A 57,671-nucleotide genomic window follows, 5' to 3' on the forward strand; every position below is an offset into this window, starting at 1 on the left:
AACGTGCTGCTCACGAGCGGGCTGTGCACGAGCGGGCTGCTCGTGAGCGTGCCGCGCACGAACGGGCTGCCCAGGACCGTGCGGCTCAGGAGCGTGCCGCCCAAGAGCGGGTGTCGCAGGAACGCGCTGCACAGGAACGTGCGGCCCAGGAACGTGCCGCGCAGGAGCGGTTGTCGCAGGAACGGTTGGCGCAGCAGGAGCAGAGTCCGTTCCGGACTCAGCCGCAGCAGAACCCGTTCGCTCCCGGTGCCGCCGGGGGCCAGCCGCAGAACCGTCCGGCTGCGCCAGGTCCTGGTGGCCCTGCGCCGGCTGGTGGCCCTGCGCAACCAGGCGGACCGGCACAGGCCGGTGCTCCCGGGCAGGGACCGCGTCCGGGTACGCCCGGTGCTTCCGGCAACGGTGTGACGCCGCACGGCTCGAGCAACGGCTGGAGCAACGCCACCCCGGGGTCGTCGCAGTCCAACGGACTCTCGACTCCCCCGCCACCGCCGGCCCAGCCCACCGCCAACCCATCGGCGAACGGACTCGGCTCGCACGGTCCCGGCTCCAACGGGCTCAGTTCGCATGGCGCCGGCTCCAACGGCCTGAGTTCGCACGGCCCGGGTTCGAACGGCCTCAGCAGCAGTCTGGGTTCCAACGGTCTGGGCTCCAGTGGTTCGAACGGCCTGCCCCTGGGCCCCGCGGCCGGTGGCCCTCAGCCGAAGGCCGCGAACGGCACCACGCCGCCCGCCGGCAACCCGGCACCCAACGGCCCGGCTGCGAGCCCGTCTCCTGCGAGCGCGGCTTCCAGCGAACCGCCCAACGGACCGACCGCAGGCGGCGGTGCTTCAAATGCCCCGGCCGACACGACGAACACCGCGGCGTCCAACGAACCCGCTGCGACCAGGACCGGACCGAGCCCTCAAGGTCCGACGGGCTGGACTGGTCCTGCGCCGACTCCCGGTTCGATCCCACCCAGTCCGGCGGCCAGCGCTGCCAACGGTTACCCGTCGGACCCGTCAGCGGAGTACGAAAGCAATGCACCTGTGAGCAACGCACCTGTGAGCAATGCACCTCCTTCGAGCGAGCAGCGACCCGCCAGGGCTCGCCGTCGTGCTGATGTGCAGCAGGACGCACCCAGCCTCGTCCGCCAGGACGCGGCAGGCTCGCACCGTGCCGGCCGTCGTGCCCAGCCGTCCGGCAGCACTCCCGGCACGGTCACCAACAGCACCGGTTCGACCGGCGCCTCGGCAACCACAGGCGCGTCCGGCGGTACTCCGACGGATCCGGGCAAGCGGCCGCGCAGGTACCGGATTCACCACCTGCGCGACATGAAGGGCCGCGGCGAGAAGTGGGCGATGCTCACGGCGTACGACCAGTACACCGCAGAGATCTTCGACCAGTCCGGCATCCCGGTGCTGCTGGTCGGCGACTCCGCCGCGAACAACGTCTTCGGCTACGAGTCGACCCTGCGGGTCACCGTCGACGAACTGATCCCGCTCGCGCGGGCGGTCGCCGGCGCGGTCGAGCACGCGCTGGTCGTCGCGGACCTGCCGTTCGGTTCGTACCAGGCGTCGCCCGAGCAGGCGTTCCACACGGCCGTCCGGTTCATGAAGGAGGCCGGTGTCCACGCGGTCAAGCTGGAAGGCGGAAGGACCGTCGTACCGGCGGTCGAGAAGCTGACCCAGGCCGGCATCCCGGTGATGGCCCACATTGGCTTCACCCCGCAGAGCGAGCACAGCATCGGCGGCTACCGCGTCCAGGGACGTGGTGACCAGGCGGCCGGGTTGATCGACGACGCGGTCGCGCTGGCCGAGGCGGGTGCGTTCTCGGTAGTGCTGGAGATGGTGCCGGGCGACGTCGCCGCGGAGATCACCAAGCGCATCCCGGTGCCGACGATCGGCATCGGCGCCGGCCGCGACACGGACGCCCAGGTGCTCGTGTGGCAGGACATGGCCGGGCTCCGCTCCGGCCCGATGCCCCGCTTCGTCAAGCAGTACGCCGACCTCCGGGGCATCCTCACCAGCGCAGCCACCACCTACGCCGCCGAAGTAGCCAACGGCACCTTCCCCACCGACGACCACACCTTCTGACTCACCGGCCTAGATCAGGGCCGGCCTAGATCCAAGGAAGGGCCGAGCGCTCGGACCAGTACTCGTAGGGCTCCTGGACGAACTCGGTGAGCGGGCCGCGGTCCACCGGTGCGAGGTTGGATTCCAGTTGCTCGGCGGTCGTTGCGCCGCTCAGTACTACGTCAGCCCACGGCTGGGCGGCGGCCGCACCGATGGCGAGGGAGTCCGGCGCGACGCCGTGTTGTACCGCGAACGCGTTGAACGGGGTCTCCCCCGCCTTCGAGGTCAGGCGTCCGTTGGCGACGGCTTCCTTGACGACCACGAACCAGCCGGCGTCATGGACCTCGGCCAGCGCTGGGCCGACTGACCTCTCCAGCACGTTCCACGTCGCTTGGACCGCACTGAACGGACCGCCGAGCTCCAGAGCCTTGCGCAGCGTCTCCGCCTGCCGCGGACCACTCGTCGACAACCCGACCCGTACTCCGCTGTCCGCCAACGCCGCGAGGCGGTCGAGCAGGTCCTTGTCACCAAGAGCCGGGCTGTCCGTCGTGAGGCTGTGCACGAGGTAAAAGTCAGGCGGACCACCCAGCGCCTGCAGGGTCTCGGGCCACTGTCGTTCGAAGGTCGCGAGCGAGTGGTCCTTCACCTCGTGGGTGTCCGCGTCATGCCGCCAGTCGGCGACGTACGTGTAGCCCCATTTCGAACCCACAGTCAGCTCGCGTCGCCGTTCGGGAGTCAGCCACTCCCCCAGGAACTGTTCCGCCAGACCGTAGGAGCGCGCGGCATCGAAGTACCGGACACCCGCCTTCCAGGCCTGGTCGAGCAGTTCGTGGGTCCGGCGGCGGAGGTCCTCGACCTCACGATCGGGCGGGAGGTCCTGGTCGTGCCCGAGGTTGATGTACCCCGGTCGTCCGAGTGCCGCCAGTCCCAGTCCGATCCGCGCAGTCATGCTGCGATCGTCTCACCGGCGGCCGGCGCGGCCACGCTCGCTCGATGTGAGACGCGCCGCACGGATACTCGAAGGTGGGGAGCGGTCGGTAGCGTTTCGAGGTGTGACTGATACCCGCCTGCCACCACCTGGCACCGTCGTCCGGCGCAAGACGGCCCGCGTCCTGCCTGTCCGCCCGGACGGCAAGGTGCTGCTGCTGCACGGATGGGACCCGCTGCGCCCGCAGACGCCGTACTGGTTCACCATCGGCGGCGGCGTCGAACCGGGTGAGACGGTGAAGCAGGCCGGGATCCGCGAACTGCGCGAGGAAGTCGGCATCCTGCTGCCCGCCGACCAGCTGGGCGAACCGGTGGCGACGAACGAGATCGAGTTCGAGTGGGGCGGCTGCCCGATCATCCAGCACCAGACGTTCTTCGCGGTCGGCGTCGACGCGGTCGAGGTGAGCTTCGCCAACCAGGAACAGCTCGAGCTGGAGACGATCAGCGATCACGGCTGGTGGCACCCGGACGAGCTGGAGGCGACCGGACAGGCCGCGCACATCACCATCCCGAACCTGTTGCGGCAGGCGGTCGAGGCGATCAGGTACCGCGAGGCCTCCTGATCAACGCTCGCGGGCCTTCTTCAGGACCTTCTTCTTGACCTTCTTGTCCACGATGTAGTGCCGCAGGTCGAGACGCTCGGCGCAGCCGGCATCACTGAGCCGCTTCAGGACGACCGGGCACTTCTTGCACCTGGGCTTGTCCTTGCAGCACTTCTTCTTCGCGGTCATGGACGGCACCCGGCAAGCGTAGGTGAGCCTGCCCTTATCTTCTAGCTGACGTCACAACGACTGTGTCGCACCTCACTGCAGCTGTTCGGTCAGCAATGACCGGGCCTCCACCAGTGACGGTCCGTACCAGGTCAGGTGCCGTCCGGATATACACCGGGACGGCCGCTCGAAGGCCTCCGGCCCATCCACGGGCGAGAACGCGTAAGGCTCGTCCGGCAACACCACCAAGTCGTACTCCGGTAAGGCGTCCAGGTCGACCTTCGGATAACGCTGCGGGGAATCCGCGAAGACATTGTCGACGCCGAGTCTTTGCAGCAGATCACCGGCGAAGGTGTCGCGTCCTAAAACCATCCACGGCCGCCGCCAGATCGGAATCACCGCCCGCCGGCGCGGTCCGCGGTACGGCGTCCGCCAAACCGCGCGGGCTTCGTCGAGCCAGTGCGGAACCTCGCCGGTGATTGCCGAGAGCATTCGCTCCAGTGAGTCGAGTGATTCACCGACGGTCGTCGGCGCGGTGACCCAGACCGCGATCCCGGCGGCGCGCAACGCGTCGAGATCGGCCTCGCGATTCTCTTCGGCGTTCGCGATCACGACATCCGGCGCGAGGTTGCGAATCAGTTCGACGTCCGGGTTCTTGGTGCCACGCACCCGCGTCACCTCGAGGTCCGCGGGATGCGTGCACCAGTCCGTCGCACCGACCAGCAAGTGCGCGTGCGTTGCCGCGACAGCCTCTGTCAGCGACGGCACGATGCTGACCACGCGCCGCACTCGCGACGGCAACGGGACAACCGTTTGCTGGTCGTCGTGCATGCGTTCAGCACCCCTCTTCGATCGCCTGCACAACAGCATCGCAGACCGTTCCAACGTCCGTCCGAGGTGCGTTCGACGCGCCTTCGACGTGCCTTCGAGGTGCGCTGTGAGGAGAGGTTGCCGATGACAACACTTCGTCCGCGACACCGCGAAACGGCTGTTCGGCACCGTTTTTCTGCGCGTGTCGCCAACAAATCTCACAGCCCATCGGGCAAGCTCGACGCGCACCGGAAACCCTTCTCTACAAGGATTTTCGGACTTTTCGCCCGGATTGGCCGCCGGGACGCCTTAACGTGCTGACGTTTCGGGTGCTTTACGTACGCACCAAGTGTTGTCATCATCATGACGACGAGGAATCCACCGTGGTTTTCCTCAGCCGCACCAAGGAGGCAGAGTGCCAGCCACAAAGGCAGCCGCAGGGAAGGCGACAGCCAAAAAGGCTTCTCCCGCCAAGAAGACTGTCGCCAAGACGACCAGCGCGGCGACCAGCCCGCGCAAGGTCACCGCAGCGAAGAAGACAGTGACGAAGAAGGTGAGTGCGGCGAAGAAGGCGGTCTCCAAGGCCCCCGCCAAGAAGACGGCCGCGAAGAAGACGACTGCGAAGAAGACCGCCGCGAAGAAGACGACGGCGAAGAAGGCCCCGGCCAGGAAGGTCGCCGCCAAGAAGGTCGTCGCGAAGAAGACGACGGCCAAGAAGGCCCCGGCGAAGAAGACCGTGGCCAAGAAGGCCCCCGCCAAGAGGGCGACGACGGCGAAGAAGACCGTCGCGAAGAAGGCGCCGGCCAAGAAGACGACCGCGAAGAAGACCGTGGCCAAGAAGGCTCCCGCCAAGAAGACGACGGCCAAGAAGACCGTCGCCAAGAAGGCACCGGTCAGGAAGGTCGCCGCCAAGAAGGCACCCGCGAAGGTCGCGGCCAAGAAGGCACCCGCCCGCAAGGTGGCTGCCAAGAAGGCCCCGGCCCGCAAGACCGTCGCCAAGCGGGCGACGACCGCGCGGAAGGCCCCGGCTCGCAAGGTCGCGGCGAAGAAGGCCTGATCGCGAGTTCGCACCACGACACTGAGGGGCACCACCGAATCCGGTGGTGCCCCTCAGCCGTGCTCAGGTGCTGGTCAGTCGTCGTTCCACTTCGGGTCGTTGTCCCAGGCCTCGTTGCGTTCCTGGACCTTCTCCAGCGCCCGGGCCGCTTCTTCCGGCGAACTGTAGGGACCTAGTCGCTCCGCGGCCCGGTCACCGTCGTAAGGCTCGACCTTGCCGGTTTTGACGTTGTAGTACCACTCGTTGCTGTGATCGTCGGTCATGACCGCTGACCACCTCCCGGGAGTCTTGTCGCAGCTAACTAGAATGATCTCACCATGTCGCTTCTCACTCCTGGCATCATCTCGCCTCGCCGTCCGGTACCCGCGTCCATTCCCCGGCCGGAGTACGTCGACAAGCCCGCGCCGACGCCGTACGACGGGTCCTACGTCACCGCGCCCGAACTGGTGAAGAAGATGCGCGTCGCGAGCAAGCTCGCCGCGCAGGCGCTCGAGGCTGTCGGTGCCGCCGCGAAGCCGGGTGTCACCACGGATGAGCTGGACGCGATCGGCCACGACTACCTGGTCGAGCGTGGTGCCTATCCCTCGACCCTCGGCTACCGCAACTACCCGAAGTCGCTGTGCACCTCGGTGAACGAGGTGATCTGTCACGGCATCCCCGACGACCGCCCGCTCGAGGACGGCGACATCGTCAACGTGGACATCACCGCGTTCCTCGACGGTGTGCACGGCGACACCAACGCGACCTTCCTGGTCGGCGACGTCGACGAGGAGAGCCGACTGCTGGTCGAGCGCACCCGCGAGGCGCTGAACCGCGGCATCAAGGCGGTGAAGCCCGGCCGTCAGGTCAGCATCATCGGCCGCGTGATCGAGTCGTATGCGAAGCGCTTCGGCTACGGCGTCGTCCGCGACTTCACCGGGCACGGCATCGCCACCGCGTTCCACTCCGGGCTGATCATCCCGCACTACGACGACGAGCGGTTCGACGACGTGATCGAGCCGGGCATGACGTTCACGATCGAGCCGATGCTCACCCTCGGGTCGTACGAGTACGACCTCTGGGACGACGGCTGGACCGCCACCACCAAGGACCACTCGCGCACGGCCCAGTTCGAGCACACCCTCCTCGTCACCGACACCGGCGCCGAGATCCTCACCCTCCCGTGAACCACCCGGCGACCGTACTGCGCTACGCCGCCGACCACCTCCCCGGAGTACTGGCCCTCTGCACCACCGAAGGCTGGACCAGCTACATCCTCTAGCCCTCCTGAGCTCTTAGAGCGCGAGGGCTGTGGTGACTACTTCGCGGCCGAAGGGGATTGAGGATTTGGCGTCGGCGGTGGTGAAGTGCTGGGGGTGGCCGGAGCGGTGGGTCAGGCAGCGGGTGATCAGGTCGGTCCAGGTGGGGAAGGCGGCCAGGGCGTGTTCGCCGGCGGCGGTCTTGGAGACTATGTTGCCGGTGGCCAGTAACGCGTGGAGGCGCGGGACGCCGAGGACCACCCACGGGAGGATCCAATCGGGGAGGACCTCGTCGTCGGGCTTGTCGGCGACGGCTGCCTCGAGCTGGTCGAAGTTCGGTGCCCAGTACGACGTGAGGTTGGCGCGGGTGAAGTCGACGAGAGCCTGGTGGTCGTCGTGCACGGTGAGGCCGGGGACGCTCCGCACCGCGAGGGACTGGCGCGCCATTTCCGACCACAAGACCGGGCTGACCGGGCCGCCGTACAGGGCTTCTTTGAAGACGCCGTCCAGGGTGAACACGACCGGCTTGCCGGGATCCGGCGCGACTGCCAGGTCCTCGGCGGTCAGGTAGGTCACGTCGAAGGCGGGCTTGGTCGGCAACTCCTCGTGCACTGACCGGACGGCGGAGGCATCCGTCAGCGGCTCGGCGACGACGACCACCCCGTCGATGTCGCTGGACGCCGGGTGGAAGTCGCCGAGCGGCACCGACCCCGTCAGGTAGAGACCGACCACCTGATCCGGCAGGACCTTGTCGATCAGTTCCAGATAACGCGTCGTGGTCTCGGCGACTTCCGGCGGAAGGGACGTCATCGGTTGGAGGCTCCCTGGATGAAAGCCGCGAGATCCTTGGACTGCTGCACCCGCGACGGCTCGTGGACGTACATCATGTGACCCGCCGGGTAGTAACGAAGTTCGATGTTGTCGCGCAGTTCGGCCGGGATCTGCAGCCGGGCGATCGTGTGCTCGGTGGCGAAGTACGGCGTCGCGCAGTCGTAGTGTCCCGACGCCACGTGCACCTTGAGGTGCGGGTTCGCCCGCATCGCCTCGGCCAGCTTGTCCGCGACGCTGACGTGGCTGTTCTCGAACTCCTTGAAGGACCAGTCCTTGGCCGCCTGGCTGCTGATGATCTCGTACGGCAAGTCGTTGAGGTACTCGAGCTCCGCGCGCAGGTAGTGGTTCACCGCCGCCGTGTACGGGCCGATGATCGCCCGGAACGACGGGTCGTCGGTCGACACCTCACCACCGGAGTCCGCGTCCCAGCCGGTGAAGCGCCCGTCCAGCCGGCCGGCCACCTGGCGGCGGGATCGCAGCAGTTCCGCGAAGAACCGGGTGTGCTCGATCCGCAGGTTCACCCGGTCGAGGTAGTCCTCCGACAATCCAGTCAGGCCCGCCAGCCGGGTCAGCACCTCGGCCCGGTAGTCCGCGGGCAACCGGTTGCCCTGGGCAAGGGCATTGGGGTACCGGCCGGCCGCGAAGCGCTCCGCATCGGCGAGCACCTCCGCCAGCTCCCGGTCCGGGATCAACCCGTGGTAGTGCGCGACCGCGGCGTACGACGGCAGGAACAGGGTGAACGGCAGGTCGTTGCCCGGGGTGAAGTCCAGCGTCCCGAACTCCAGTACCGCGGAGATCAGCATCACCCCGTTGAGGTACATCCCGTACCGGTCCTGCAGATGCGCGGCCAGCCCCGCGGCGCGCGTCGTACCGTAGGACTCGCCGGCCAGGAACTTCGGCGACATCCAGCGGCCGTTGCGCGAGGTCCACAGCCGGATCACCTCGCCGACGGACTCCAGGTCGCGGGTGAACCCGTGGTACTCCCCCGGCTTCTCCCCTTGAGCCGCCCGCGAGTAGCCCGTCGAGACCGGGTCGATGAACACCAGGTCGCTGTGCCGCAGCAACGTCTCCGCGTTGTCCACCAGCCCGTACGGCGGGGGCGCGAGCTCGCCGGCATCACCCGAGACGACGCGTCGCGGGCCGAGCAGTCCCATGTGCAGCCACAGACTCGACGACCCGGGTCCACCGTTGAACGCGAACGTCACCGGCCGGTCCGAGGCGTCTGCGTCGTCCAGGGTGTACGCGGTCAGGAACACCTCGGCCTTCGGCAGGTGCCCGTCGAACTTCCCCTCGGTCAGCACCTCCTGGCGCAGCACGATCCGCCCGGTGGTGGCCGTGTACTTCAGCTTCCGCCGCCCGATCGTCAGCACGTGCTGCGTCGTCTTCAGGTCGTCCACCGGGCCTTCCGCGACCGGCGCGGACGCGGTCACCGCCTCGTCCTCCGATGCCGCCTGCTTCTTCGGTGCCCGCTCAGCCGTCGCCATGGCCAGCACCCTAAGGGCTGGACAGTCCCGCGCGGCGTCGACCAGGCATCAGGTATGTTTGACACCACTGTCAAACATAGGAGCACCGATGACGTCGAGCGAACTCGTCAATGCGTTCTGGGAGCAGGTCTGGAACGCGCACGACCCCGAAGCGATCGACCGGTTCGTGGTCGAGGACTTCGTGATCACCAACGGCGGTCGCGACATCGTCGGTCGGGACGCCTTCAAGGCCTGGGTGGCCGCCTTCCTGGCCGAACTTCCCGACCTGCGCATCCACGTGGAGGAAACGTTCGAGAACGCCGACGGGAGCCGGGTCACCTCGCGCTGGCGGATCAGCGGCACGAACTACGGCTACCTGCACAGCGCGGCGATCGGAGAGCCGATCGGCTTCACCGGGACGGCCGTGTGGGAGGTCCGCGACGGCAGCCTCGTACGTAACTGGGTCGAGCGGTCGACGCCGGCGGTGCTGACGACCTGATGGCGGGAGTTCGGCAGTTCGACGAGCAGCAGGCGTACGCGGCGGCGCTCGACGTCTTCTGGACGAAAGGTTTCCGGGCCACGTCGATGCTCGACCTCGCCGCGGCGACCGGAGTACAGCGTGGCTCGCTGTACCACGCGTACGGCGGCAAGGAGCAACTCTTCCTCCGCCTCTTCGAGCAGTTCGCGAACGACTTCCTCGCCAAGGCCGATGAAGCTCTGACGCCGTCGGATCCCCGCGAGGCGTTGCTCGGGTTCTTCGACTGCTGCATCGCGTCGATCACCACCGGATCACCGTCACGCGGCTGCCTGTCCACCCGTACCGCGGTCGAGGCGGACCCGGGCGTGGTCGAGGACGCAGTACGCAAGCTGCTCGACGACCTGGAGGAGTTGGTGTTCGAGGCGTTGCCGGCGACCGGCGTGGCGGTGGAACGGCGCGAGGCGGCGCGGCTGGTCGTCGCGCACACCCGCGCCCTCGCCGTACTGGAGCGGGTGTACGGCGATCCCGGGCGGTTGCGGGAGACGGCGACGACGCTGGTGTCCGCGTTGGTTCGCTGATCCCGCTCGCGCGGCGATGGGAGCGGCAGTGCGTCAGATGCGGAAGAACAGGTTGAGATAGCGGTCGGCGACGGCCCGATCGCCGCGGATCGTCCCGGAGTTGCTCCGGCCGAAGGCGGTCAGCACGAAACTGCCGGGGTCGAACTCCAGGACCGTACTCAGGTCGTTCACGTCTCCGGACTCGTACGACATGCCCTCGGGCCCGACCAGGACCCGGGTGTCGCCGGCGTTCGGGCCGCTGGTGATCCGGATGCCCAGCTCACAGGGTTCGTTGACTCCGGTCGTGTACTGCCACAGGACGTACATGAACGGCACGAGCAGGTCGGCCGCCTCGCCGGTCAGGCCGTGCGCGCGGCCGGTGCCCTGCCGTACATCCCAGGAATGAACGCCGTAGTCCATCAACTGGAAGGCAGGGAAGAAGAACGAAGGCAACGGGCCCATGTAGAAGTGCGGCACGGTCAGCCCGCCCCAGTCCTCCGGTCCGAGGGCGTCGAAGGTCTGCATGATCTTGTCGAAGTCGCCGCGAAGCCGTTCGACCAGCTCGGTCCGCGGGACGTCGCGCAGCGCGAGGGCCTGCTGGTCGACCCGCTCTGCCATCCCCGGCAGACCATAGGCCGCCGGCACCTCGGTATGAGCCCTGGCCGCGTCGAACGCCACGAAGTACGCCTCGGTGGTGTCGGCGATGTGTGCCACGGTGTCGCGAACCTGCCAGTGGCCGGCACCTGTTGGCGCCTCCCAGGCGTCCTCGCGGTCGACCAGGTCGAAGAACTGTTCGGCCTCGTCCCGGACCACCCGGAGAATGGTTTCCTTGCCTTCGTACGACATGGGGTTCCAGCTGCTCATGTCCCTACCTCCGTTGCAGCCTGAGGGGCTGGAGGTGGTGTCCGTCGAGCCGGGCGCACCGCGCCCGGAACCGGGCAGGCATCACCTTGAAAGTTCAAACGTACTCCGGCCGGCCCGGGTAGAGCAGGGTCTGCGAACAAGCGCAGCCATTGCCGCGGGGAGATGCGAGGGGCACTATCTAGGTGTGATGTGAGTCACAAACACTCCAGCAGCCGAGGAGGTTGGTGATGACCGGGACCATTACCCACTTCACCGCTGAGCGAGCCCCGTGCGGACGGCTCGTGGACGGTGATCGCAGCATGGACGACGACCTCGAGGGTCTTCGCTTCGACGACATGACGTATGCGTGCGGCTGCCGTCGGGTCAAGCACGAGTTCCACGACGGCAGCATGCGGATCAGGACGATCCGCCATGACGGAAAGGTGCTGATGGACGAGCACAGCGGCGACCACGAAGCATGACCGGCCGCCCATGACCGCGTTTCATGACGTTTTAGTGATCGGGGGCGGCGGCGCCGGCCTCCGCGCGGCCATTGCAGTGGCCGAGACCAACCCGCGGCTGCGGGTGGCGATCGTGTCGAAGGTCTATCCGATGCGCAGCCACACGGTGTCCGCCGAGGGCGGAGCCGCGGGTGTCGCCGCCGACGACGACAGCCTCGACGAGCACGCCTACGACACGGTGTCGGGCAGCGACTGGTTGTGCGATCAGGATGCGGTCGAGGCCTTCGTCGCCGAGGCTCCACGGGAACTGCTCCGGCTGGAGCACTGGGGCTGTCCCTGGAGCCGACAGCCGGACGGGCACACCGCGGTACGGGCCTTCGGCGGGATGAAGAAGAAGCGCACCTGGTTCGCCGCCGACCGGACCGGCTTCCACATGCTGCACACGCTCTTCCAGACCGTGCTCTCCTTTCCCGACGTCGTCCGGTACGACGAGTGGTACGTCACGAAGATCCTGGTCGACAACGGGAGAACGTACGGCGTCGTCGCCATCGAACTCGCCACCGGGCGGACCGAGACGATCACCGCCAGCGCCGTGATCGTCTGCACCGGGGGGTGTGGCCGGGTCTACCCGTTCACCACGAACGCCAACATCAAGACCGGCGACGGCATGGCGCTGGCCTACCGGGCCGGCGCACCGCTCAAGGACATGGAGTTCGTCCAGTACCACCCGACCGGCCTGCCCTTCACCGGCATCCTGATCACCGAGGCCGCCCGGGCCGAGGGCGGCTGGCTGCTCAACAAGGACGGCTACCGCTATCTGCAGGACTACGACCTCGGCATCCCCGAGCCCACTCCGGTGATGCGCAGCATGGAGCTGGGACCACGCGACCGGTTGTCGCAGGCCTTCGTGCACGAGTTCGACAAGGGCCGGACCATCGATACGCCGTACGGGCCCATCGTGCATCTGGACCTTCGCCATCTGGGTGCCGAGCTCATCGACGCCAAGCTCCCCTTCGTGCGGGAGCTTTGCTCGCAGTACCAGAACATCGACCCGGTGACCGAGCTGGTCCCGGTACGCCCGGTGGTGCACTACATGATGGGCGGCATCCACACCGACATCCAGGGTGCGACACCGATCCAGGGTCTGTACGCCGCCGGGGAGGTCGCCTGCGTCAGCATCAACGGCGCCAACCGGCTGGGGTCGAACTCGCTGCCGGAGTGCCTGGTGTTCGGTACCCGCGCCGGCCGAGCCGCCGCCGTGTTCGCCGGCCAGTACGGCGGCGCCGTCCCGCCGTCGATTCTGGCGCAGGGCCGCGACGAGCAAGAGCGGCTCGAGCGGGAGCTCACGCGGCACGCGGAGGGGCGCGAGCGGATCGCGGACATCAGGACCGAGATGCAGACGGCAATGGAGAACGGCGCCGGGATCTACCGCGACGGCGACTCGCTGGCGAAGGCGGCCGACGAGCTGGAGGAGCTGCGACTGCGGTTCGCCGATGCGGCGATCGACGACCACAGCCGGACGTTCAACACCGAGCTGGTCGCCCTCCTCGAGCTGTCGTTCATGCTGGACGTTGCCGAGAGCATCATCACCTGCGCATTGCAGCGGGAGGAGTCGCGCGGGGCGCATCAACGCACCGACTTCCCGGCCCGTGACGACGAGCGCTTCCTCGCGCACTCGCTGGTCCACCGCGAACCCGACCGCCACGGCCGTCGGGTCCACTACCTCCCGGTGACCATCACCCGCTGGCCACCGGGCGAACGCGTCTACGGGAGATAGCATGGCCGACCAGATCACCCTCGAGGTCGCACGCTACCGGCCGGGGCAGGACACCGAACCGGTGATGCAGTCCTACCAGGTGCCACTGCGCGAGCACTGGGCCATCCTCGACGGTCTCACCTACATCAAGGACCACCTGGACGGCACGCTGTCCTTCCGGTGGTCGTGCCGGATGGGCATCTGCGGCAGTTGCGGCATGACTGTGAACGGCGACCCCCAGCTGACCTGCGCCACCTTCCTGACCGACTACGCGCCCGGTCCGGTACGGGTCGAGCCGTTGCGCAACTTCCCGGTGGTCCGCGACCTCGTCGTCGACATCGGTGACTTCATGGAGAAGTTGCCGACCGTCAAGCCGTGGGTGATCCGCGCCGTGGACAGTCCGGTCGAGGAAGGGGAGTACCTGCAGACGCCCGAGGAACTGGACGAGTACAAGCAGTTCAGCATGTGCATCAACTGCATGCTGTGCTACTCGGCCTGCCCGGTCTATGCCCTCGACCCCTCGTTCGTCGGCCCGGCGGCGATCGCGCTGGCCCAGCGGTACAACCTCGACTCCCGGGACGAGGGCGCCGCGGACCGTGACGACGTACTGACCTCTCCGTCGGGGATCTGGGCCTGCACCTTCGTCGGCGAGTGCAGCGCCGCCTGCCCCAAGGACGTCGACCCGGCCGCCGCGATCCAGCGCTACAAGCTCACCGCGGCCACCCAGGCGGTCAAGAACTTCCTCCTGCCCCGGGGCGCACGATGAGCGTGTACCACCGGCCGATCCCCATCTTCTGGTGGCTCGAACGTCGCTCCTACCTCGTCTTCGTACTCCGTGAGCTCAGCAGCGTGTTCATTGCCTGGTTCGTCGTGTACCTCCTGCTGCTGATCAACGCGGTCAGCGGCGGCAGCGCCGAGTACGAGCGCTTCCTCGACCGGAGTGGGCACTGGTGGGTAGTCGCCATCAACGTGATCGCGATGCTGTTCGTGCTGCTGCACTCGGTGACCTGGTTCGGCCTGGCGCCGAAAGCGATCGTGGTGCGCATGCGCGGGCGCCGCGTGCCACCTCGCCTGGTCGCGGTGGCGCATTACGCGGCCTGGCTGGTGCTGTCAGCTGTCGTCGCCTGGGTGATCCTCCGATGACGACCCGCCGACCGCTCGCACCCGAGCCGTTCCTCTGGATGCTGTTCAGCGCCGGCGGCATGATCGCCGCCCTGTTCGTCCCCGTGCTCCTGTTCCTGTTCGGCGTCGCGTTCCCGTTGGACTGGCTGACCGCGCCCGACCACGCGCACCTGCTCGCAGTACTGCGGAATCCCATCACCAGGTTGGTCCTGTTCGGACTGTGCGCCCTGTCGCTGTTCCACTGGGCGCATCGGTTCCGGTACACGCTGTACGACGGCCTGCAGCTCAAGAGGTTCAGCGTCCCGATCATCCTGTTCTGCTACGGCGGTGCGGTCGTCGGATCGATCATCTCCGCCGTCCTCCTGCTCCGCGTCTGACTGACCTCAGGTTGGCCGGTCTTCCGGCTGATCGTGGCCCGAACGATGAGCTGGAGGACCGGCGGCGTACCGAAGGACAGGAGGTACTCGCCGAGCGGCCCACCACCGGGCATTGCGCGCGCCTGAGACCTTGCCACTCACCCCAGCGACCTAGGCAATCAGCGTGGTACTTCCTGTCCTTCGGTACGCCCACCCAGAAACCGCTCTTGTTGAGCGGCGCTGCCGGGCGGCGACTGTCGCAGCGTTAGTGTCAGGGCATGGCGTTGATTTTGCATATTGCCTTTGTGGAGCAGTGGGAAGCGGCGCAGCGGGCGGGCAGCTACCGGATGTCCACGCGAGGGAAGAGCCTGGACAGCGGGGCCACGTTCATCCACGCGTCCAGGCCCGAACAGGTGAGCCTGGTGGCGAACTTCGTGTACGCCGATGTCACCGGGCCGCTGTGCCTGCTGGTGATCGACACGGAGCGGCTGGTCTCCGCGGTGTGCGACGAGGACCTGGACGGGATCGGGATCTCGTTCCCGCACATCTACGGCCCGCTCAACCTGGACGCGGTGGTCGACGTACGGCCGTACGAGCGGGGCGCGGACGGCCGATGGCCCGATGTCACCGCTCAGGCCCTATCCTGAAGCTGAACGGGCCGGTCGGGCGATCGCGTCGTTCACCGGAGACGGTGGGCGCCGAGGAAAGTCCGGACTCCACAGGGCAACGTGGTGGGTAACGCCCACCCGGGGTAACCCGCGGGACAGTGCCACAGAGAACAGACCGCCAGCGGCCTGGATGGACCCCGTGGTTCATCGAGGTGCGGGTGAGGGTGAAACGGTGGTGTAAGAGACCACCAGCTCCGCAGGTGACTGCGGAGGCTCGGTAAACCCCACGTGGAGCAAGGCCAAGAAGGACGGCGGGAGACCGCCGTCCGCGCGAGCGTTCGAGGGCTGCCCGCCCGAGCTCGCGGGTAGGCCGCTAGAGGTGTCCGGCAACGGGCACCGTAGATAGATGATCGCCACCGACAGAATCCGGCTTACATGACCGGCCCGTTCACACACTCCCCCAGCCGGGGTGCGACCCAGCGCCTCGGCCGCACCCCGGCTGACAACCTCAGTGGCAGTGGTCGTCGGTCTCGCGGTGGGTGATGGAGGGGTCGCCGGCCTTGGCGCCCAGGCCGGTGGTGCGGCCCGCTGGTTCCTCCCACGGTTCCTGGCGGCCCAGGGCGGTGAGGTCGATGGCGTTGGTGGTGAAGCCCATCGAGTCCGTACCCCGGCCGTAGGTTGAGTAGGTGTGGTGGACGTCGTCCGCCACCCGCAGGAAGCAACTCATGCCGTGCAGGTCGAACGGCTGCCCGCCCTGCACATGCTCGTTGTTCGGCACCTCGTCCCACTCGGCCTTCGTCCGGTAGTTGTACTCGACCGGCAGCACCGACTGGTCCAGCGTGACGTGGAAGTCGAAGTTGGAGTCGCTCCCGTACGACGAGTACCACGGGAACTTCCACCCCATCCGCTCCTGGAACGCGGCGATCTTCTCGTACGGCGCGCGCGACACCGCGGCGAAGGTGGTCCCCCGGGCGTTGAGGGAGTCCAGGTGCCCGATGTCGTCCGCGAACCCGGAGCAGTTCGGGCAACCCGCGTCCCACTCCGGCTGGAACATGAAGTGGTAGACGACCAGTTGCAGGCGGTCCTCGAACAAGTCGATCAGGCGCGCCTGTCCCGCCGGACCCTCGAACACGTAGTCCTTCTCCACCTTCACCATCGGCAACCGCCGGCGGTTCGCGTTCAGCTCGTCCCGGCGCGTGGTGAACTCCTTCTCCTCCGCCAGGAACTTCTTCCGGGCGACCACCCACTTCTCGGCCGAAACCACCTCTGGCAGGTTCATCGACAGGCTCCTCGGTCGGCAACAGATCACCGGGACGTCGGAGCCGGCGGGACGTTCTCGACATTCCCTCAGGACGGATCTGTCCGCGCATGGGTGAGCAGCCAGGGCAGGGCGGCCGCGACGCCGACACCGGTCAACCCGATCGCCGCCAGCGCGAACGGATAGGACGGGAAGACACCGAGCGCGGCCACTCCCAGACCGGTCGTGATCATGCTTGCCGGGAGCAACCATGGCATCGACCACCGGTTTCCGCCGCGCCTTCGGCCAGACGCCAGGCGCTGGAGCCCGGTACTAGCTGGTCAGGTCTGCCTCGTAGGTCTGACTGAGCAGTTCCTCGCCGAACATGTTGTGCGGCTCAGAGCCGGTCAGCTTGAAGCCGCGGGCGAGGTAGATGTGCCGGGCGGCGACGAGCGGGTCGTTCGTCCACAGCACCATCCGCTTGTAACCGGCCGAGCGGGCGAACTCCAGGCAGGTGTCGACCAGTCGCCCACCCAGGCCCTGACCTCGCCCGTCCGGATGGAGCAGCAGCAACCGGAGCTTGGCGGTGCCCTCGTCGGGACCACGGACGCAGAAGACACAACCGACGCGTTCGCCGTCCTGCTCGGCGATCCACGCCGCCTCCAGCTCCGGGTCGTGGTCGTTCGCGTAGTCGGCGACGATCCTCGCCACCAGCGACTCGAACGACTCACCCCACCCGTACTCCGCGGCGTACAGCTCGCCGTGCGCCTGGACCACCCAGCCGAGATCCCCCGGCCGGCCGGCCCTTCTGATCTCCACTGCCATCACATCCAACACAGCCATCACCCGATCTACTGACACGACTGTTTCAGTAGGAGATACTAGCCTTGTGTCCACGACGAAACCAGCCCCGTCCGCGCGCGAGACGGAGTTGCTCGAGCTCGCCTACGAGTACTCGCTGACGCACGGGCTCGCCGATCTCTCGCTGCGTCCCCTCGCGGCCGCGATCGGGTCGAGTCCCCGGGTGCTGCTGTTCCTCTTCGGGAGCAAGGACGGGCTGATCCGGGCGTTGCTGGCGCGCGCTCGCAGCGACGAGCTGGACCTGCTGCGGCGCATCACCGACCGGTACGACGAACCGCCCGGGCTCGACGTGATCGCCCGGGAACTGTGGACCTGGCTGGCCGCGGAGGAACGCCGTCCGCTGATGAAGCTCTGGGTCGAGGCCTACGGGCGATCCCTGGTGGCACCAGACGGCCCGTGGACGGACTTCGCCCGCTCGACCGTGGACGACTGGCTCGAACTCCTCAAGACAGCCCAGACCGGCAGCGGAACCCCACAGACGCAGCAAGCACGGCGTACCGCAGTACTGGCTGTACTGCGGGGTGCGTTGCTCGACCTGCTCGCGACTGGCGACGTCAAGCGGACGACTGCTGCGGTGAACGAGTACTTAGCTCACTAGCTCGAAGGCGATCGTGCGCTTCGCGATGTCGGCCTCGACCAGCTTCACCCGGACCGGCTGACCCAGCGGCAGGGTGGCGGAGCCCGTCACCCGGCCCTCGATCGCGAGCGTGGTCAGCGCGACGATACCGCGCGTTTGGTCGCGGTCGTCGACATCCGTGATCACCCCGTCGAAGCTCGAGCCGACGTGGTCCGCGACCAGGCCGGCCTCGACCATGCTGACGATCGACCGTTCGTACGCGTGCGCCTTGCGGTCGCACTCGTCCATGATCTTGGGGATCTCGTCGAGCGACTCGCGGATCCACTGCGGCACCTCGGCGTCCGCGCACAGCGCCACGCAGATCTCGCCGGTCCAGCGGTCCACCAGCCGCCGCAGCGGCGCGGTGACATGCGCGTACTCCGACTTCATCGCGGCGTGCTCCGGCTGCTCAGGTACACCGCCCGAGAACGAGGTGTAGCCGGCGCCCCGGAAGAGCACCGTGCAGGCCGCCAGCATCGCCGCGTGCGCGGGCACCTTCGGGTCGAGCCCGTGGATGAAGGCCGCGTACGACGTCCCGACCGGCCAGTCGATCCCGAGGGCCTTCGCGGTGTTCTCCAGCTTGCGGCGCAGGTCGTCGTGGGACTCGGGTAGCGTCCGGAGGATGCCGATCTCGCCGTACATCATCAGGTGCGCGGCGCCCATCCCGGTGAGCAGCGAGATCTGCGCGTTCCAGCCTTCCACCGGCAGCGGCGCGCGGAACTCCAGCGTCCAGTCGCCGTTCGCGGCGATGATCTCCTGGTCCGGGATCGGCAGGTTGACGCCGCCGCGCTCGAGTTCCCGCTGCTCGCGGAGCTTGCCGACCTCGCGGAGCAACTGCAACGACTCCGACGCGGTACCGGCGTCCAGGTTCCGCTGCACACCGGCGTAGTTCAGCTTGGCGCGCGACTTCACCAGCGCACGCTTGCAGGTGACATCCGTGCCCTCACCTGTTGCGTCCACCGCGATGGTCCAGAGCAGCGCGGGCCTGACCTCGTCGGGTAACAGCGAGGCGGCGCCTTCGGACAACTCCGGCGGATGCAGGGGCGTGCGCTTGTCCGGCGCGTAGAGGGTCTCGCCGCGCTTGCGGGCCTCGACGTCGATCGGGTCACCCGGCTGGACGAAGGCGGCGACGTCCGCGATCGCGTAGTACACGGTGTAGCCGTCGCCGGCGCGCTCGATGTACAAGGCCTGGTCGAGGTCCATCGAGTCCGGCGGATCGATGGTGACGAACTCCAGGTCGGTCCGGTCGAGCTCCGGCAGCCTAGGTTTCGCCGCCGCGGCCAGCGCGGCCTCGACCACCTCGGCCGGAAACTCGGCCGGCACCTCGAGCTCGCGCCGGATCGCCTGCAGCGACGCGCGGAACACCTCCGGCACCTCTTCGGCGAAATGCACCCTTTGCAACGGCACGCGACCACTCCGTCCCTCCGCCCCGCACCTCGTTGTGCGGGGTCAGGCCCTCAGAGTAGTGGTGGTTGGAGGTTGAAGGACTTCAGCGACGCGAGACCGTCGGCGTACCAGTGGATCTCGGTGATGCTCGCGGAGCTCAGTTCCATCCGGAACAGCGACGTCATCGGGGCCTGCAGCACCGACCGCACCATCAACTTGATCGGCGTCACGTGGGTGACCACCAGTACCGTCTTGCCCGGGTACGCCGCGAGCAGGCCGTCGCGGGCCGAGCGGGCTCGTCGGGCGCACGCGTCGAACGACTCACCGCCGGGCGGCGCGACCGAGGTCGACCCCATCCACTCGTTCAGCGCATCCGGCCACTTCTCCTGCACCTCGGCGAAGGTGTACCCGTCCCAGTCGCCGAACGCGCACTCCACCCAGCCCTTCTCGACCTTCACGTCCAGCCCGAGCGACTCCGCCACCGCCGCGGCCGTCTGCTGAGTACGCCGCATCGGCGACGACACCACGGCGTCGATCCCGCCGATGGTCGACAGGTACCGCGCGGCCGCCTGCGCCTGGGCCTCGCCGGTCGGGCTCAGGCCCGGGTCGTCGCCGCCGGATCCGGAGAACCGCTTGTCCACGGTGTGCGGGGTCTCGCCGTGCCGCAGGAAGATCAGCTGGGTCGGCGGTTCGGTCTGAGCACCCCAGCCCAGCGTGGCCTTCTGCTGGTCCGATGGCTCCTTGGCGACCGCGGCACCGGCCCCCGGTTCGGTGGGGGCCTCGCTAGGGCGCAGCGGGACCGGCTTCCCGTCGAGCGCCATGTTCGCCAACGCATCGGCGGCCGAGTTCTGCTCGCGCGGCACCCAGGTCCACTCGGTGCCGAACGGGGCCAGGCTCTGTGCCTTGATCGCGAGCGGCTTCATGTCCGGGTGCTTGATCTTCCAGCGCCCGGCCATCTGCTCGATCACCAGCTTGGAGTCCATCCGGACCTCGATCGAGGCGTCCGGCGCATACTCCCGGGCCAGCTCGAGTCCCGCGATCAACCCGCTGTACTCCGCCACGTTGTTCGTCGCGACGCCGATCGTGACGCCCTTCTGGACGATCACCTCACCGGTCGACGGGTCGCGCACCAGCGCGCCGTACGAGGCCGGCCCCGGGTTGCCGCGGGAACCACCGTCGGCCTCGACGATGACGTGGGACGGGCCCTGGCTCATACGCTGCTCTCCGCGGTGCGGACCAGGATCCGCCCGCACTCCTCGCACCGCAGTACGGCGTCGGGGGCCGCGGCCTTGAACCTGGTCAGGTCGGACGGGGCGAGCTCCATCCGGCACCCCATGCAGCGCTTGCCGACCAGCGGCGCGGCGCCGATCCCGCCGTTGCGCTCGCGGAGCCGCTGATACATCGCGATCAGGTCCTCGGGGATCTCCGCGGCGACGGTGGCCCGCTGGTCGCCGAGGCTCGCGCGCTGCTCGTCGAGCTCCTTGAGCGCGGCGTCGCGGGTGCCTTCGAGCTCGGCCTGCCGGCCGGCGAAGGCGTCGGCCCGGGTCCGCAGGTCGGCCTGCGTGACCTCGGCCGCCTCGAGCCGCTCCATCACCTCGAGCTCGGCGTCCTCCAGGTCGGAGATCCGCCGGTCCAGCGAGCCGATCTCGTGCTGCAGGTTCTCCAGGTCGCGCGGCGAGGTGACCTGCCCGGAGTCGAGCCGCTGCTGGTTGCGCGCCTTGCGCTGCCGGACCTGGTCGACGTCGCTGTCGGCCTTCTTCTGCTCACGCTGCAGGTCGCTCACCTCGGTGTCCGCGGTGACGAGCTCCCGGTCGACGACGGACTTCTCCTTCGCCAGCTCCGCGAGTGCCGCGTGCTCGGGCAGCGACTTGCGCTTGTGGGCGACCTGATCCAGCTGCAGGTCGAGATCCTGCAGGTCCAGCAACCGGCGTTGGACGGCGGGCTCGGCGTTCAGAGTCGGCTCCTTAGTAGCGCTTTCAGTTGTTATCTCTGTGTCTACCAGGCACCGTCAGAGCCGCAAGGTCCAGGCGTCGGTGCAGAGCGTCGAGATGTGAGTGTCCACGGTACTGCCCTGCTCTGCCAACCCCACCTTCAGGAGTCGTTCCGCGTCCCGCAACCACGGCCATTCGCTGGCCCAGTGCGCGACATCGACCAACGCCGGCCCCTCGTCGTACGCGCGAGCCTCGGTCGCCGGGTGGTGCCGCAGGTCGGCCGTCACGTAGGCGTCGACGCCGGCCGCGCGGACCCGGTCGAACTCCGAGTCCCCCGCTCCCCCGACCACCGCGACCCGCTCGACCGTCCGCTCCAGGTCGCCAGACACCCGTACTCCGTGCTCCGTCCGCGGCAACGCCTTCTCCACCAGCGCAGCGAAGTCCCTGAGCTTCACCGGCTCAGCCAGTACTCCGATCCGGCCGCCGCCGAGGTCGCTCGGCAGCGAGGCCGTCTCGAACACGTCGAACGCGGGCTCCTCGTAGGAGTGCGCCGCCTTGAGTGCGGCGACGACAGCGCGACGGCGACTCCGGGGCATCACCATCTCGACCCGGCTCTCCGGCACCCGCTCGATCTCGCCGAGCCGGCCGATGGTCGGGTTCGCGCCGTCGAGCGGGCGGAAGGTGCCTTCACCGGTGCTGCTCCAGGCGGCTCGGTCGTAGTCGCCGATCCGCCCCGCACCGGCCTCGGCGAGAGCGTCGATCATCGCCTGGGTCTCGTCGATCGGCACGTAGACGACGATCTTGTCCATCGGCGCGGACGGCATCGCCTTCAGCGGCGTCGTGTCGGTCAGCCCGAGCGCGGCCGCGAGGGCGTCGCTCACGCCGGGGTTCGCGTTGTCCGCGTTGGTGTGGCACACGTGCAGCGCGGTACCGGCCCGGATCAGGTCGTGGATCACCTTGCCTTTGGGCGTGGTCGCCGCGACGCTGTTCACCCCGCGCAGCAACAGCGGGTGATGCGTGACGAGCAGATCGAAGCCGCCCGCGATCGCCTCGTCGACGACCGCCCGCATCGGATCCACCGCGAACAAGATCCTGCGCACCGGCGCATCAAGCTCTCCGGTCACCAGCCCGACAGCATCCCAACTCTCCGCCCAGGCCGGGTCGTACAACCGGTCCAGCACCCCAACAACATCACCCAGAGTCGGCTCCACAGCCCCCATCCTGCCGCACACCCACAGAACCAAAAGACAACCGATGGACGTGTCGGCTGATGCAGGCGGTAGAGGCGCGAGACGCACCGTCAGCGGCGCCGGCGGTGCGTCTCGTCGTACTGGAGATCAGATCAACCAGGCAGTGGTGTCCGACGGGAGCTTGTCGCCTTCCAACGGGCCGCTGGAGAGAACGACCGCGCCGTCAGGGAGTTCGATCGGGGCGGCGCCGAAGTTGGTGACTGACTGCCAGCCGCCGGGCCGGGTGAAGTGGAGGGCCCACTCGACGCCGTCGACCCACTCCAGGGACTGGCTCGTCTGCAGACCACGGCGTACGGCCAGGGCCTTGCGGTAGAGGCTGAGCGTCGAGGCCGGATCGCCCTCCTGGGCCTCCACCGAGTACCCGCCGAACCAGGTCGGCTGCAGCAGGTGCGAGCCGCCCGAGCCGAAGCCGAAGGACAGCCCGCCGATCGTCCAGGGCAGCGGCACGCGGCAGCCGTCCCGGCCCTTCTCGGCACCCTTCGACCGGAAGTACGCCGGGTCCTGCAAACTCGCCGCCGGCAGTTCGCCGACCTCCTGCAGACCGAGCTCCTCGCCTTGGTACAGATACGCCGAACCCGGTAGCGCCAGCATCAGCAGCACCGCGGCCCGGGCACGCCGGAGACCTTGCGCGACGTCGACGGTCGGCTCGGTCCCGTTGCTCAGCAGCCAGGCCTTGCCGTCCTGCCAGGCGCCCTCCGGATCCTTCGGCAGCCCGTACCGCGTCGCGTGGCGGACCACGTCGTGGTTGGAGAACACCCAGGTCGAGGAGGAGCCGTTCAGCTCGGCCAGCGCGAGGTTCTCCTCGATCACCGCGCGGAACTTGTCGAAGTCCCAGTCGGCCTGCAGCAGATCGAAGTTGAACGCCTGCCCGAGGCCGTCCGCGCTGGCGTAACGAGCCCGGCGGGTGGCCGGCACGAAGGCTTCGGCCACGGCGGACCGGGGCGGGTCGTACTCGTTCAGCACCTTGCGCCACTCGGTGTAGATCTCGTGCACGTCGTCGCGGTCCCAGAGCGGGTGCGCGCCGTTCGACTCCGACTGCCGGGGCAGTGTGGTCTTGGAGGGTAGCGGCTCGCTCAGATCCTTCATCAGCGCGTGCGCCACATCCACCCGGAACCCGTCCACGCCACGGTCGGACCAGAAGCGCAGAGTGGTCAGGAAGTCGTCCCGGACCTCGGCGTTGTCCCAGTTGAGGTCCGGCTGCTCGGCGGCGAAGAGGTGCAGGTACCACTGGCCGTCCTCGGTCCGGGCCCAGGCGGAACCACCGAAGACCGAGTCCCAGTCAGAGGGCGGCTCGGTGCCGTCCAGGCCGGTGCCGTCGCGGAAGACGTACCTGTCGCGGGCCGGCGATTCCTTCGGCGCGGCGAGCGCCTCCTGAAACCACTCGTGCAGGTTCGAGGTGTGGTTCGGCACGATGTCGACGATCAGCTTGATCCCGGCCTCGTGCAGCGCGGCGACCAGGTCGTCGAAGTCGGACAGGGTGCCCAGCCGCGGGTCGACGTCGCGGTAGTCGTCCACGTCATAGCCGCCGTCGGCCAGCGCCGACGGGTAGAAGGGGCTCAGCCAGACGGCGTCGATGCCCAGCGAGGTCAGGTACGGAACACGGCTGATGATGCCCGGCAGATCGCCCACGCCGTCGGCGTTGGAGTCGGCGAAGCTGCGGGGGTAGATCTGGTAGACGACGGCTTGGCGCCACCAGTCGGCGTCGATCGAGTCGCCTGCACGGGTCACCGGGGTGTCGGTGCTGGTCAAGAGTGCCTCACTCGGTTCTGAAAGTGGTCCAGGACGGGCGGTCGGACGGCTGCGGGGCAGCGGGTGTTTCCAGCTCGTTCCGGAGACGTTGCCGCTTGATTTATATAGATTCTAAATTTAGATTCTGCAGTATTGTGCGCGGGGTTCCGCGACGAGGTCAAGGGGGAATATGGCGACGACGCCGGCGGCCACGCCGCCGCTGCTCCGCAGGGTCAACGCGGGCAAGCTACTGGGCGTGCTCTCGACCGCCGGGGTGATGACAGGAACCGGCCTGATCGAGGCCACCGGACTTACCCGGGCGACGGTGCACGCCGTCTGCAACGACCTGATCGCAATGGGCTGGGTGGTCGAGCTCGACCCCGGCCACGACGCCCCCGGTACGCCGATCGGACGTCCCTCCCGCCGGTTCGAGTTCAACAGCCAGGCGGGCTACGTGCTCGGGATCGACGTCGGCGCGGCCAAGACCACCGTGCTGCTGGCGGACCTGCGCGGCGAGACCGTGGCCAAGGCCGGGCGCTCGCTCGCCGAGGTGAAGACGCCGACCGAGCAGACCGAGGTGGTGAACCAGGCCGTCCTCGAGGCACTCGCCGCGGCCGGGGTGGCGGACCAGGAGGTGCTCGCGGCCTCGGTCGGGATCGCGGCGCCGGTCGACCGGGACGGCAACATCCTGGTCGACGACGAGTTCTGGCGCCGGTTCGACGCGGGGCTGACGGCCAGGCTCAGTGAGCTGCACGGCTGGCCCGTCCTGCTGGAGAACGACGCCAACCTCGCCGCCCTGGGTGAGCGCTGGCGCGGCCAGGCGCGCGACGTGGACGATCTGGTGGTGCTGCTCGCCGGTGAGCGCTTCGGTTCCGGCCTGATGGACTCGGGCCGGCTGCTGCACGGAAGCCGCGGCGGCGCCGGTGAGATGGTCTACCTGAAGATGGTCGAAGGCGTCGGCGACACCGCCGGAATCGCCCGCACCGCTCGCGAACGAGGAGCCAAGGCCGTCGCGGACACCGGCGTACAGACGAGTCTTCGCGACTTGGCGGGAGGCAAGCCGGTGACGGCCGAGATGGTCTTTGCCGCGGCGGCTTCCGGTGATCAAGTTGCCCTGGGCATCCTCGACGAGGTGACCACCCGGACGGCCAGGGTAGTGGCAACGCTCGCGATCCTCTTCAACCCCGAACTGGTCGTGATCGGCGGCGCCGTCGCGGAAGGGGCCAAGTCCTTGCTGCCCAGCATCGCGGAGCAACTCGCAGGCTTCACGGCCACGCCGCCGCGGGTGGCGGCCTCGTCGCTCGGTGATGCGATCGTGTCGGTAGGCGCTGTCCGCCGCGCCCTGAACTACGTGGAGGAGCACGCTCTCGACCTGCAGTTGCGCGCTCGCCAGGCCTGAAGTCGCAGCTCAGTCAAGGGTCCAGCGGGGTTCGAGAGTAGGGGCCGGTGGCCTCCAGTCAGGGCAGATCAGGCTGTGCATGGCGGAGTCCCGCCAGCCTTCACGGATCAGCACGGTCCGGCGGAGGGTCCCCTCGTACGTCATACCGATTCGCTTGAGCACCGCTGCCGACGCGCCGTTGCGGGGGTCGCAGGTGGCTTCCACCCGCTCGAGCCCGAGGACCTCGAAGCCGATCGCGCACAGCAGTCGCGCGATCTCGCCGGCGATGCCCTGGCCCCAGAACTCGTGGTGCACCGAGTAGCTGATCTCGCCGCGCCGCCAGCGGGCGTTGCGGATGTTCAGCTCACCGATGCCGAGCACGCCGAGCTCCGGGTAGGTCGCCACCCACGGGTACCGCAGTTGCGGCTCGCTCCCCCAGGCCGCGATCGCCGCGGCGGCGAACGCCTCGGTCTCCTGCTCGCTGTTCGGACCCCAGGGTTGGTAGCGGGAGGCAACGGGTTGCGAAGCCCATTCGTGGATCCGCGGCCAGTCGCCGAGCTCCATCGGCCGCAGAGAGATCTTCGCCAGGTCAAGTTCGCTCATCTACAGCAGGTTAACCCTGCCGACGTGGATCAGTCGCGGGTGTGGTGCTCGAAGAGCTCCAGTTCGCCGTCCAGTTCCAGCTCGATCACGGTGCAGTCGCGGTCGAGAGCGGTGTCGGACTCGATTAGAGGTACTCCCAGCCGGGGAGGCCGGCGTGGCCGCCCTGACGTTGGGTGCGCAGCGTGACACCGGAGCCGAGGATCGTTGCGTTGAGCACTTTGTTCTGCAGGCCGCGGACGACGACGTAGTCGTTGGGACGGTCGAACACGAACAAATTAAGCTTCCTGCGCCTGGCTCCGCGTCGGTCTTCAGGGCACCCGGGTCAGGACCTGCGCGATCGCCTCCAGCACGACGAGATTGCGACCGTAGGTGACCGCGGTCGGAACGGCGGCGGGCACGATCGCCCGGTCTTCGGGAATCCCCGTGCACAACACGAAGACGTCACCCTCGTGGCTCTGCAGCAGTTCCTGCAGTGCGGCGCGCATCCACGGAGTACGGACCGCGTCCTGGACGGCGACGATCAGCGGGCGACCGATGGCGGCGGCCTGCGCCTCGGACAGGCCGGCGGCGTCCTCGCCGCGCAGGACGACGCCGGCCGAGCCCGGAGCGACCCGGGCGAAGACCTCCGGGAGGCCGCTGAAGTACGGGTTCCAGGCCGGGTGCAGTCCCTGTGTCAGATCCACGACGTACGGCGAGCCGCCGAGGCCGGGGAACTCCTGGCGGTCCACGGTCCGGGCGGCGACCTCGCGGATCGGGGCGCCGTCGTACCCGGGCTTCCTGTCCCTTTCGGCCAGCGACGTGGCGAGCGAACGCACCCGGCCGGCCGCGTCCGCGAGCCGTGACGGGTCGAGGGATCCGTTGCCGACGGCCTCGACCAGGCGGGCGGTCAGGGCGCGCGGGTCCGCCTCGCCGATCGCGATCATCGCCAGGTCGGCGCCGGCCCGGATGGACGCGACGGTGGCGTCCTCGATCGACCGGGTCGCGGTGATCGCCTGCATCTCGAGCGCGTCGGTGGTGATCACGCCGGTGAACCCGAGTTCCTCGCGGAGCAGGCCGTGCAGGATCCGACGGGACAGCGTGGCCGGCTGGTCGTCGTACGCGGAGAAGATGATGTGCGCGCTCATGATCACGTCGGCACCGGCGGCGATCGTGGCCTTGAACGGCGCGAGCTCGACCGCGGTGACCTGCTCGATCGAGCGGTCCACGCGCGGCAGCGCGAGGTGCGAGTCGACGGCGACGTCACCGTGGCCCGGGAAATGCTTCGGGCAGGCGGCGATACCGGCCTCGTGCACGCCCTCGACGAAGGCGACTCCGTGGCGGGAGACGGTGGCGGCGGTGGTGCCGAAGGAGCGGGTGGAGATCACCGGGTTCGCGGGGTTGCTGTTCACGTCGACCGAGGGCGCGAGCATCAGGTCGATACCGAGGGAGGCCAGCGTGGCGGCGGCGTCCCGGGCGGACGAGCGGGTCAGGTCGACGTCGTCGAGCTCGCCGAGTGCGCGCGGCGAGGCGAGCGGCCAGGGGTTGGCCGGCGCGAGGTGGCTGAACTCGCCGCCCTCGTGGTCGATCGCGATCACCAGATCGGGCCGTTCCGCCCGCAGCGACGCGGTCAGCGCGGCGACCTGGTCGGCGCCGGAGACGTTGCGGGTGAACAGGATGACGGCACCGAGCCCGGCCGCGACGGCTCGGCGCAGGTCGTCCGGGGCGGTGGTTCCGGTGAAGCCGACGATCAGCGCGCCGGCAGCGTCACGGTCCAATTGGTCGCTCATCCGCACACCCTCTCCCGACCGGCCCTCCGCGCGCCAGTAATGAAGATTTACCGGACGCGTGCCTGGTGGTCACCCGGGGTTCGTCCGTCCGCAGCAGGGTGGCGCGGGAAAGCTTCCTGCCCATGTCACCCCCGACCATGTCACGGAGCCCCGCCATGCCCGTCACACCGTCAACCGCCCCCTCCACCGGTTCCTCGATCGCCCGCCGGACCCTGCTGGCCGCCTCAGCGGCGACCGCCGCCGGCATCAGCGCACTCCAGGCCGGCCCGGCCTCCGGTTCCCCGATGCCGGTCAGCACCTCGACCGGCCCGACCCACCCGCTGTCCGACCCGTTCACCCTCGGCGTCGCCTCCGGCGACCCGGACTACCAGAGCGTCGTGCTCTGGACCCGGCTCGCCCTCGACCCGCTGGCCGCCGACGGCATGGGCGGCATGCCGAGCCGCCGGTACCAGGTCCAGTGGCAGGTCGCGCTCGACCCGCACATGCGCAAGGTGATCCGCGCCGGAGTGGTCTCGGCCGGCCCGGAGTCCGCCCACGCGGTCCACGTCGAGGTCGGCGGGCTGCTGCCGGGCCGCGAGTACTTCTACCGGTTCCGCTGCGAGCGTCACCTGTCCGAGGTCGGCCGCACGGTGACCACCCCACTGCCCGGCACGTACGGCGGCCCGCTGCACATGGCCTTCGTGTCCTGCTCCAATTACTCCGGCGGCTACTTCACTGCGTACCGGCGGATGGCCGAGGAGCACCCGTCGCTGGTGCTGCACCTCGGCGACTACATCTACGAGGGTGGCGGCGGTACCGCGCCCCGGGTGCACTCCCCGGCCAAGGAGATCTGGACCCTGGCGGACTACCGGCTGCGGCACGCGCAGTACCGGACGGACCCCGACCTGCAGGCGGCGCACGAGGTGGCTCCGTGGGTCGTCGTGTGGGACGACCACGAGCTGGAGAACAACTACGCCGACGAGATCCCGTCACCCGCGGGTCAGGCCGGCTTCCTGGAGCGGCGCGCGGCGGCGTACCGGGCGTACTACGAGATGATGCCGCTGCGGCGTAGCAGCATCCCGCGCGGGATCGACATGCAGATCTACCGGCGGATCCAGTGGGGACGGCTGGCGGCCTTCCACATGCTCGACACCCGGCAGTACCGCAGCGACCAGGCCTGCAACGACACCACCTCGGACTGCCCGGCCGCACTGGACCCGGCGCGCTCCATCACCGGGCCGGATCAGGAGAAGTGGCTGCTGGACGGTATGGGCCGCTCGTACGCCACTTGGGACGTCATCGGCCAGCAGGTGTTCTTCGCGGCTCGTGACTTCACCGCCGGGCCCGCGGTCACCTACAGCATGGATGCCTGGGACGGGTACGTCGCGTCGCGGCAGCGGATCCTCGACGGCATCCAGCAACGGCACGTCACGAATCCCGTCGTGCTGACCGGCGACGTGCACAAGCACTACGCCAACGACCTCAAGGCCGACCTCCGCGACCCGAACTCCGCCACCGTCGGCGTGGAGCTCGTCACGAGTTCGATCACCTCCGGTGGCGACGGCCAGGACATGCCGACCGGCGGTCAGCTGCAGCTGGACGAGAACCCGCACATGAAGCTGGTGAACAACCAGCGCGGCTACGTCAGCACCCGGATCGAGCGCGACAGCCTGCGCGTCGACTTCAAGGTGCTGCCGTACGTCAGCACTCCGGGCGCCCCGGTGTCCACCCGCGCCTCTTTCGTGGTCGAAGCCGGCTCCCCCGGGCTGAACCAGGTCTGACCCCAGCACCGTCCAGCACGGTCCAGCACCACCCGAACCGCCACCCGGCCGCCTGCCGGGTGGCGGTTCTGTTTTTCCGCAGGCTGGTCACGGACAGCAAAGGAGTGACCGCTCGTGAGCGCCTCCGAGGCCATCGTTGTCAGGCATTGTCATGGCAAATCAGAGCCGCCCACCTGCGGTCTCGCGGTTTGTTCACGATTGACCCCTCGCTGGATCGGCCGGTTACGGATAACGTTGTCTCTCGACCCTGGCCGCCTCCGACGGAGCTCAACCACTGTGACTGTGCTGATCACCCGCGTGTCCTCGCCCGAACTCTTCGTCGGCAGCGACGACGACCCGCGCCAGATCCTGCGCGTGGAACTCGACCGCGCCCAGACCGACGGCGGGCTGGCCGTGCAGGTCTCAGGCGACGGCGTCACCGGTACTGCGGACCTCCCATCCGGCGAGGGCTCGACCCTGCTGGAGGTGCCGCTGGAGGTGTCCCCCGCGCTGCGAGCGCAGTACGGGCAGGCCGTGGAGGCGACGGTCACGGTGGTCGGCGCGGACCAGCAAACGCTCGCTAGCGACAGCGGCACGGTGGTGATCGCCGAGCCGGGCTGGACGATGGTGATGGTGTCGCACTTCCACTACGACCCGGTCTGGTGGAACACGCAGGCGGCGTACACGACCAGCTGGGATCTGCAGGGGCCGGACGGCACCACCCGGCCGGTGTACACCCACAACGCTTTCAGCCTGGTGGACGCGCACCTGAAGCTCGCGCTCCGCGACCCGGCGTACTGCTTCGTGCTGGCGGAGCTGGACTACCTCAAGCCGTACTTCGACACCTTCCCCGAGAACCGCGCCGTACTGCGCCGGCTGATCGCGGAGGGCCGGGTGGAGATCATCGGCGGCACCTACAACGAGCCGAACACCAATCTGACCGGCGCCGAGACCACCATCCGCAACATCGTGTACGGCGTCGGCTACCAGCGGGACATCCTCGGCGGTGACCCGCAGAACGCCTGGCAGCTGGACGTGTTCGGCCACGACCCGCAGTTCCCGGGGTACCTCGCGAAGGCCGGGCTGACCGGCAGCGCCTGGGCGCGCGGGCCGTTCCACCAGTGGGGACCGCTGCGGCAGGCGTGGAGCGACCCCAAGTCCGGCACGGCCGCGGTGATGCAGTTCCACAGCGAGTTCGAGTGGATCAGCCCGAGCGGCGACGGTGTGCTCACGCACTACATGCCGGACCACTACGGCCCGGGCTGGGAGCTGCAGAACGCCCCGAGCGTCGAGGCGGCCGGCGAGACGGCGTACCAGCTGTTCGCGACGCTGAAGACGGTCGCGGCGACCAAGAACACGCTGCTGCCGGTGGGTGGCGACTACACGCCGCCGAACAACTGGATCACCGCCGTGCACCACGACTGGGCTGAGCGCTACGCGTGGCCCAAGTTCGTCTGCGGCACGACCAAGCACTTCATGGACCGGGTCCGCGCCGAGCTCGACGAGACCGGCCGCAAGCCGTCGCCGCAGTCGCGCGACATGAACCCGATCTACACCGGCAAGGACGTCTCGTACATCGACACCAAGCAGGCCCAGCGCGCTGCCGAGGTCGCCGCCGTCGACGCCGAGAAGCTGGGCACGTACGCCGAACTGCTCGGGCTCGGCCGGTTCGCGGAAGCGTCGCTGGACAAGGTGTGGCGGCAGCTCGCGTACGGCGCGCACCACGACGCCATCACCGGCTCGGAGTCCGACCAGGTCTACATCGACCTGGTCACCGGCTGGCGCGAGGCGCACGACCTGTCGGACGCGGCGCGCTCGGCCTCGCTGGAGGCCTTTGCCGCCCGTATCGACACGAGCGCCTTCGGCTCCCGCGCAGTGGTCGTCACGAACACCCTGTCCTTCAGCCGCACCGACCTCGTCACCGTCACCCTGCCCGACGGCGACGACAGCGCTTCGGTGCTCGACGCCTCCGGCCAGCTGGTGCCGTCGGTGCTGGAAGGCTCCAAGCTCACCTTCCTGGCAAAGGACGTCCCGTCGCTCGGCTGGCGCACCTACCAACTCACCGCCGGTACTGCGGGGTCGTGGGGCGCGGCCGTCAGCGTGGACTCGGCAGCAGATTCGGTGGAGAACGAGTTCTTCCAGGTCACGGTCGACCCCACCCGCGGTGGCGCGGTCAGCGCGATCCTCGACAAGCGGACCGGGCGCCAGGTGCTCAAGGGACTCGGCAACGAGTTGCGCGTCTACGAGGAGTACCCGGACCACCCGCGCTTCGGTGAGGGCCCGTGGCACCTGACTCCGTCGGGACCGGTGGTGGGCTCGTCCGAGGCACCGGCCAAGGTGTTCACCCAGTCCGGGCCGCTCGGTGGTCGCGTGGTCAGCCGCGGTGAGGTCGACGGGATCGCGTACGAGTCGGTGATCACCGCCTACACCGGGCTCGACCGGATCGAGTTCGCGACCCGGATCCTCGACCACTCGCAGTCGGACCGGTTGGTCCGGGTGAAGTTCCCGGCCGACGTGCCTGGGGCACTGCCGTTGAGCGAGGTCGCGGGCGCTGTCGTCGGGCGTGGGTTCGGCCTGATCGACGTGGACAGCGAGCAGGCGCCGTGGACCCTGGACAACCCGGCGAACACCTGGTTCGGGCTCGGAGCCACCGCTCGGATCGACGTGGTCGATGCCACCGGCAACTCGGTCGGGACCCGGCCGCTGGCGGTCGCCGAGATCGTCGTACCGGACGACACCGAGCCCGCGTCCGTGCGGGACCTCGTGGTCGCGCTGGCCCGGGTCGGCGTGACGGCGACGACCTCGCTGGCCGGCGGATCGCGGTACGGATCACTGAAGGTGGACTCGAACCTGCCGGACCTGCGGATCCTGGTCGGCTCTAGTGGCCTGACCAACGCGCTGGCGTCCGAGTTCGGGGCGTTGCCGACGGGCGGGCCGGTGTTCGTACCGGCAAGGACGGCGCTGGCCGAGGTATGGCAGCCGAATGCCGACGTCCGCGATGTGCGGGCGATCTCCGCGCTCGTTCTGGCCGATGAGGCAGCCGTCGCTGCGGCGATCGCGGACCTGGGCAGCGCCCGGATCCGCGCGACTGTGCACGGGGACGGCGTGATCGAGGACTTCACCGACGCGACCGTCGCGCTGCTGACCTACGGGCTGCCCGGATTCGCCGTGGACGCGACCGGGGCGCTGCACGCGTCGCTGCTGCGGTCCTGCACGGGATGGCCGTCGGGGATCTGGATCGACCCGCCGCGGCGTTCTACGCCGGACGGGTCGTCGTTCCAGTTGCAGCACTGGACGCATGAGTTCCGCTACGCGTTGACGACCGGCGAAGGCGACTGGCGCGCCCTGCAGTTGCCCGCGCGTGGCCAGGAGTTCTCGTCGCCGTTGCTGGCGGCAACCACAACGGCGCATGACGGGCTGTTGCCCTCGACACATTCCCTGCTGCAGGTCTCGCCTGAGCGCGACGTGCTGCTGTCGACGCTGAAGCCCGCGGGCAACCCGATCGCGCACGGCTCGGGTGGTGCTGTCGATCCCCGCGAGGGAGTGACCTTGCGGTTGATCGAGGCGACCGGTCTGGGCGCATCGGCGACGGTCACCTCGGCTGTGCCGATCACCGGCGCCTGCCACGCGGATCTGCTGGAGTCGCGCGGCGCGCCGGTGGAGGTTGCCGACGGCAAGTTCGTGGTGGAGCTGGCCGGGTCTGCGGTGGACACGTTCGTGCTCGATGTCGACGCCACCGCCGACCGAGAGTCCGCAGTACTGGGTCAGGCCGGGGAGATCGCGCAGCCGTCGTACTCGCGGTACTGGCTGCACAACCGGGGACCGGCGCAAATGGGCTTCCTGCCGGTCAGCCTGTCCGTCTCCCCCACGGTCGCGCGGACGGCCGGCAGGCCGTTCGAGCTCTCCCTGGTCATCGCCAACCAGTACGCCGATGCCGTGGCCGCGGGGACTCTCAAGCTCGACCTGCCGGCAGGGTGGACCGCGGACCAGGCGGATCGCCGGCTGGAACTGGAGCCAGGTGGATATCTCCGCTACCTGGTCAACATCACGCCTGCCGAGAACTGCGAGCCCGGTCAGTACTTCGTCGGCGCGCAGGTGCTCACGACGACGGACGACCTCGCCGGCGGATCCGGCGTACAGGCGGTCGAGGATGTCGTCACGGTGTTCGTCGGCGAAAGCCCTGAGCTGACGGCGGTGCTCGGGTTCGGCTTCGCCCCGACCGAGCCACCGGAGCACGGGTCCGGCGCGGTCGAGGGAGAACCTGGACGGGCCACCGGGCTGACGGTGACGCCCTCGACCCAGGACCTGCGGTTGGCGCCCGGCACTCAGGAGACGCTGGAGCTCACCTTCACGAACAACGCGTCCTCGGAGATCCGGGCCGAGCTGCAACTGGCCTCGCCGTACGGCACCTGGTCGTGGCTGCCCGAACCGGTCCGCGGCGTCGTCGTACCGCCGAAGTCGTCGATCACCGTCGAGGTCCCGGTCCACGCTCCGGCCGACGCCACGCCGGCGCACGCCTGGGTCCTGCCCAAGGTGATGTGGTTCGGCCGAGCGCAGTACGCGCCTACCGTCCGCCTAGAGATCCTGTGACGGCGGCCGTGGAGGTCGGTCACGGGCACGGACATGGTCACGCACCGCACGCTCCTGCGGACGTACTGGCGTATCTCAACGACGAGCCTGTCTCGCGCGGGCTGCTGGACGAGCGGCTGGCAGCTCTGCGTGCGGGCGACGCCGCCTGCGTGCTCCCGCGACCTGACAGCCGGGAGAGCCGCCAGCTGACGCGCTGGGTCGCCCAGGTCGTCATCACCGAGCAGCTGTGCATCGACGAGCTCCGCCGGCGCGCAGACGAAGTACCGACGGCTGCTGACAAGCCGTTGGATGTGTCGACGGCTATCGCTGTCGGGTCTATCACTGCAGCGGCGCTGGCGGGGTCCGAGGCGGTACGCCGGGTGGCGGAGGTGGTCAGCCAGGGGGTGCGCATCAGCCGGGCTCAGCTGGAGTACGCGGCTGATGTGCTCGGCGTTCAGCCCCCTGCGGACCCCGACGTGCCGGTGGAGCGGTGGCACGCGGAGTTGGTGGACAGCGCGCGGCTGGAGGCGTTCGCGCGGTGGCTGAACGCCGCTCAGCACGAGCGGGTCCAGCTGGTCCACGGGCTCGAGCATCCGGGCGACAGCAATCAACCTGACAATCTGCACCGGCACTGACGGGGGGACCATGAGCGACGAGGCAGCGACCGTTCTGGGCATCGACATCGGCGGCACCAAGATGGCCGCCGCGATCGTGTCCGCCGACGGCGAGATCCTCACGAAGGACCTGATCCGCACCCCGCCGGGTGGCGCGGACCAGGTGTTCGCCGCACTGGCCGAGCTGATCCGGCGGGTGCAGGGCGACCTCCACCCGGCGGCGGTCGGAATCGGCTCGGCCGGACCGCTGGACCAGCAGCACGGCCTGGTCTCGCCGGTGAACATCGCCGGCTGGCGGAACTTCCCGCTGGTGGACCGGGTCCGCGCGCTGGTCGGCGACGTACCGGTGACGCTCGGGGTGGACGGGCACTGCTTCGCGCTCGGCGAGTACTGGACCGGCGCCGGCCGCAACGTCGACACCCTGCTCGGCATCGTCGTCTCCACCGGGGTCGGCGCGGGCATCGTCGTCGACGGCAAGCCGCTGCTCGGCCAGTCGGGCAACGCGGCTCACCTCGGCCACGTGGTGGTCGACCTCGACGGCGAGCCCTGCGCGTGCGGTTCGTACGGCTGCGTCGAGACCTACGCGAGCGGCCCCCGGATGGTCGCCCGGGCGAAGCGGCGCGGCTGGCGGTCCCACGAGGACGTCGACGCGGCCGTGCTCTCGGCCGACGCGGCGGCAGGGGACGAGATCGCGCTGGCGATCTTCGACGACGGCGCCCAGGCACTTGCCGCGGGCATCGTTGCCACCGCGGTCACCGTCGACCTGACCACCGTGGTGATCGGCGGCGGCGTGGCGAAGGCCGGCCCGGTGCTCTTCGACCCGGTCCAGCGCTGGGTGAAGCGCCTCGCGCAGCTCCCCTTCGTCACCGATCTCACCGTCGAACCCGCCCAGCTCGACAACGCCGGGCTGCTCGGCGCCGCCCGCCTCGGCTGGGACTCCCTGCAGGCCCCGATGGGCGCCCGGGTGGCCGGCGTACCGACGGAAGTGAACGCGCTGAGTTAGCAAACAGCCGCTGTTGGTGCCATCGGCATCGGTTCTGAGCCGGTGCGTTGCCTTTGTGCACACTCTCGTCGTGCGGAACAGGGACTCCTGAGCAACTTTGCGCAGTTTTTACCCAATTGCCGCGAAGTGTGTAACGACCACGCCTGCTCACGCGATGCAACGGATGGATGGGGTGGGGGCACGTCATCCAAGGGCAATCAGGGGGCCTGCATGCCAGGGATTGACCGCACGCGTGAGCGGCGGCGAGGAGACTCGTCGCCGCCCGCGCGAGCAGCCCGGCCGAAGTTCGGACGTCCGCCAGCGTTGCCCGGGGCAACGCTCGACCGTAGGGACAGGTCCTGATGGACGTGGCGGTGCTCCTGATCTTCGCGATCTTCTTCACCGCGCTCGTTGTCGCCACAACCTCCAGCCAGGGCCTGCTGCGTACTTCGGTACGCCGCCCGGGGCTGTTCCGGCTCGTGGTCGTCCTCGCTGCCGCCGTCACCGTTCCGGTCGACCTCTACGCCGTCATCTACGGCACGGTCGGCCCGGGTGGTACCACGCTCGGCGATGTGGCCGGCCGCCTGCTGCTACTGAACGTCGCCGCCTCATGCGGCGTCGCTGCTCTGCACGCGTCCCTACGGGGACCTGCCACCGCCACCGGAGCGGCCGCGGACGACTCGTCCGAGGCCGAGCACCCGGTACGGATGGGCGTGCTGGGGTGGACCGGCCCATTGATTGCGCTCGCCGCAGTCACCGCCGTGGTCGTGCTTGGGTCCCGTGGGAACGGACCGGAATTCGGCGATGTCGGACCCGTCTGGGCCGTGTATTCCCTGCTCATCTGCGTGACCAGCGCCTACGCGCTGCTCCGCCGGCGGGCGGTCGGTGCGATCGATCCTCAGGAGGGATGAGGATCGACGCGGGTTCTGCACCGCGGACGGTGGGCCGGTGGCTGCGGGAGGGCTGCTACTGGACATCTCACCCCCGTCCACGGTGCAGAACCGAAGTACTGCGGTAGCCCACTCCCACCCACCCCCGGGTCGCCGGGAGCCGCGTGGGAAGGAGCTAGTCCTTCAACCACTCCGGTACCGGGAGCTGGGTGCGGTCGAGCTTGCCGTTGGGGTCCAGCGGTAGGTCTTCGACCGGGATCAGGTCGGCCGGGACCAGGTAGATCGGCAACTCCTTGGTCAGCTCCAGCAACAGCCGCGCCAGTACTGCGGGATCGCTGTCCTCGAGTACGACGTACCCGAGCAGGCAGGTGTCTCCGGCCGGGTCGGCGCAGGCGACCACTACCGCGTCGATGACGCCGGGCAGGTCGGCGAGCACGTGCTCGGTCTCGCCCGGCTCCACCCGGTGGCCGCGGATCTTCACCTGGTCGTCCGCGCGCCCGAGGTAGTCCAGCGAGCCGTCCGTCCGCCAGCGCCCGAGATCGCGGCTGCGGTAGAGCCGTCCGCCCGGGTGCGCCGGGTCGGCTACGAACGCCGCCTCGGTCTCGTCCGGCCTGCCGAGGTAGCCGTGCGCAACGGCCACGCCACCCAGGTGGATCTCGCCGACCGCCCCGACCGGTACCGGGCGGAGCGCCTCGTCGAGCAGCCGGACCACCACGCCGTCGATGGGGCGGCCGATCGACGGCCGGTCCTCCGCCGGGTCGACCTGGTGGATCGTGGTGACCACCGACGCCTCGGTCGGGCCGTACTCGTTGTAGAGCGTGCAGTCCGGGTGCGCGGCCAGGAAGTCCCGGATCTTGTGGGTCAGCACCATCGCCTCACCACCGGCCACGATCTCTCGCAGCGCGGGCAGTTCCGGCAGTTTCCGCATCGTCGCGAGCAACGCGGTGAGCGGGGTGAACGCCATGAACAGCCGCTCCACCTGGTGCTGCACCAGCGCCGCGACCACGGCATCCGGGTCGTACCGGTCGTCCTCGCCGATCAGCACCAGCGCGGCACCCGAGGCGAGCGCGGTGAACATCTCCTGCACGTGGACGTCGAAGCCGAACGAGGTCCACTGCAGCGTGCGCAGTGAGCGACGGGTCCGTAGGTACTGCCGGATCAGGTTGACCGGGCCGCGATGCGGGACCGCGACGCCCTTCGGGTTGCCGGTGGCGCCGGACGTGTAGATGCAGTAGGCGATGTCACCAGCCGCCGATCGGACCGGCGGAGCCTGCTTGGCGCGCGGATCTCCGTCGACCGCAGCAACCGGGACTAGCCGCAGGCCGAGGCGATCCGCCAGCGCCGCGTCGTCCCCTACCAGGGCGAGCGCCTCGGCGTCCGCCGTCATGAAGGCCCACCGCGACTCCGGCTCTCCGGCGTCCAGCGGGAGGTACGCCGCGCCCGACTTCAGCACCGCCAGTACGCCGACCACCAGCTCGGCGCCCCGGGCAACCCGTACTGCGACGAGCTGACCCGGCTTGACGCCGAGATCCACGAGCTGCCAGGCGATCGCGTTCGACCGGCGGTCCAGCTCGGCGTAGGTGATCTCGCGTTCTCCCTGGATCAAGGCGATCGCGTCAGGCGTGCGGGCCACCTGCTGCTCGAACAACGTGTGCAGGCCGCTGAGTTCACCCGCCACCACGGCGTTCCGGCGTACCCGGCTGGTCTGGACCGGCTGCGGTGCGTCGCCTTCCAGCTCGCGGAGCGCCTCCTCGTCCGACTCGATCGGCAGCATCAGCTCGGGCAGGGATCGCCTTGGCTCGGCGATCGCGCGGCGCAGTACTGCTTCCACGTAGTCGAGGAACCGGCGGATCGTGCTCTCGTCGAACAACCCGGCACGGTAGTCCGCGGTACAGGTGATGCCGTCGACGTGGTGCTCGAGCCGGAAGCGCAGGTCGAGCCCGGGTGCGAGCTGCTCGTCACCGGCCTCGAACTCGACGATCACCCGGAAGAGCGGGTCCTGCTCGAGGACGGCGAGGTCCACCGTCGCGTGGTCGAACGCGGCGGTGGTCGTCTCGCGGACGCGCTGCGCCAGGTCGCCGAGGTCAGGCTCGCCGGACAGGTCGAGGCGGATCGGCAGCGCGTGCCGGCTCGTGGTCTCGCCCGCGCGGCGGAGGGCGGCCGTGCCGACGGTGATGTCGTCCTGCGCGGCGAAGCGGCCGAGCACGGTTCCGACGGCGGCGAGCATCGTCATCAGCGGGCTGACGCGACGGTCGCGGCTGAAGGCGAACACTGCGTCACCGAGGCCGGCATCCAGGTGGTGGACGGTCGAGGCGAGCGCGTCGTTCGCGGCCGGGCGCGAGCGATCGGTCGGCAGCACCAGCGGCTGCACGCTGTCCAGCACGGTCCGCCAGAACTCCAGATCCCTGCCCCGCTTGGCCTTCTCAGCCTCCGCCTTGGCCTCGGCATCCGCCTTCGCCTGTACTTCGGCCGCCTGCGCCTCGGCCGTCTTGGGCTCGGGCTGTACTGCGGTCGGCTTCGTCGCGGGCTTGCGTTTTGTCTCGGGCTTCGCGTCACGCCCTGCGTCGGGCGCGACCGGCGCGGGTGCCGCTGCCGGGCTGACCTCCGCGGTGCTCTTGGAGTCGTTGTAGAGGGCAAGTTGTTCGTGCATCAGCTTGGTGACGCCGTCGACCAACTGCCCGGCCACCCGCAACTGCTGCGACATCAACGCGGCCATGCCCGAGCCGGGGAGTTCCGCCTCGCTGGTCGCAGCCGCCGCGGCATCGACCTTCGCCGCCAATTCAGCCAGACCGGATCCGAGAACAGCCAGGGCAGCCCGCGGGTCCCGCGTCACCTCTTCGGCCGGCACCCGCTCGGTCTTCGCCGCTGCGGGCTCGTCGACCTTCTGCGGCGCAGCATCCGGTACCGCGTCGACCTCTGCGGCTTCTGCTTCCGGCTGAGGCTTCTGGGGTGTCGTCGTGCGCACCAGGTCGAGCGGATCCACCTCGCCACCGGGAACGTTGCGCGAGGCAATCGCCGAGGCCAGCTTGTGCGGGGTGTTCAGCTCCTCGAAGAGCTCGCTCACGGCCAGCTCGACGTCGAACCGCTGCCCGACCTCCTCGACCACTCGCAGCATCGACAACGAGTCCGCGCCGAGCTCGACGAAGGTGTGGTCCACGGTCAGGTCATACGGATCCAGCCCGAGCTGCTCCCCGGTCAGATCAAGCACAACCTCCAGCGACTCCCTGTACCGCTCAGCCGCAGTCAGCGCCGCATCGACGGGCACCCCTGCATCCTCGACCGTCGACTCTGCCTGGTCTTCGGCTGCTCCATCGGTCAGATTGGCGTCCACCTCAGCCAGCGCGCTGTCCGCAGTACCGGGGGCGACAGGCACCATCCGCACGTACTCGACATCCAGCAGTGCTTCCGCGGATACCTGGACCGCCGGATCGTCTGCGGACTGCGTCTTTGCAGCGGGCAGCATCTGCACATAGTCAGCGGCCAGCAACTCGGCCGCGCTCACCTGCGACCGATCCGAGGGCGGCAACATCTGCACGTAGTCGGCACCCAGCAGCTCGGCAATGCCGTTGCCAGCAACACCATTCACCACACCATTGCCAGCAGCACCGTTGACAACACCGTTGCCAGCAGCACCGTTGACAACACTGTGGCCAGCGGCACCGTTGACGATGCCGTTGCCTGCAGCACCGTTTGCGGCAGGACCATCGGCGGCTGCGACCATCTCTTCAGCTTGCTGCGGCGAGCGCCGTCCGTCAGTGCCGTCCTCGGCTGGGATCGCGAACGGCGACGAGTCGTGTACCTCGCCCTGCTCGACCGGCGGCGCGACGACACCGTTGGAGGCGGGCGGATCCAGCGGGATCTTCTTCAGCGCCGCTCCGCTCCGCTCGATCGGGCGATCCTCGACAACCGGCGACTGAGTCCTCGCCACCGGGCGCAGGGACGCCGGGTCGACCGGATGGTGCACCCGACGGAACGGGTAGGTCGGCAACGGCACCCGCCCGCTCTCCGGGTAGACCCGCGCCCAGGTGATCTCGGTGCCTTGCTGGAACAGCTCCGCGAGTCCGTTCATCGTCGCGAGCACCGGGTCCTGGCCGAGGCGCTGCGTCGGGATCCACGTGCTGTTCGGCGCGATCCGGCGACCCGCGGGACTCAGTACGGCATCCGGCCCGAGCTCGAGGAACCGCCGGCACCCGGCCGCGGTCAACGCCTCGACGGCATCGCCGAACAACACCGGCTGACGGAGCTGCCCGACCAGGTAGTCACCGTCGAGCGCAGTACCGCTCTCGAGCAGCTCCCCCGACCAGCTCGACACCATCGGCATCCGCAGCGGCTTGAGCTTGATCTGCGCGACCGCCTCGGCGAAGTCCGCCAGGATCGGATCGACCAAGGAACTGTGGAACGCGCGATCGACGTCCAGCCGCTGCCACTTGAGCTCGAGGCGATCGAGCTGCTCGGCAAGCTGCCCGACGATCACCTCGGTCCCGGTCAGCACGAACGACTGCGGACCGTTGCCCGCGGCAATCTCCACGCCCGGCGTCTTGGCCAGCTCCCGCACCCGATCGGCGTCCGCCCGTACTGCGACCATCGCGCCCGGGACGGTGCCGCGCTGCATGAGTACTCCGCGCTGCGCGGTCAGGCGTACGCCGTCTGCCAGGGAAAGGGCGCCCGCCACGCAGAGTGCGGCGTACTCCCCGACGCTGTGGCCGACCACCAGCGCGGGCTGCACGCCGAACGACTGCCAGAGCCGCGCGAGGGCCAGCTCGAACGCGAACAACGCGGGCTGAGCGGTCTCGGTCGGCCAGACGCCTTCCGACGGACCAGCCGGGGTCAGCAGGAGCTCGAGCAGGCGCCCGCCGAACTCCTCCTCATAGACCTTGTCGCACTCGTCGAGCACCTGGCGGAACACCGGGAACCGGGAGGCGAGACCCGCGGCCATCCCCCGGCGAGCCGCGCCCTGACCGGTGAAGGCGAATCCGAGCGGTCCGGGTCCACCGCGAGGCACCTCTACTGCGAGCGCAGTGGCGAGGGCCTCGGCCAACTCGTTCTCGGAGGAGCCCGCGACGGCGAGGCGATGACGATGTGCCGGGCGACCGATCGCCGCAGTACCGGCGAGGTCGATCAGGCGGTGGCCGGTGCCGTGCTCGAGGTCGGCACGGAACAACTCGGCCAGTTCGGCGAGGGCGTGTGGTTCGGGGGCCGAGATCGGCAGCACCACCGGGCCGTCGTCGCCGCGCCGGATCTGTCGCGGCGGCTCCTCCAGGATGACGTGCGCATTGGTGCCCCCGGCATCGAGTGCGCTGACGCCGGCGCGCAACGGCGTACCGGCTTCCCAATCGCGCACCTCGGTACCGATCACGAACGGGCTGCCTGCCAACGGGAGCGCGGGGTTGGGCTTGCGGTAGTTGATCGTCGGCACGAGCGTGCGGTGCTGCAACATCAGCACGGTCTTGATCAGACCGGCCATGCCCGCGGCGCTGTCGAGGTGCCCGATGTTGGGCTTGACCGAACCGATCGTGCAGTACCCGACCTTGTCCGTGTGCCGGCGCAGAGCCGTGGCGAGCGCGCGGAACTCGGCCGAGTCGTCCGCGGCGGTGCCGGTCGCGTTGGCCTCGATGTAACTCAGCGATTCGGCCGGCACACCGGCCTGCTCCAGCGCGCGCTCGATCGACTCGACCTGGCCTTGCTGGCCCGGCTCGCTGTCGGCCGCGTTGCCGTTCGTGACCGCGGAGCCCTTGATCACGGCGTAGACGGTGTCGCCGTCGGCCACCGCCTGGTCGAGCCGCTTCAGCAGCACCGCCGCGACGCCGTTCCCGCCCACTGTGCCGTCCGCCTCGGCGTCGAACGCCCGGATATGCCCACTCGGCGACAGGATCGACCCCGGGCTCGCGTGATAGCCCGTTGCCTGAGGCACATGTACCGCGGCCGCTCCCGCCAGCGCGAGATCCGCGTCCCCACTCCGCAACGCCTGGCAGGCAAGGTGAACCGCCACCAACGAAGACGACCAAGCCGCCTGTACTCCGATCGCCGGGCCGGTCAATCCGAGGCGGTAGGCGACGCGGGTGGCGAGCGAGTCCGGCGGCTGGTTCTGCTGGGTGTAGAGGTTCATCCCGGACCCGGCGAACACGCCAATCCGGCCGCTGGCGCCGGCGTACCCGCCGTGCTCCAAAGCGTGCTGGCAAACCTCGAGGAAGAGCCGCTGCGCAGGATCCGTGAGCTCCGCCTCGCGGTCACTCAGTCCGAAGAACGCCGCATCGAACGACTCCACGTCATCCAAAGCCCCACTGACCGCGACAAGCTCGTCGTCCCCGAAGGCCTGGTCCCCACCGGCGACCTCGTCGGCCCCGAACCGCCGAAGACTCTCAACCCCACCCACGAGGTTGTCCCAGAACTCCTCCAACGACCCAGCCCCAGGGAACCGAGCCGCCAACCCCACGACTGCCACCGGCTCGGCAACAGCCCCCTTGGCCGCCTTACGCGCCTTCTTCTTCCCCTTACCCGCCGGCTCCCCAGCCGTCCCAGGCCCCTCGGCACCCTGCACACCCTGTGCAGTCGCCGAAGCCCCCTCCGCACCAGCCCCAGCACCTTCCACAACCCGAAGCTCAGCCCCCGAGCCGCCGTCGCCCTCCACGACCTCAGCAACCAGTGCCGGCTCGCCGCTCCGGGCAACATCCGCGACAACATCCGCGACAACATCCGCGGCCGCAGCGGTCGCCTGCTCGCTGCCCTCGGCAACCTTCGGCTCGGCAGCCTTCGGCTCGGCGGCAGCGGCAATCTCCGACTCCGCGACCTGCTCTTCAGCCTGCGCGTCCTCCGGTACCGCCTCGGCACCCGCAGCCTCGCCGACCTCCAGCGCCGCAACCTCGCCCTCGCCTGCCCGCGCGGACCCGACTACCCCAACGCCATCGGCCTGGGCAGCTTCCGCCTCGACAGCACCGCCCGGCACCTCGGCGACCTGGTCGGCTTCCGCACTAGCGCCAACAGCCTGCTCCACACCGACGCTGCCAGCAGCCTGCTCAAGACCCTCGGCAACTGCAGCCGCCTCCACCGCATCGTCGCCAGCCGGCGCATCCGCAGGAGCATCCTCAACCTCTGGCAGCCCAGCCTCGCCAGCCCGCACGTCCGCAGGCACAACCTCCGGGTCCGGCTGCACAACCCCGCCGCCCCGCGGGTCCGCAGCAGCCTCCACGTCCGGTGCGACGACCTCTTCAACCTGCGCACTCGCGGAAGCAGAATCGGCGGTCGCCACGTCCGCAACTCCGCCCGCGCCATCAGCCGTCGGCTCGATTTCTTCGACAAGGTCCGCGACCGCGGCAGTTGCCGCCGCGTCAGCGGGTGCGGGTGCTGCGGCGTCGGCGGGGGTTGCAGCGGCTGACACTGACGGCTCAGACTCAGCCGCTTCCGCGTTTGCCGCCGCTGACTCGACGACCTCAGAGGCGTCGGCAGCCGCAGGGTCAGGCTGCGTCTCGGCAAGCTCGTCCGACTCCGCGCTGGTGGCGGCCGCCGCCTGCTCGACACCATCAGGGACCTCCGCGGAGGCACCAACCTCCTGTGCCGAAGCCTCCTCGGTGCCGACTACGCCAGCGCCGTCCGTCTCCGCAGGCTTCTCGGCGTCGACCGCGCCGACGTACTGCTCGGCGTCGGCCCTGTCGGAGGGCTTCTCGGCGGGGTCTGTGTCGGCGTCGACCAGTGCCGGCTCCACATCTTCGCCGGCCTCCGACCCAGCAGCCGGCGGCTCGGTGCCTTCATCAACGTCCGCGGTGGCGCTAACCTCCGGCGCCGCAACCTCCTCAGACTGCCCACTCACACGAGCTGGCTTCTCGGCTGCCTCGCCGACGTCTGTGCTGGGAGCATCCGCTGGTGAGTCAGCGGCCTCAGCTGTATCGGCGCTGACGGCCATGTGTATCTGGGCGGCGCTCTCAGCTGCCTCTGGCTGCTCGGAATCCTCGGCGAGATCTGCTTCCGCAGAGTCCGGCTGCGCAGCCTGGTCAGGCTCGGCGTCAGCGGGCGCTGACTCGGCCACCGCAGCCACATCTGCAGTGGAGGCGTCGGCCTGCGAGTTCGCCGCTTCGTCACCCTCGGCGACCGCATCAGGTGCCCGCTCACCCTCGGCGTCAGCGCTTGGTGCCCGCTCAGCCTCAGATGCCGGCGCAGCCTCAGCGGCGACCTCCGGCGCCACATCCTCCTCAGCCTCCGCGGCAGCGGTCTCGTCAGCCGCCGGTGCAGCGGCCTTGTCGGCTTCCACATCTGAGGCGTCCGGTGTTGCTTCGCCGGGCGCGGGCTCCGGGGTGACGAGTTGAGCTGGGTGTGTGGAGAAGACCGGGCGATCGATGGTGGCGGAGGGGTTCTCGGTTGAGAAGGCGGAGCTGTTGAAGAAGGTGCCGTCTGGGGCATCCTCCGCGGGCGAGGGGCCGTCCTCAGCCGGGCCGCCGCTGAGGGGCTGCTCGTCGGCGGCCGCTGGTGCGTCGCCGGTCAGCGGATCCGCTGAAGCCGAAGCCTCCGGTGAGATCGCCGCATCCGCGGAGGTCGGCGCATCCGGTGAGGTCGGCGCATCCGCCGAGGTCGGCCTGTCCGCGGAGGTCGATGCTTCGGCGAGCTCGGAGGTTGCCTCGACCGGGATCGGGTCCTCGGCCTCGGTGAGGGGATCAGGGTGACGGTTGGCGCCCAGGGTGGGGCGTTCGGGGGGATGGGGGATGGAGTCGGTGATGCTGCGGCGCCAGGCCAGGCGGATCACCGGGAGTTCGGTGGTTCGCTCGCTGGGGTCCTCGTCGAAGCTGTCAGGGATCGGGGTGGCGCCCGGGCGCACGGGTTCGCCGTACGGAGAGTTGTACGGCCCCGGAGCGGTCTCGAGCGCGCCGTCCAGCCAGCGTTGCTTGAGGAGCGGGCGGAGGATCTTGCCGCCCGGGGTCGTCGGGAAGTGCCTGCGCGGTACTGCGATCACCTGCGCGTCGAATCCCAGGCGATCGAGCACGGCAGCCCGGATCGCCTCCGTGGTCGCGGCAACGGGACCAGAGTCAGCCGGGTCAAGGGCGTAGAAGAGAACCAGGCGGTCCGTGCCTGACTCCAGGTCGGCCACTCCACACGCGGCGACGAGACCCGCCACAGCCCCCGGGGCGGTTGCGGCGATCGCCTCGATGTCGTGGGCGTAGTAGTTCTGGCCGTTGACGATCAGGCGGTCGCTGTCGCGGCCGGTGATGACGACCTGGCCGCCCGAGATGAACCCCTGGTCCCCTGTCGACAACCACTTCCGCGCCGGCCAGTTCCCCGCCGGGAAGGCCGCGCGATCCGCCTCAGGATTCCCCAGGTACCCCGGGGTCACCCGCGCGGACGCGATCTGCAACTGCCCGATCCGGCCCTCCGGCAGTACGGCGCCGTTGGGTCCCACGATCCGTACGGTGGCTCCCGGCGCAGGTGCACCGACCGACACCAGACTCAGTACTCCGGGCGCATCCGCCCGCGGCTTCCCCGGCCGCGCGACGGCGACCTTCCCGCTCGCGGGAGTCCGCTGGTCGACCCACTCCACCACCCCGGTCGGGGGAATCCGGACCCGATGCACGTTCGGCGTCAACCCGGGCCGGGCGAAGGTGATCCCAGTGACGGTCTCGGTCATCCCCCACGCTGCGACGAACGTCTCCGGTACGACGCCGAAGCGGTTCGTCAGCCGGAGGAACTCGCTCATCACGGGCACGGTGATCTGCTCGCCACCGCTGACCAGGCTTCGCAGCGCGGACAGGTCCCAGTGCCGGTCGGGCTCGCCCGCGATGGCGGCGGCCGCGAGCCGGTAGCCGAAGTTCGGCGACCAGGAGTGGTTCACCCGGTGCTGGTCCATCAGGTCGAGCCAGCGCAGCGGGTTCGCGAGCACCCAGTCGGTGGCCACGTGGATGTTGGTGCAGCCCGTGAAGACCGGCAGCAGGTGGTAGAGCAGGAACGCGCCGCTCTGGTCCAGCGGCAGCCAGTTGAGTGTCGTCTGACCAGGCCGCACCGGGAGCATCGCCGGAGTACCGGCTGCGAATTCCACCAGGCCGCGATGGGTCAACTGGATGATCTTCGGCGTACCGGTGGTGGTGCCGGAAGTCATCATCAGTACTGCGACGTCGTCCGCCGCCGGCCGGTGGAACTCCGAGGTCGGCTCGTGCCCGGCGAGGGCGTCCGGGTCGAGCACTGGCAGGCCGAGGTCGTTCGGCAGGTCCGAGGGCCGCCCGATCAGCACGGTCCAGCCGAGCAGGTCCGTCACCTTGCGGAGCCGCTCGCGGCCCTCCTCGGTGGTGTCACCCTCGGGCGCGGGCGCCATCAGCAGCGGGCGGATGCCGCCCAGCGTGCAGGCCCAGAACGCGGCGAAGAACCCGACCGGCTCGGTGCAGTGCACCACGGCCGGGTCACCAGCCCGTACTCCGTTGGCGCGCAGGCCGGCCAGGATCCGCGCGGCGAGCTCGAGGAGCGTCGGGAAGTCGAGGCGAGTCTCGCGGCCGTCCGGGCCGATCTCGACCACGCCGGAGGTACCGAAGTCGCGGGCGGCCCGCAGCAGCGCGCTCGGCAGATCACGCGGGTAGCCCGCGGGGATCATCAACGCCGGGCCGGTACTGATCGCCGGCCGGTCCACGCCGTTCCTCATCGCACCCACCCCGCGACGATCGCAGCCAAGGCGGCAACCCGGGCAGGCTGACGCGAAACGGCCGTGACGGCAGAGGCGCCAGCCAGTCGGCGACCCACGGACACGTGCCTCCCCAACTGGACGGAGCCGGGTTCAGGGCATACCCGTCTCGCTCTCATACCGACAGAACAGGCCCCGTTGCACCGGATCGGTGACGTCGTGACCGACCGGCCCCGGTGCGTCATCGTGTGATCCGACGAGCGTGAACCCTACCAGTCGAAATGAGACGTGGCCGTGGCAGTTCCGGCAGCCGACTGTAAAGAAATCGGCGGGTCGCAGAGAGTGAAAATCGGCGAGTGGCCGAGAGGTCCGACGTGTGGGTGCTGAGGGGATCGAACCCCCGACATCTTCCTTGTAAGGGAAGCGCTCTACCGCTGAGCTAAGCACCCTGTTCCGCCCGCAGGCGGAGCGCCAGAGTCTATCCGAGATCCGGGCGCAAGCTCGCCAGGGCCTCGGCATAGTCGTCCGGATCGCGGGACTCCGTGAACGGGTTCACCACCGACCAACGGATCAGGCCAGCCCGGTCCACGACGAACGTGCCCCGCCCCGCACACCCCCGGTCCGCGTCGAACACGCCGTACGCCGAGGCGGTGGCCCCGTGCGGCCAGAAATCGCTCAGCAGGCCGAATTCCAGCCGCTCCGACTCGGCGTACGCGCGCAGCGTGAACATCGGGTCGCACGAGATCGCCAGGAACTCCGCGCCGGCGAGCAGGTCGGGCCGGTCGCGGAGCGCGCCGAGCTCGCTCGTGCAGACCCGGCTGAAGGCGTACGGGTAGAACACCAGCACCACGTCGCGCCGGCCCCGGAAGTCCGAGAGCCGGATCTGCTCGCCGTGCTGGTTCCGCGCGATGAAGTCCGGTGCCTCGCTGCCGACCGGAGGGACGGCGGCGGTCACCGGTGGCTCCCCACGAACGTTACTTCCTGACCCGCGGAGACTTCGGCATCACCAACTTGGTCGCCGACCAGTTCTCGGTCGGGGTGAGGCTGGTCGTGGTCGACAGGCCGGCCGTCTCGGTCGCCTCGGCGATGTCGCTGGCGTCGACATAGCCCTCGCGTCCGACCTTCGGGGTCATCAGCCAGACGATCCCGCCGGTCTTCAGATCGGTCAGGGTCTCGAACAGGGCGTCCACCAGATCCCCGTCGTCGTCACGGAACCAGAGCAGCACCACGTCGACGACGTCGTCCATGTCGTCACCGACGAACTCCTCCCCGGTGAGTTCCATGATGGCGTCGCGGAAGGCATCGTCACAGTCGTCGTCGTAGCCGAGCTCCTGCACGACCGTGCCGCTCTCTAAGCCGAGGCGGCTCGCCATGTTCGGCTCGCCACTCTTGCCGTCCGCGTGGTCCGCGGTCGCGCTCACGTGTCCTCCTCCGTCGTCCCCGCTTGCCCGGGGGTAGGCGTCAGTAGCAGTAGTCCATCGTGGTCTACCGCGTCGCGCAAGTATGCACGAGGGTTCTCCCGCGTGTCCGGTATCCGCATGTCGGACACTATCCGTGTCCGGTGGGAACCGGCGGTTCACGCCGGATTCGGGGAGGTTGTGGACGCGAAGTAGAACGCATTCCGGTCAGGTGACAGGATTGCCAGAAGTAGGACCGACTAGACAGAACGGCAGGACACCGTGGCTTCCGGACACGAACCACCAGCCATCATCACCGAGGGGATGCCCACCCAGCTCCCCGACATCGACCCCGACGAGACTCGGGAATGGGTCGAGTCGCTCGACGCCGTGCTGGACGAACGCGGCAAGGCGCGAGCGCGCTACCTGATGCTCAAGCTGATCGAGCGGGCCCGGGAGCGACAGGTGGGGGTGCCCGCGCTGCGGAGCACGGACTACATCAACTCGATCCCGCCCGAGCGCGAGCCGTGGTTCCCCGGTGACGAGCACATCGAGCGGCGGATCCGCGCCTTCATCCGGTGGAACGCCGCCGTGATGGTGAGCAAGGCCAACCGCAAGGGCCTGGAGGTCGGCGGCCACATCGCCACCTACCAGTCGGCCGCCAGCCTGTACGAGGTCGGCTTCAACCACTTCTTCCGGGGCAAGGACCACCCGGGCGGTGGCGACCAGATCTTCATCCAGGGTCACGCCTCCCCCGGTATGTACGCCCGCGCCTTCCTGGAGGGCCGGCTGTCCTCGGACCAGCTGGACGGGTTCCGCCAGGAGGTCTCCCGCGGCCCGCACCAGGGCCTGTCGTCGTACCCGCACCCCCGGCTGATGCCGGACTTCTGGGAGTACCCGACGGTCTCCATGGGGCTGGCCGCGCTGGACTCGATCTACCAGGCGCGCTTCAACCGGTACCTGCACCACCGCGGCATCAAGGACACCAGCCAGCAGCACGTCTGGGCGTTCCTGGGTGACGGCGAGATGGGCGAGCCGGAGTCGCTCGGCGCGATCGGCCTGGCCGCCCGCGAGGAGCTGGACAACCTCACCTTCGTGATCAACTGCAACCTGCAGCAGCTGGACGGTCCCGTCCGCGGCAACGGCAAGGTGATCCAGGAGCTCGAGGCGTACTTCCGCGGCGCCGGCTGGAACGTCATCAAGGTGATCTGGGGCCGGGAGTGGGACGCGCTGCTCGCGCAGGACCACGACGGCGCGCTGGTGAACAAGATGAACACCACCCCGGACGGCCAGTTCCAGACGTACTCCGTCGAGTCCGGCGAGTACATCCGGAACAACTTCTTCGGCGGCGACCAGCGGCTCCAGCAGATGGTCAGCAACCTGTCCGACGAGGACCTGCGCAAGCTGCCCCGCGGCGGTCACGACTACCGCAAGGTGTACGCGGCGTTCAAGAGCGCGACCGAGCACGTCGGGCAGCCGACGGTGATCCTGGCCCAGACGATCAAGGGCTGGACGATCGAGGCGCTGGAGGGCCGCAACGCGACCCACCAGATGAAGAAGCTGACCTCGGACGACCTGAAGGCGTTCCGCGACCGGCTCTACCTGCCGATCGAGGACAAGGACCTCGAGGACGCCTACAACCCGCCGTACTTCCACCCCGGCAAGGACTCGCCGGAGTACCAGTACATGATGGAGCGGCGCAAGCAGCTCGGCGGCTTCCTGCCCGAGCGCCGGGTCCGGCCGAAGACGCTGAAGCTTCCTGGTGACGACGTCTACAAGCCGCTCAGCAAGGGCAACGAGAAGACCCCGGTGGCCACCACGATGGCGCTGGTCCGGCTGTTCCGCGACCTGATGAAGGACCCGGAGATCGGGCACCGGATCGTGCCGATCGCGCCGGACGAGTACCGGACGTTCGGCATGGACTCGATGTTCCCGACGGCGAAGATCTACTCGCCGCACGGGCAGACGTACGAGTCGGTCGACCGCGCCCTGCTGCTCGCGTACAAGGAGTCCGAGCAGGGCCAGTTGCTGCACGAGGGCATCAGCGAGGCCGGCGCGATGGGCTCGATGATCGCCGCCGGTACGGCGTACGCGACGCACGGCGAGCCGATGATCCCGTTCTACATCTTCTACTCGATGTTCGGGTTCCAGCGGACCGGCGATCAGCTCTGGGCGCTCGGCGACCAGCTCGGACGGGGCTTCCTGATCGGCGCCACCGCCGGCCGGACCACCCTGACCGGTGAGGGTCTGCAGCACGCCGACGGGCACTCCCCGCTGCTCGCCTCCTCGAACCCGGCCGCGGTGCACTACGACCCCGGCTTCGCGTACGAGGTCGCGCACATCGTCAAGGACGGCCTGCGCCGGATGTACGGGTACGGCCTGGACGAGAGCAAGCCGTTCGGTGAGGACGTCTTCTACTACCTCACGGTCTACAACGAGCCGGTCCCGCAGCCGGCCGAGCCGGAGAACCTCGACGTGGCGGCCCTGCTGAAGGGCATGTACCGCTTCAGCGAGTACCCGACGGCCGAGGGCGACGACGTACCGCGGGTGCAGTTGCTCGCGTCGGGCGTCGCGCTGCCGTGGGTCCGCAAGGCGCAGCAGATCCTGGCCGAGGAGTACTCGGTGGCCGCCGACATCTGGTCGGTGACCTCGTGGAACGAACTGCGTCGCGAAGCCGTCGCCGCGGAGGAGCACAACCTGCTCCACCCGGACGAGGACGAGCGGGTGCCGTTCATCACCGAGCAGCTCAAGGACACCAAGGGCCCGGTCGTCGCGGTCAGCGACTTCATGCGCTCGGTGCAGGACCAGATCTCCCGCTGGGTCCCGAACGACTACACCTCGCTCGGCACCGACGGCTGGGGCCTGGCCGACACCCGGGCCGCCGCCCGCCGCCACTTCCACGTGGACGCCGAGTCGATCGTCGTCGCGGCCCTGGAGATCCTGGCCAAGCGCGGTGACGTGAAGCGGGAGGTGGCCGCCGAGGCCGCCCGCAAGTACCGGATCGACGACCCGACCGCGGTCGCCGGAGTCAAGCAGGAAGGCGCCGGCGCCTGAGTTTCCGCCGAACCCGCCGAGGGGCACCACCGAGAGATTTTCGGCGGTGCCCCTTCGCTTTGGCCCTTGAAGGCTGCGCCTTCGGACGGTTCAGCTACTACGGGATGCGCGCCATCCTCTTGCCCTGCCTGACCGACCGGGCCCGCGACGACTGACCCGGGCGGCGACCACGTCGTACCGGCTGATTCCGCTCTCGCGGGGGACGCCGATCCCCCGCCGGAGTGAGGTCCGCACCGTGCGCCGGGCGAAATGCTGGGCGAGTGACCACAACAGTCGAAGCACCGCCCCGGACTCTCCCGCCCTGGGACTACCGCCGCCGTACCCGCTCGGAGGCCGGCCGATGACAGAGCGACCTGTACCGCGCTGGGCTCGCCGTCTGGCGCACGTGATTCCGTTCCTCACCCTGCCGTCGGGGCTGTGGCGTCTCGGGTTGGTGGCGGGCTTCTCGATGGGCATGCTCGACGACAGTGGGCGGCCTGCCGCCTTGCAGAGCACTGGCGAAGCCGTCTACATCGTCTGCCTGAGCTTGTTCTCCGAGGCGGTCGCGCTCACTGCGTTCGGCCTGGTCAAACCCTGGGGCGAGGTGGTCCCCCGCTGGATCCCCTTCATCGGCGGTCGCCGAGTCGCGCCGTACGCGGCCATCATCCCCGCGACCGTGGGCTCGCTCGCCCTGATCGGGATCTGGACCTACGGCTTCCGCGACGTCTTCACCGACTCGTTCCTCCCCTTCTCCAGCGACGCAGCCGCGGCCCTGATGATCACCTGCTACGCCCCGCTCAACCTCTGGGGGCCGGCCCTGCTGGTCCTCACCTGGGCCTACTACCGGCGGCGGAGGCTCGAGGCACCGGTCAGCGCGAGCGTGGGCGCGGCTTGAGCTGGATGGCGGGAAGTGCCGGTGCCGGGAGGGCGTCGCCGTCGTAACCGGGGACGATCGGGAAGCGGCTCGTGCCGTGGGCGTCGATGGAGGCCATCCAGTCGTTGCGGGCGGCGACGATCTCGTCGTGGGAGCGGCCGATGAAGTTCCACCACATGACGAGCTGCTCCTCGAACGGTTCTCCGCCGAGCAGGAGGAACCGCACACCGTTGTCCGAGGCAACCAGCTCGATCGACTCCCGCCCGATGCCGAGGTAGGCCATCTCGCCGAACCCTGGAGTCAGCTCGCCGACCTCGAGACTCCCGTCGACCACCAGTACGGCGTACTCGTACTCCGGGGTGAGCGGCAGGGTGGTCGTGCGCCCAGGCTCGACCCGTACGTCGGCTCCGACGAGCGGCGTGTACGCCGGCGCGGGCGAGGTGACTCCGGCGACCGTGCCGAGCATCACCGTCGCCTCGGCTCCCTCGAGGGTCACCTTCGGCAGGTCGGCGTACGCGTTGAACGTCGGTGGCGTGGTCGTCCGGACCGAGTCGGGCAGGGCGACCCACAGCTGGGCTCCGTGCAGCATGGGTGGCGCGCTGGGCAGCGACACCTCGGAGTGCGCGATGCCGTTGCCGGCGGTCATGATGTTGAGCTCGCCCGGCCGGACCATCGCGTGCGAACCGACGCTGTCCCGGTGCTCGATCTCGCCCTCGAACAGCCAGCTCACCGTCTGCAGACTCGTGTGCGGATGCGGCGGCACCAGCATCCCGGCATCACCCGGTACGTCGTACGAGTCGACGCGCTTGGTCAGGTCGTCCGGCCCGTAGTGATCCACGAAGCACCACGCCCCGACCATGCGGCGATTCTTGTTCGGCAGCAACCGGCGCACCGTGGTCGTCCGCCCGAGCACGACCTGCCGCGCCTCCAGCAACTCGAGCACGGGGCCTGCGACGTCCTCGCAACCCCAGGTGCCCTCCATCGGATCCTTCTCCAGATTGCTCATGATGCAGCCCATTCCAGAAGCTTGGACGAGTCCCAAGTGTTGATCACGACGTCGGGAGTGACGCCGCATTCCTCGGCGCGCTCGCAGCCGTAGACCTGCCAGTCCAGCTGGCCCGGTGCGTGCGCGTCGGTGTCGATGGAGAAGTTGCAGCCCGTCTCGACCGCCATCGAGAGCAACCGCTTCGGCGGGTCGAGGCGTTCGGGGCGGGAGTTGATCTCGACCGCCGTACCGAACTGCTTGCAGGCCTCGAACACGATCTCGGCGTCGAAGTCCGACTCCAGCCGCGTCCCCCGCTCACCGGTGATCAGCCGGCCGGTGCAGTGGCCGAGCACGTCGACGTGCGGGTTCGCGATCGCCCGGACCATCCGCTCGGTCATCGGCTCCGACGCCATCCGCAGCTTGGAGTGCACACTGGCCACCACGAGGTCGAGCCGGGCCAGGATCTCCACGTCACAGTCGAGCGAGCCGTCGTCGAGGATGTCAACCTCGATCCCGTTCAGGATGGTGAACCCGTCCAGCTCGTCCCCCAGCTTCTTGTTGAGCTCGGCAACCACCTCGAGCTGCTGCAACCGCCGCTCCCGCGACAGCCCGTTGGCCACGGTGAGCCGGGGCGAGTGATCCGTCAGCGCCATGTACTTGTGCCCGAGCCCCGCCGCAGTACGGGCCATCTCCTCGATCGGACTCCCGCCATCGGACCAGTCCGAGTGCAGATGCAGATCCGCCTTCAGCTCGGCACGCATCCCGGTACCGGCCGTTGTCAGCTCCCCCGCCGCGTTCTCCAGCTTGGTCAGGTACGACGGCGTCGCGCCGTCCATCGCCTCGAGGATCACAGCCTCCGTCTTCGGCCCGATCCCCGGCAACTCGGTCAACGTCCCGGCCCGCCGCCGAGCCCGAACCTCAGCCGCCGGCAACCCCTCGATCGTGTCAGCCGCCCGCCGGTAGGCCTTCACCCGATGCGTGGGCTGCCGATCCCGCTCCAGGTAGTACCCAATCTGCCGCAACGCCTCAACCGCCGCCGCCACACCCGCACTGTCACTCATCCCCCCATCATGACGCGCCCCCCGGACAACCGCCGCCCGCCCACCACCTACCTCGCCCGACCAACTCTTCAGACAAGCCGCCGGACAGTCGGGTTGGCAACCAACCCGGGACACTCAGCCACAAGCCGCAGGTACGCGTCGCGCACGAACATCCCGAAGGCCCCCACGAGCTCAGCTCCATCGACCACCGCAACCACCGAGCGCACCGACGACGTCGCGACAATCTCGTCGCCGGTCCCGCGACGAAAATGAATGACTTCTTCATGCTCGGTGAAGCCGATCGACGCATCCTCGCCCGCTGAGATCCGCCGGCCGGCGTACTGGATCCCCAAGGCCATATCGACCAGGGTGACGAACCGCCCCTTGCGCACGACGTCGACACCATCGACATCGAACTCCATCGCGACTGCGAAATATTTGTAGCAAAGATCCGTTTCCGTGAGCTCCATCGGATCGAGCCCTAGAGCACAATCCCAGGTCTTCCGCCAAGACACACCGGCACCAGGTAACTCGAATGCCAGTCGAATCATCGTCCCCAACTTTTCAGTAACCACCAGGCCCTCGAGCCGACGTGAACCCCACCGGCCCCACGCCCCCGGACCCTATCCGGCCCGCCGACCGTCGTCCTTGTCTTCCAACACCTCCCGCCCGAGATCCCACCACCGGCCAGCTGCATCGGCACCCCCGCGTTCGACGCAGCCTTCGTTACCCCGTTGGCGACTCCACAGGTTCGGTGGGGTTGTGGACAACCTGACCGGATCCGATGCCTGCGTCGAGTTTCGGTCAATCTTCGGAATCCCTTACAAATAAGGGCCTTCCGGACCAGAAACTGTCGGCGGCGGCATCTAGAGTCTCGGGTATGGAGATCCTGGGCGAGCGGCCGGTGTGGTCGATGAGCGACAGCGAACAGCTGACGACTCTCGACGCCCTGCAGGCCGAGATCTCGCGGTTGCAGACCTACCGCCTGCAGGTCCTGGCCGCCTACGACGCGACCGGCCACGCCGCCAGCCTCGGCGCCGGCGACACCGCCCGCCTGCTCGCGTTCCGGCACCGTCTCGACCCGGGCGTGATCAAGCGTGACCTGGCCCTGGCCAAGGCGCTCCGGAAGTATCCCGCCGTGGCCGACGCGCTCCCATCGGTCAACCCCGACCCCGAGCCCGACACCGACGGAACCGATGCCGATGCGGGTGTGGGGGTGGTGTTGTCGCCGGCGCAGGCCGCGGCGATCGTGTCCGAACTCGAGAACGTCCCCAAGACCGTCGCGGTCGACGACCTGACCGTGGCCGAGGAACAACTCGTCGCGCTGGGGCGCCACTTCAACCCCTCCGAGCTGCGCAAGGCCGCCCGCCGGGCCCGGGACCTGCTGGATGCCGACGGCCCGGCGCCGGAAGAGGACAAGGCGTATGCCCGCGAAGAGTTGCGGGTGAGGCCCGCCGACCGGGGGGTGAGGTTCAGTGGTTACCTGGCCAACGAGAACGCCGAGCTGTTCCAGGCCCTGATCCTGGAGGGTTCCAAGCCGCGCAAGACCGTGACCGGCGAGTTGGATCCGCGCGGCCCGGACAAGCGTCGCGCCGACGCCCTGACCGACGTCCTCAACGTCGCCTCCAACGCCATCACCACCGCAGCCGGCCCGGTCGACACAGCCGATCCCGCCGACCTGGCCGGGGCGACCCTCGACAGTGCCGAGACCGCCGGACCACCACACGGCGGCACTCCAGACGCGGCCGGTCACGCCACCCAGACTGGCACCGCCGCGACGGGTGCTGGGGCGGTGGCCGGGTACGGCCCGAAGGCGCACATCACGATCACCATCGACCTCAAAGACCTCACCGACGCAGGCGCCCACGCGGTCGGGACCCTGGTCCACGGCGAGGGGCTGTCCGCCGGCGCGATCCGGCGGCTGGCGTGCGAGGCGCAGATCATCCCGATCGTGCTCGGCGCCAACTCCGAACCCCTCGACGTCGCCATGGCCCAGCGCTTCGTCAACCGCGCCATGCGCCGCGCCCTCAACGCCCGCGACAAAGGCTGCGTCGTGTGCAAAGCCCCACCCATCTTCTGCGACGCCCACCACCTGATCTCCTGGATCGACCACGGCCCCACCGCCCTGACCAACCTGGTGCTGCTGTGCCGCCGCCACCACATCGACACCCACCACGGCCACTGGCACATCACCCTCCACGGCGGCACCGTCACCGTCGCCAGACCCGCCTGGGCCGACCCCAACCCCACCCGAACCCGCTACCGCACACCCACCACCAGCCACGGCGGCACCGCGGCGTCCGGCCATGCCCGGCACCGCGCCCACACCCTGGCACACACCAGCACCGAGAACGACCCTGCCGCACAGTTCGACCCCTGGGCAGATACCGACCCACCCGAACCAGGCACCGGCAAACACACCGATCCCCCCGGCGACCCGACCCCAGGTCAGCCGGCGCTGCACCACGCCAACAACCCGCCACGCACCAGCGCAGCTGGTCAGGCCGGGGACTGTGTCGATGACCAGACCCGGGCCATCACGCCGTTCAACCCGTGGGGCGACCACGACGGGCCTGCCACGAGGACCGACACCGGCCCGATCGACAGTCCCGCCGCCCAGGCCAGTCCCGGTTCCCCACACCGACCCGAGCCCTGGCGCCCTCCCACCACGCGATCCACCGAGCCAAGGACAAGACCACCCTGCGCACGGCCCGGCTGACGGTCTCACAGGACGCGGCGGACCTCGCGTGGGACGGCAACTATGATCTCACTACTCGCGCGAGGCCACCGCCCACCTGCCTGCGCCACACCGCGGACCCACTGCCTGAACCGCACCTCGGAACCGCGACGCCGGACAATGACCAACTGCCCCCGGC

At 69.2% G+C, this 57,671-nt stretch carries 46 protein-coding genes, 1 tRNA gene and 1 other RNA gene (1 of these 48 cut by a window edge); 23 read left to right on the plus strand and 25 right to left on the minus strand.

The genetic code is table 11. From position 1 onward, the window contains the following. Positions 1-2,072, plus strand: partial view of a 3-methyl-2-oxobutanoate hydroxymethyltransferase gene (panB, locus tag ACFPJ1_RS43355; RefSeq protein WP_465261089.1) — the 3' portion only. 556 nt of this gene lie to the left of the window's left edge; only the last 2,072 of its 2,628 coding nucleotides appear in the window; its start codon lies off the left edge, out of view; its stop codon occupies positions 2,070-2,072. Positions 2,073-2,097: 25 nt separating this feature from the next. Here panB and ACFPJ1_RS31510 read toward each other — a convergent pair whose 3' ends face one another. Continuing rightward, the gene (locus ACFPJ1_RS31510; protein ID WP_380109474.1) at positions 2,098-3,000 is read right to left on the minus strand and encodes an aldo/keto reductase; all 903 of its coding nucleotides are present in this window, start codon (positions 2,998-3,000) and stop codon (positions 2,098-2,100) included. A gap of 103 nt (positions 3,001-3,103) precedes the next feature. On the opposite strand from ACFPJ1_RS31510, the gene ACFPJ1_RS31515 reads away from it, so the two are divergent. After that, on the plus strand, positions 3,104-3,601 hold the full coding sequence (locus ACFPJ1_RS31515; RefSeq protein ID WP_380109475.1) for an NUDIX hydrolase: 498 nt from the start codon (positions 3,104-3,106) through the stop codon (positions 3,599-3,601). On the opposite strand, the gene ACFPJ1_RS31520 is transcribed toward ACFPJ1_RS31515, so the two are convergent. Together ACFPJ1_RS31520 and ACFPJ1_RS31525 are read right to left on the minus strand one after the other, a co-directional pair. Continuing rightward, positions 3,602-3,778, minus strand: a complete 177-nt coding sequence (locus ACFPJ1_RS31520) for a hypothetical protein (protein WP_380109577.1) — start codon at positions 3,776-3,778, stop codon at positions 3,602-3,604. A gap of 63 nt (positions 3,779-3,841) precedes the next feature. Continuing rightward, positions 3,842-4,579, minus strand: coding sequence for a helical backbone metal receptor (locus ACFPJ1_RS31525; RefSeq protein WP_380109477.1), 738 nt, complete (start codon positions 4,577-4,579; stop codon positions 3,842-3,844). 394 nt (positions 4,580-4,973) lie between these two features. Between ACFPJ1_RS31525 and ACFPJ1_RS31530 the strand changes: the two genes are divergently transcribed. Continuing rightward, entirely contained in the window at positions 4,974-5,615 is a 642-nt protein-coding gene (locus ACFPJ1_RS31530; protein ID WP_380109478.1) for a histone H1-like repetitive region-containing protein, read from the plus strand. A gap of 74 nt (positions 5,616-5,689) precedes the next feature. Here ACFPJ1_RS31530 and ACFPJ1_RS31535 read toward each other — a convergent pair whose 3' ends face one another. Next, positions 5,690-5,878 carry a hypothetical protein gene (locus tag ACFPJ1_RS31535; protein ID WP_380109480.1) on the minus strand — a complete coding sequence of 63 codons (189 nt, stop codon included), beginning with the start codon at positions 5,876-5,878 and terminating at the stop codon, positions 5,690-5,692. 54 nt (positions 5,879-5,932) lie between these two features. Here ACFPJ1_RS31535 and map point away from each other — a divergent pair, with 54 nt between their 5' ends. Next, the gene (gene map, locus ACFPJ1_RS31540; RefSeq protein ID WP_380109481.1) at positions 5,933-6,781 is read left to right on the plus strand and encodes a type I methionyl aminopeptidase; all 849 of its coding nucleotides are present in this window, start codon (positions 5,933-5,935) and stop codon (positions 6,779-6,781) included. A 108-nt stretch (positions 6,782-6,889) separates the two neighbouring features. Here map and ACFPJ1_RS31545 read toward each other — a convergent pair whose 3' ends face one another. After that, on the minus strand, positions 6,890-7,663 hold the full coding sequence (locus ACFPJ1_RS31545; protein WP_380109482.1) for a nucleotidyltransferase domain-containing protein: 774 nt from the start codon (positions 7,661-7,663) through the stop codon (positions 6,890-6,892). Then, on the minus strand, positions 7,660-9,168 hold the full coding sequence (locus ACFPJ1_RS31550) for a S10 family peptidase (protein ID WP_380109483.1): 1,509 nt from the start codon (positions 9,166-9,168) through the stop codon (positions 7,660-7,662). The genes ACFPJ1_RS31545 and ACFPJ1_RS31550 overlap by 4 nt, the downstream gene beginning before the upstream one ends. 88 nt (positions 9,169-9,256) lie before the next feature. Between ACFPJ1_RS31550 and ACFPJ1_RS31555 the strand changes: the two genes are divergently transcribed. Both ACFPJ1_RS31555 and ACFPJ1_RS31560 read left to right on the plus strand, forming a co-directional pair. After that, positions 9,257-9,646, plus strand: coding sequence for an ester cyclase (locus ACFPJ1_RS31555; protein ID WP_380109485.1), 390 nt, complete (start codon positions 9,257-9,259; stop codon positions 9,644-9,646). Then, on the plus strand, positions 9,646-10,203 hold the full coding sequence (locus ACFPJ1_RS31560; protein ID WP_380109487.1) for a TetR/AcrR family transcriptional regulator: 558 nt from the start codon (positions 9,646-9,648) through the stop codon (positions 10,201-10,203). Before ACFPJ1_RS31555 ends, ACFPJ1_RS31560 begins: the two co-directional genes overlap by 1 nt. A 33-nt stretch (positions 10,204-10,236) precedes the next feature. Here the strand turns inward: ACFPJ1_RS31560 and ACFPJ1_RS31565 are convergent, their stop codons facing one another. After that, complete coding sequence (locus tag ACFPJ1_RS31565; protein ID WP_380109490.1) at positions 10,237-11,046, minus strand: maleylpyruvate isomerase N-terminal domain-containing protein; 810 nt, start codon at positions 11,044-11,046, stop codon at positions 10,237-10,239. Positions 11,047-11,273: 227 nt separating this feature from the next. Between ACFPJ1_RS31565 and ACFPJ1_RS31570 the strand changes: the two genes are divergently transcribed. The 7 genes from ACFPJ1_RS31570 (at position 11,274) to rnpB (ending at position 15,779) form a co-directional block, all read left to right on the plus strand. Continuing rightward, the gene (locus ACFPJ1_RS31570; RefSeq protein WP_380109491.1) at positions 11,274-11,507 is read left to right on the plus strand and encodes a hypothetical protein; all 234 of its coding nucleotides are present in this window, start codon (positions 11,274-11,276) and stop codon (positions 11,505-11,507) included. Between the two features lie 10 nt (positions 11,508-11,517). Then, positions 11,518-13,263: a fumarate reductase (quinol) flavoprotein subunit gene (gene frdA, locus ACFPJ1_RS31575; protein WP_380109493.1), complete on the plus strand. Its 1,746-nt coding sequence runs from the start codon at positions 11,518-11,520 to the stop codon at positions 13,261-13,263. 1 nt (position 13,264) lies between these two features. Next, on the plus strand, positions 13,265-14,008 hold the full coding sequence (locus ACFPJ1_RS31580) for a succinate dehydrogenase/fumarate reductase iron-sulfur subunit (protein WP_380109494.1): 744 nt from the start codon (positions 13,265-13,267) through the stop codon (positions 14,006-14,008). Further along, positions 14,005-14,385, plus strand: coding sequence for a fumarate reductase subunit C (locus ACFPJ1_RS31585; RefSeq protein WP_380109496.1), 381 nt, complete (start codon positions 14,005-14,007; stop codon positions 14,383-14,385). The genes ACFPJ1_RS31580 and ACFPJ1_RS31585 overlap by 4 nt, the downstream gene beginning before the upstream one ends. After that, positions 14,382-14,741: a fumarate reductase subunit FrdD gene (frdD, locus tag ACFPJ1_RS31590; RefSeq protein WP_380109498.1), complete on the plus strand. Its 360-nt coding sequence runs from the start codon at positions 14,382-14,384 to the stop codon at positions 14,739-14,741. The genes ACFPJ1_RS31585 and frdD overlap by 4 nt, the downstream gene beginning before the upstream one ends. Positions 14,742-14,998: 257 nt before the next feature. Continuing rightward, entirely contained in the window at positions 14,999-15,367 is a 369-nt protein-coding gene (locus ACFPJ1_RS31595; RefSeq protein ID WP_380109499.1) for a DUF952 domain-containing protein, read from the plus strand. A gap of 7 nt (positions 15,368-15,374) precedes the next feature. After that, an RNA gene (gene rnpB, locus ACFPJ1_RS31600) (RNase P RNA component class A) lies at positions 15,375-15,779 on the plus strand. 57 nt (positions 15,780-15,836) lie between these two features. Here rnpB and ACFPJ1_RS31605 read toward each other — a convergent pair. The 3 genes from ACFPJ1_RS31605 to ACFPJ1_RS31615 form a co-directional block, all read right to left on the minus strand. After that, positions 15,837-16,607: a DUF899 domain-containing protein gene (locus ACFPJ1_RS31605; RefSeq protein WP_380109501.1), complete on the minus strand. Its 771-nt coding sequence runs from the start codon at positions 16,605-16,607 to the stop codon at positions 15,837-15,839. A gap of 68 nt (positions 16,608-16,675) precedes the next feature. After that, positions 16,676-16,819 (minus strand): hypothetical protein, encoded by a 144-nt coding sequence (locus ACFPJ1_RS31610; RefSeq protein ID WP_380109503.1) that lies wholly within the window; start codon positions 16,817-16,819, stop codon positions 16,676-16,678. A gap of 79 nt (positions 16,820-16,898) precedes the next feature. Further along, entirely contained in the window at positions 16,899-17,408 is a 510-nt protein-coding gene (locus ACFPJ1_RS31615; RefSeq protein ID WP_380109505.1) for a GNAT family N-acetyltransferase, read from the minus strand. 46 nt (positions 17,409-17,454) lie between these two features. Between ACFPJ1_RS31615 and ACFPJ1_RS31620 the strand changes: the two genes are divergently transcribed. Continuing rightward, complete coding sequence (locus ACFPJ1_RS31620) at positions 17,455-18,024, plus strand: TetR/AcrR family transcriptional regulator (RefSeq protein WP_380109507.1); 570 nt, start codon at positions 17,455-17,457, stop codon at positions 18,022-18,024. On the opposite strand, the gene ACFPJ1_RS31625 is transcribed toward ACFPJ1_RS31620, so the two are convergent. The 5 genes from ACFPJ1_RS31625 to ACFPJ1_RS31645 form a co-directional block, all read right to left on the minus strand. Then, a complete protein-coding gene (locus ACFPJ1_RS31625; RefSeq protein WP_380109509.1) occupies positions 18,013-19,449 on the minus strand; it encodes an RNB domain-containing ribonuclease in 1,437 nt (478 codons plus the stop codon). The genes ACFPJ1_RS31620 and ACFPJ1_RS31625 overlap by 12 nt on opposite strands. A gap of 50 nt (positions 19,450-19,499) precedes the next feature. Further along, complete coding sequence (locus ACFPJ1_RS31630; RefSeq protein ID WP_380109510.1) at positions 19,500-20,642, minus strand: bifunctional RNase H/acid phosphatase; 1,143 nt, start codon at positions 20,640-20,642, stop codon at positions 19,500-19,502. Then, complete coding sequence (locus tag ACFPJ1_RS31635) at positions 20,639-21,352, minus strand: zinc ribbon domain-containing protein (RefSeq protein ID WP_380109512.1); 714 nt, start codon at positions 21,350-21,352, stop codon at positions 20,639-20,641. Before ACFPJ1_RS31635 ends, ACFPJ1_RS31630 begins: the two co-directional genes overlap by 4 nt. Positions 21,353-21,436: 84 nt before the next feature. Then, on the minus strand, positions 21,437-22,570 hold the full coding sequence (locus ACFPJ1_RS31640; RefSeq protein ID WP_380109514.1) for a Nif3-like dinuclear metal center hexameric protein: 1,134 nt from the start codon (positions 22,568-22,570) through the stop codon (positions 21,437-21,439). A 126-nt stretch (positions 22,571-22,696) separates the two neighbouring features. Then, a complete protein-coding gene (locus tag ACFPJ1_RS31645) occupies positions 22,697-24,358 on the minus strand; it encodes a glycoside hydrolase family 13 protein (protein ID WP_380109515.1) in 1,662 nt (553 codons plus the stop codon). Positions 24,359-24,527: 169 nt separating this feature from the next. Here ACFPJ1_RS31645 and ACFPJ1_RS31650 point away from each other — a divergent pair, with 169 nt between their 5' ends. Next, positions 24,528-25,736 carry an ROK family protein gene (locus ACFPJ1_RS31650; RefSeq protein WP_380109518.1) on the plus strand — a complete coding sequence of 403 codons (1,209 nt, stop codon included), beginning with the start codon at positions 24,528-24,530 and terminating at the stop codon, positions 25,734-25,736. Positions 25,737-25,745: 9 nt separating this feature from the next. Here the strand turns inward: ACFPJ1_RS31650 and ACFPJ1_RS31655 are convergent, their stop codons facing one another. From ACFPJ1_RS31655 to nagZ, 3 genes are all read right to left on the minus strand, one after another. After that, positions 25,746-26,318, minus strand: a complete 573-nt coding sequence (locus ACFPJ1_RS31655) for a GNAT family N-acetyltransferase (protein ID WP_380109521.1) — start codon at positions 26,316-26,318, stop codon at positions 25,746-25,748. A gap of 124 nt (positions 26,319-26,442) precedes the next feature. After that, complete coding sequence (locus ACFPJ1_RS31660; RefSeq protein ID WP_380109524.1) at positions 26,443-26,586, minus strand: hypothetical protein; 144 nt, start codon at positions 26,584-26,586, stop codon at positions 26,443-26,445. Positions 26,587-26,626: 40 nt separating this feature from the next. Further along, complete coding sequence (gene nagZ, locus ACFPJ1_RS31665; RefSeq protein WP_380109526.1) at positions 26,627-28,084, minus strand: beta-N-acetylhexosaminidase; 1,458 nt, start codon at positions 28,082-28,084, stop codon at positions 26,627-26,629. Positions 28,085-28,239: 155 nt separating this feature from the next. Here nagZ and ACFPJ1_RS31670 point away from each other — a divergent pair, with 155 nt between their 5' ends. The 5 genes from ACFPJ1_RS31670 to ACFPJ1_RS31690 all read left to right on the plus strand — a co-directional run bounded on the left by ACFPJ1_RS31670 (position 28,240) and on the right by ACFPJ1_RS31690 (position 36,899). Next, positions 28,240-29,844, plus strand: a complete 1,605-nt coding sequence (locus ACFPJ1_RS31670; protein WP_380109528.1) for an alkaline phosphatase D family protein — start codon at positions 28,240-28,242, stop codon at positions 29,842-29,844. 276 nt (positions 29,845-30,120) lie between these two features. Next, a complete protein-coding gene (locus tag ACFPJ1_RS31675) occupies positions 30,121-34,413 on the plus strand; it encodes a glycoside hydrolase family 38 N-terminal domain-containing protein (protein WP_380109530.1) in 4,293 nt (1,430 codons plus the stop codon). Next, complete coding sequence (locus tag ACFPJ1_RS31680) at positions 34,410-35,027, plus strand: DUF7158 domain-containing protein (RefSeq protein ID WP_380109531.1); 618 nt, start codon at positions 34,410-34,412, stop codon at positions 35,025-35,027. The genes ACFPJ1_RS31675 and ACFPJ1_RS31680 overlap by 4 nt, the downstream gene beginning before the upstream one ends. Positions 35,028-35,037: 10 nt before the next feature. Next, positions 35,038-36,009 carry an ROK family protein gene (locus ACFPJ1_RS31685; RefSeq protein ID WP_380109533.1) on the plus strand — a complete coding sequence of 324 codons (972 nt, stop codon included), beginning with the start codon at positions 35,038-35,040 and terminating at the stop codon, positions 36,007-36,009. Between the two features lie 341 nt (positions 36,010-36,350). Beyond that, on the plus strand, positions 36,351-36,899 hold the full coding sequence (locus ACFPJ1_RS31690; RefSeq protein WP_380109535.1) for a hypothetical protein: 549 nt from the start codon (positions 36,351-36,353) through the stop codon (positions 36,897-36,899). Positions 36,900-37,053: 154 nt separating this feature from the next. Here ACFPJ1_RS31690 and ACFPJ1_RS31695 read toward each other — a convergent pair whose 3' ends face one another. The 4 genes from ACFPJ1_RS31695 to ACFPJ1_RS31710 form a co-directional block, all read right to left on the minus strand. Continuing rightward, a complete protein-coding gene (locus tag ACFPJ1_RS31695; protein ID WP_380109537.1) occupies positions 37,054-47,487 on the minus strand; it encodes an amino acid adenylation domain-containing protein in 10,434 nt (3,477 codons plus the stop codon). 356 nt (positions 47,488-47,843) lie between these two features. Then, positions 47,844-47,915: transfer RNA gene (locus ACFPJ1_RS31700), tRNA-Val, on the minus strand. Between the two features lie 29 nt (positions 47,916-47,944). Then, complete coding sequence (locus tag ACFPJ1_RS31705; protein ID WP_380109540.1) at positions 47,945-48,421, minus strand: peroxiredoxin; 477 nt, start codon at positions 48,419-48,421, stop codon at positions 47,945-47,947. Between the two features lie 19 nt (positions 48,422-48,440). Further along, positions 48,441-48,887, minus strand: a complete 447-nt coding sequence (locus tag ACFPJ1_RS31710; RefSeq protein ID WP_380109542.1) for a DUF3052 domain-containing protein — start codon at positions 48,885-48,887, stop codon at positions 48,441-48,443. Between the two features lie 300 nt (positions 48,888-49,187). On the opposite strand from ACFPJ1_RS31710, the gene aceE reads away from it, so the two are divergent. Together aceE and ACFPJ1_RS31720 are read left to right on the plus strand one after the other, a co-directional pair. Then, a complete protein-coding gene (gene aceE, locus ACFPJ1_RS31715) occupies positions 49,188-51,917 on the plus strand; it encodes a pyruvate dehydrogenase (acetyl-transferring), homodimeric type (protein WP_380109575.1) in 2,730 nt (909 codons plus the stop codon). A 340-nt stretch (positions 51,918-52,257) separates the two neighbouring features. Beyond that, on the plus strand, positions 52,258-52,791 hold the full coding sequence (locus tag ACFPJ1_RS31720; protein ID WP_380109543.1) for a hypothetical protein: 534 nt from the start codon (positions 52,258-52,260) through the stop codon (positions 52,789-52,791). Here the strand turns inward: ACFPJ1_RS31720 and ACFPJ1_RS31725 are convergent. From ACFPJ1_RS31725 to ACFPJ1_RS31735, 3 genes are all read right to left on the minus strand, one after another. Then, positions 52,766-53,776, minus strand: a complete 1,011-nt coding sequence (locus tag ACFPJ1_RS31725) for a pirin family protein (RefSeq protein WP_380109544.1) — start codon at positions 53,774-53,776, stop codon at positions 52,766-52,768. The two genes, ACFPJ1_RS31720 and ACFPJ1_RS31725, sit on opposite strands and share 26 nt — an antisense overlap. Continuing rightward, entirely contained in the window at positions 53,773-54,816 is a 1,044-nt protein-coding gene (locus ACFPJ1_RS31730; RefSeq protein WP_380109546.1) for a PHP domain-containing protein, read from the minus strand. Before ACFPJ1_RS31730 ends, ACFPJ1_RS31725 begins: the two co-directional genes overlap by 4 nt. Before the next feature lie 68 nt (positions 54,817-54,884). After that, positions 54,885-55,265, minus strand: a complete 381-nt coding sequence (locus ACFPJ1_RS31735) for a hypothetical protein (protein ID WP_380109548.1) — start codon at positions 55,263-55,265, stop codon at positions 54,885-54,887. A gap of 410 nt (positions 55,266-55,675) precedes the next feature. On the opposite strand from ACFPJ1_RS31735, the gene ACFPJ1_RS31740 reads away from it, so the two are divergent. Then, positions 55,676-57,514 carry an HNH endonuclease signature motif containing protein gene (locus ACFPJ1_RS31740; protein ID WP_380109550.1) on the plus strand — a complete coding sequence of 613 codons (1,839 nt, stop codon included), beginning with the start codon at positions 55,676-55,678 and terminating at the stop codon, positions 57,512-57,514. The last annotated feature ends 157 nt before the right edge of the window (positions 57,515-57,671 follow it).

This window comes from Kribbella qitaiheensis, from assembly GCF_042657745.1.
GTDB classification, from domain to species: domain Bacteria; phylum Actinomycetota; class Actinomycetes; order Propionibacteriales; family Kribbellaceae; genus Kribbella; species Kribbella qitaiheensis.

What these genes read in the sequence shown, in the direction of transcription:
- frdA (WP_380109493.1), top strand. Translation starts at nt 11,518, where the DNA reads ATGACCGCGTTTCATGACGTTTTAGTGATCGGGGGCGGCGGCGCCGGC.
- nagZ (WP_380109526.1), bottom strand. Translation starts at nt 28,084, where the DNA reads ATGAGCGACCAATTGGACCGTGACGCTGCCGGCGCGCTGATCGTCGGC.
- ACFPJ1_RS31525 (WP_380109477.1), bottom strand. Translation starts at nt 4,579, where the DNA reads ATGCACGACGACCAGCAAACGGTTGTCCCGTTGCCGTCGCGAGTGCGG.
- ACFPJ1_RS31650 (WP_380109518.1), top strand. Translation starts at nt 24,528, where the DNA reads ATGGCGACGACGCCGGCGGCCACGCCGCCGCTGCTCCGCAGGGTCAAC.
- ACFPJ1_RS31585 (WP_380109496.1), top strand. Translation starts at nt 14,005, where the DNA reads ATGAGCGTGTACCACCGGCCGATCCCCATCTTCTGGTGGCTCGAACGT.
- frdD (WP_380109498.1), top strand. Translation starts at nt 14,382, where the DNA reads ATGACGACCCGCCGACCGCTCGCACCCGAGCCGTTCCTCTGGATGCTG.
- ACFPJ1_RS31510 (WP_380109474.1), bottom strand. Translation starts at nt 3,000, where the DNA reads ATGACTGCGCGGATCGGACTGGGACTGGCGGCACTCGGACGACCGGGG.
- ACFPJ1_RS31730 (WP_380109546.1), bottom strand. Translation starts at nt 54,816, where the DNA reads ATGAGTGACAGTGCGGGTGTGGCGGCGGCGGTTGAGGCGTTGCGGCAG.
- ACFPJ1_RS31570 (WP_380109491.1), top strand. Translation starts at nt 11,274, where the DNA reads ATGACCGGGACCATTACCCACTTCACCGCTGAGCGAGCCCCGTGCGGA.
- ACFPJ1_RS31655 (WP_380109521.1), bottom strand. Translation starts at nt 26,318, where the DNA reads ATGAGCGAACTTGACCTGGCGAAGATCTCTCTGCGGCCGATGGAGCTC.
- ACFPJ1_RS31555 (WP_380109485.1), top strand. Translation starts at nt 9,257, where the DNA reads ATGACGTCGAGCGAACTCGTCAATGCGTTCTGGGAGCAGGTCTGGAAC.
- ACFPJ1_RS31545 (WP_380109482.1), bottom strand. Translation starts at nt 7,663, where the DNA reads ATGACGTCCCTTCCGCCGGAAGTCGCCGAGACCACGACGCGTTATCTG.
- ACFPJ1_RS31610 (WP_380109503.1), bottom strand. Translation starts at nt 16,819, where the DNA reads ATGATCACGACCGGTCTGGGAGTGGCCGCGCTCGGTGTCTTCCCGTCC.
- ACFPJ1_RS31565 (WP_380109490.1), bottom strand. Translation starts at nt 11,046, where the DNA reads ATGAGCAGCTGGAACCCCATGTCGTACGAAGGCAAGGAAACCATTCTC.
- ACFPJ1_RS31690 (WP_380109535.1), top strand. Translation starts at nt 36,351, where the DNA reads ATGGACGTGGCGGTGCTCCTGATCTTCGCGATCTTCTTCACCGCGCTC.
- ACFPJ1_RS31670 (WP_380109528.1), top strand. Translation starts at nt 28,240, where the DNA reads ATGCCCGTCACACCGTCAACCGCCCCCTCCACCGGTTCCTCGATCGCC.
- ACFPJ1_RS31630 (WP_380109510.1), bottom strand. Translation starts at nt 20,642, where the DNA reads ATGAGCCAGGGCCCGTCCCACGTCATCGTCGAGGCCGACGGTGGTTCC.
- ACFPJ1_RS31580 (WP_380109494.1), top strand. Translation starts at nt 13,265, where the DNA reads ATGGCCGACCAGATCACCCTCGAGGTCGCACGCTACCGGCCGGGGCAG.
- ACFPJ1_RS31685 (WP_380109533.1), top strand. Translation starts at nt 35,038, where the DNA reads ATGAGCGACGAGGCAGCGACCGTTCTGGGCATCGACATCGGCGGCACC.
- ACFPJ1_RS31695 (WP_380109537.1), bottom strand. Translation starts at nt 47,487, where the DNA reads ATGAGGAACGGCGTGGACCGGCCGGCGATCAGTACCGGCCCGGCGTTG.
- ACFPJ1_RS31735 (WP_380109548.1), bottom strand. Translation starts at nt 55,265, where the DNA reads ATGGAGCTCACGGAAACGGATCTTTGCTACAAATATTTCGCAGTCGCG.
- ACFPJ1_RS31720 (WP_380109543.1), top strand. Translation starts at nt 52,258, where the DNA reads ATGACAGAGCGACCTGTACCGCGCTGGGCTCGCCGTCTGGCGCACGTG.
- map (WP_380109481.1), top strand. Translation starts at nt 5,933, where the DNA reads ATGTCGCTTCTCACTCCTGGCATCATCTCGCCTCGCCGTCCGGTACCC.
- ACFPJ1_RS31595 (WP_380109499.1), top strand. Translation starts at nt 14,999, where the DNA reads ATGGCGTTGATTTTGCATATTGCCTTTGTGGAGCAGTGGGAAGCGGCG.
- aceE (WP_380109575.1), top strand. Translation starts at nt 49,188, where the DNA reads ATGCCCACCCAGCTCCCCGACATCGACCCCGACGAGACTCGGGAATGG.
- ACFPJ1_RS31740 (WP_380109550.1), top strand. Translation starts at nt 55,676, where the DNA reads ATGGAGATCCTGGGCGAGCGGCCGGTGTGGTCGATGAGCGACAGCGAA.
- ACFPJ1_RS31605 (WP_380109501.1), bottom strand. Translation starts at nt 16,607, where the DNA reads ATGAACCTGCCAGAGGTGGTTTCGGCCGAGAAGTGGGTGGTCGCCCGG.
- ACFPJ1_RS31535 (WP_380109480.1), bottom strand. Translation starts at nt 5,878, where the DNA reads ATGACCGACGATCACAGCAACGAGTGGTACTACAACGTCAAAACCGGC.
- ACFPJ1_RS31615 (WP_380109505.1), bottom strand. Translation starts at nt 17,408, where the DNA reads ATGGCTGTGTTGGATGTGATGGCAGTGGAGATCAGAAGGGCCGGCCGG.
- ACFPJ1_RS31725 (WP_380109544.1), bottom strand. Translation starts at nt 53,776, where the DNA reads ATGAGCAATCTGGAGAAGGATCCGATGGAGGGCACCTGGGGTTGCGAG.
- ACFPJ1_RS31560 (WP_380109487.1), top strand. Translation starts at nt 9,646, where the DNA reads ATGGCGGGAGTTCGGCAGTTCGACGAGCAGCAGGCGTACGCGGCGGCG.
- ACFPJ1_RS31550 (WP_380109483.1), bottom strand. Translation starts at nt 9,168, where the DNA reads ATGGCGACGGCTGAGCGGGCACCGAAGAAGCAGGCGGCATCGGAGGAC.